47 protein-coding genes and 2 pseudogenes are annotated in these 51,335 nt (G+C 66.7%); 23 read left to right on the top strand and 26 right to left on the bottom strand.

Annotated features, from left to right (window positions below; all coding sequences use genetic code 11):
• Positions 1-154 precede the first annotated feature (154 nt).
• From ACODS9_RS22940 to ACODS9_RS22920, 5 genes and pseudogenes are all read right to left on the bottom strand, one after another.
• Positions 155-583 carry a hypothetical protein gene (locus ACODS9_RS22940; RefSeq protein WP_046855656.1) on the bottom strand — a complete coding sequence of 143 codons (429 nt, stop codon included), beginning with the start codon at positions 581-583 and terminating at the stop codon, positions 155-157.
• 27 nt (positions 584-610) lie between these two features.
• Positions 611-1,570, bottom strand: a complete 960-nt coding sequence (locus tag ACODS9_RS22935) for a lysylphosphatidylglycerol synthase domain-containing protein (protein WP_489094820.1) — start codon at positions 1,568-1,570, stop codon at positions 611-613.
• Positions 1,570-2,772, bottom strand: a complete 1,203-nt coding sequence (clsB, locus tag ACODS9_RS22930) for a cardiolipin synthase ClsB (RefSeq protein WP_489094819.1) — start codon at positions 2,770-2,772, stop codon at positions 1,570-1,572. Before clsB ends, ACODS9_RS22935 begins: the two co-directional genes overlap by 1 nt.
• On the bottom strand, positions 2,769-3,542 hold the full coding sequence (locus tag ACODS9_RS22925) for an endonuclease/exonuclease/phosphatase family protein (protein ID WP_489094818.1): 774 nt from the start codon (positions 3,540-3,542) through the stop codon (positions 2,769-2,771). Before ACODS9_RS22925 ends, clsB begins: the two co-directional genes overlap by 4 nt.
• Before the next feature lie 35 nt (positions 3,543-3,577).
• A pseudogene (locus tag ACODS9_RS22920) lies at positions 3,578-3,670 on the bottom strand (DUF72 domain-containing protein); the annotation flags it as partial.
• Between the two features lie 305 nt (positions 3,671-3,975).
• Here ACODS9_RS22920 and ACODS9_RS22915 point away from each other — a divergent pair.
• Together ACODS9_RS22915 and ACODS9_RS22910 are read left to right on the top strand one after the other, a co-directional pair.
• The gene (locus tag ACODS9_RS22915; protein ID WP_401108857.1) at positions 3,976-4,371 is read left to right on the top strand and encodes a low affinity iron permease family protein; all 396 of its coding nucleotides are present in this window, start codon (positions 3,976-3,978) and stop codon (positions 4,369-4,371) included.
• A 14-nt stretch (positions 4,372-4,385) separates the two neighbouring features.
• A complete protein-coding gene (locus ACODS9_RS22910; RefSeq protein WP_367858492.1) occupies positions 4,386-4,937 on the top strand; it encodes an ATP-dependent Clp protease proteolytic subunit in 552 nt (183 codons plus the stop codon).
• Between the two features lie 51 nt (positions 4,938-4,988).
• Here the strand turns inward: ACODS9_RS22910 and ACODS9_RS22905 are convergent, their stop codons facing one another.
• On the bottom strand, positions 4,989-9,119 hold the full coding sequence (locus ACODS9_RS22905) for a CheR family methyltransferase (RefSeq protein WP_489094817.1): 4,131 nt from the start codon (positions 9,117-9,119) through the stop codon (positions 4,989-4,991).
• Positions 9,120-9,443: 324 nt separating this feature from the next.
• On the opposite strand from ACODS9_RS22905, the gene ACODS9_RS22900 reads away from it, so the two are divergent.
• Positions 9,444-9,653, top strand: a complete 210-nt coding sequence (locus ACODS9_RS22900) for a con-10 family general stress protein (RefSeq protein ID WP_489094816.1) — start codon at positions 9,444-9,446, stop codon at positions 9,651-9,653.
• A 104-nt stretch (positions 9,654-9,757) separates the two neighbouring features.
• Positions 9,758-9,979, top strand: coding sequence for a DUF6555 family protein (locus ACODS9_RS22895; RefSeq protein WP_046855649.1), 222 nt, complete (start codon positions 9,758-9,760; stop codon positions 9,977-9,979).
• A gap of 76 nt (positions 9,980-10,055) precedes the next feature.
• On the opposite strand, the gene ACODS9_RS22890 is transcribed toward ACODS9_RS22895, so the two are convergent.
• Entirely contained in the window at positions 10,056-10,223 is a 168-nt protein-coding gene (locus ACODS9_RS22890) for a hypothetical protein (protein WP_160291368.1), read from the bottom strand.
• Positions 10,224-10,369: 146 nt separating this feature from the next.
• Positions 10,370-10,984, bottom strand: coding sequence for a LuxR C-terminal-related transcriptional regulator (locus tag ACODS9_RS22885; RefSeq protein WP_401108852.1), 615 nt, complete (start codon positions 10,982-10,984; stop codon positions 10,370-10,372).
• A 106-nt stretch (positions 10,985-11,090) separates the two neighbouring features.
• Here ACODS9_RS22885 and ACODS9_RS22880 point away from each other — a divergent pair, with 106 nt between their 5' ends.
• Positions 11,091-12,710 (top strand): ATP-binding response regulator, encoded by a 1,620-nt coding sequence (locus ACODS9_RS22880; protein WP_489094815.1) that lies wholly within the window; start codon positions 11,091-11,093, stop codon positions 12,708-12,710.
• Between the two features lie 17 nt (positions 12,711-12,727).
• Here ACODS9_RS22880 and ACODS9_RS22875 read toward each other — a convergent pair whose 3' ends face one another.
• From ACODS9_RS22875 to paaF, 16 genes and pseudogenes are all read right to left on the bottom strand, one after another.
• Complete coding sequence (locus ACODS9_RS22875) at positions 12,728-13,039, bottom strand: hypothetical protein (RefSeq protein ID WP_046855646.1); 312 nt, start codon at positions 13,037-13,039, stop codon at positions 12,728-12,730.
• A 199-nt stretch (positions 13,040-13,238) separates the two neighbouring features.
• Complete coding sequence (paaZ, locus tag ACODS9_RS22870) at positions 13,239-15,287, bottom strand: phenylacetic acid degradation bifunctional protein PaaZ (RefSeq protein ID WP_489094814.1); 2,049 nt, start codon at positions 15,285-15,287, stop codon at positions 13,239-13,241.
• A gap of 24 nt (positions 15,288-15,311) precedes the next feature.
• Positions 15,312-16,544, bottom strand: coding sequence for an OprD family porin (locus tag ACODS9_RS22865; protein ID WP_401108844.1), 1,233 nt, complete (start codon positions 16,542-16,544; stop codon positions 15,312-15,314).
• A gap of 35 nt (positions 16,545-16,579) precedes the next feature.
• Positions 16,580-18,148, bottom strand: a pseudogene (locus tag ACODS9_RS22860) (cation acetate symporter); the annotation flags it as partial.
• The gene (locus ACODS9_RS22855) at positions 18,139-18,447 is read right to left on the bottom strand and encodes a DUF485 domain-containing protein (RefSeq protein WP_023631978.1); all 309 of its coding nucleotides are present in this window, start codon (positions 18,445-18,447) and stop codon (positions 18,139-18,141) included. The pseudogene ACODS9_RS22860 and the gene ACODS9_RS22855, both read right to left, overlap by 10 nt.
• Before the next feature lie 96 nt (positions 18,448-18,543).
• Positions 18,544-19,620, bottom strand: coding sequence for a 1,2-phenylacetyl-CoA epoxidase subunit PaaE (gene paaE, locus ACODS9_RS22850; RefSeq protein WP_401108841.1), 1,077 nt, complete (start codon positions 19,618-19,620; stop codon positions 18,544-18,546).
• 15 nt (positions 19,621-19,635) lie between these two features.
• Positions 19,636-20,160 carry a 1,2-phenylacetyl-CoA epoxidase subunit PaaD gene (paaD, locus tag ACODS9_RS22845; protein ID WP_489094813.1) on the bottom strand — a complete coding sequence of 175 codons (525 nt, stop codon included), beginning with the start codon at positions 20,158-20,160 and terminating at the stop codon, positions 19,636-19,638.
• On the bottom strand, positions 20,147-20,905 hold the full coding sequence (gene paaC, locus ACODS9_RS22840; RefSeq protein WP_217869671.1) for a 1,2-phenylacetyl-CoA epoxidase subunit PaaC: 759 nt from the start codon (positions 20,903-20,905) through the stop codon (positions 20,147-20,149). The genes paaD and paaC overlap by 14 nt, the downstream gene beginning before the upstream one ends.
• 8 nt (positions 20,906-20,913) lie before the next feature.
• Positions 20,914-21,195 (bottom strand): 1,2-phenylacetyl-CoA epoxidase subunit PaaB, encoded by a 282-nt coding sequence (gene paaB, locus ACODS9_RS22835; RefSeq protein WP_046855639.1) that lies wholly within the window; start codon positions 21,193-21,195, stop codon positions 20,914-20,916.
• Between the two features lie 26 nt (positions 21,196-21,221).
• Positions 21,222-22,211, bottom strand: a complete 990-nt coding sequence (gene paaA / locus ACODS9_RS22830) for a 1,2-phenylacetyl-CoA epoxidase subunit PaaA (RefSeq protein WP_401108834.1) — start codon at positions 22,209-22,211, stop codon at positions 21,222-21,224.
• Positions 22,212-22,427: 216 nt separating this feature from the next.
• Entirely contained in the window at positions 22,428-23,747 is a 1,320-nt protein-coding gene (gene paaK, locus ACODS9_RS22825; RefSeq protein ID WP_038707537.1) for a phenylacetate--CoA ligase PaaK, read from the bottom strand.
• Positions 23,748-23,841: 94 nt separating this feature from the next.
• Positions 23,842-25,062: a 3-oxoadipyl-CoA thiolase gene (gene pcaF / locus ACODS9_RS22820; protein WP_489094812.1), complete on the bottom strand. Its 1,221-nt coding sequence runs from the start codon at positions 25,060-25,062 to the stop codon at positions 23,842-23,844.
• Positions 25,055-25,504 (bottom strand): hydroxyphenylacetyl-CoA thioesterase PaaI, encoded by a 450-nt coding sequence (gene paaI / locus ACODS9_RS22815; RefSeq protein ID WP_110604710.1) that lies wholly within the window; start codon positions 25,502-25,504, stop codon positions 25,055-25,057. The genes pcaF and paaI overlap by 8 nt, the downstream gene beginning before the upstream one ends.
• A complete protein-coding gene (gene paaH / locus ACODS9_RS22810; protein WP_489094811.1) occupies positions 25,497-27,014 on the bottom strand; it encodes a 3-hydroxyacyl-CoA dehydrogenase PaaH in 1,518 nt (505 codons plus the stop codon). Before paaH ends, paaI begins: the two co-directional genes overlap by 8 nt.
• Before the next feature lie 2 nt (positions 27,015-27,016).
• Positions 27,017-27,811 (bottom strand): 2-(1,2-epoxy-1,2-dihydrophenyl)acetyl-CoA isomerase PaaG, encoded by a 795-nt coding sequence (paaG, locus tag ACODS9_RS22805; RefSeq protein WP_489094810.1) that lies wholly within the window; start codon positions 27,809-27,811, stop codon positions 27,017-27,019.
• 31 nt (positions 27,812-27,842) lie between these two features.
• Complete coding sequence (gene paaF / locus ACODS9_RS22800) at positions 27,843-28,616, bottom strand: 2,3-dehydroadipyl-CoA hydratase PaaF (protein WP_489094809.1); 774 nt, start codon at positions 28,614-28,616, stop codon at positions 27,843-27,845.
• Positions 28,617-28,956: 340 nt separating this feature from the next.
• Between paaF and paaY the strand changes: the two genes are divergently transcribed.
• Positions 28,957-29,556 carry a phenylacetic acid degradation protein PaaY gene (gene paaY, locus ACODS9_RS22795; RefSeq protein WP_489094808.1) on the top strand — a complete coding sequence of 200 codons (600 nt, stop codon included), beginning with the start codon at positions 28,957-28,959 and terminating at the stop codon, positions 29,554-29,556.
• A gap of 59 nt (positions 29,557-29,615) precedes the next feature.
• Positions 29,616-30,539: a phenylacetic acid degradation operon negative regulatory protein PaaX gene (paaX, locus tag ACODS9_RS22790; protein WP_489094807.1), complete on the top strand. Its 924-nt coding sequence runs from the start codon at positions 29,616-29,618 to the stop codon at positions 30,537-30,539.
• Between the two features lie 48 nt (positions 30,540-30,587).
• Here the strand turns inward: paaX and ACODS9_RS22785 are convergent, their stop codons facing one another.
• On the bottom strand, positions 30,588-32,171 hold the full coding sequence (locus tag ACODS9_RS22785) for a rhodanese-related sulfurtransferase (protein ID WP_489094806.1): 1,584 nt from the start codon (positions 32,169-32,171) through the stop codon (positions 30,588-30,590).
• On the bottom strand, positions 32,168-32,770 hold the full coding sequence (locus ACODS9_RS22780; RefSeq protein ID WP_489094805.1) for a cysteine dioxygenase family protein: 603 nt from the start codon (positions 32,768-32,770) through the stop codon (positions 32,168-32,170). Before ACODS9_RS22780 ends, ACODS9_RS22785 begins: the two co-directional genes overlap by 4 nt.
• 110 nt (positions 32,771-32,880) lie before the next feature.
• On the opposite strand from ACODS9_RS22780, the gene ACODS9_RS22775 reads away from it, so the two are divergent.
• The 16 genes from ACODS9_RS22775 to ACODS9_RS22700 all read left to right on the top strand — a co-directional run bounded on the left by ACODS9_RS22775 (position 32,881) and on the right by ACODS9_RS22700 (position 51,283).
• Positions 32,881-33,777 (top strand): LysR family transcriptional regulator, encoded by an 897-nt coding sequence (locus ACODS9_RS22775; RefSeq protein ID WP_102682030.1) that lies wholly within the window; start codon positions 32,881-32,883, stop codon positions 33,775-33,777.
• Between the two features lie 235 nt (positions 33,778-34,012).
• A complete protein-coding gene (locus ACODS9_RS22770) occupies positions 34,013-34,837 on the top strand; it encodes an ABC transporter permease (protein ID WP_401108803.1) in 825 nt (274 codons plus the stop codon).
• 2 nt (positions 34,838-34,839) lie between these two features.
• On the top strand, positions 34,840-35,601 hold the full coding sequence (locus tag ACODS9_RS22765; protein ID WP_489094804.1) for an ABC transporter ATP-binding protein: 762 nt from the start codon (positions 34,840-34,842) through the stop codon (positions 35,599-35,601).
• Positions 35,598-36,788: an acyl-CoA dehydrogenase family protein gene (locus ACODS9_RS22760; protein ID WP_489094803.1), complete on the top strand. Its 1,191-nt coding sequence runs from the start codon at positions 35,598-35,600 to the stop codon at positions 36,786-36,788. Before ACODS9_RS22765 ends, ACODS9_RS22760 begins: the two co-directional genes overlap by 4 nt.
• Positions 36,785-37,729, top strand: coding sequence for an NAD(P)-dependent oxidoreductase (locus ACODS9_RS22755; protein ID WP_489094802.1), 945 nt, complete (start codon positions 36,785-36,787; stop codon positions 37,727-37,729). Before ACODS9_RS22760 ends, ACODS9_RS22755 begins: the two co-directional genes overlap by 4 nt.
• Positions 37,726-38,544, top strand: coding sequence for a class II aldolase/adducin family protein (locus ACODS9_RS22750; RefSeq protein WP_489094801.1), 819 nt, complete (start codon positions 37,726-37,728; stop codon positions 38,542-38,544). The genes ACODS9_RS22755 and ACODS9_RS22750 overlap by 4 nt, the downstream gene beginning before the upstream one ends.
• Positions 38,545-38,559: 15 nt before the next feature.
• On the top strand, positions 38,560-39,516 hold the full coding sequence (locus ACODS9_RS22745; RefSeq protein WP_489094800.1) for an ABC transporter substrate-binding protein: 957 nt from the start codon (positions 38,560-38,562) through the stop codon (positions 39,514-39,516).
• A gap of 45 nt (positions 39,517-39,561) precedes the next feature.
• Positions 39,562-40,788 carry a dipeptidase gene (locus tag ACODS9_RS22740; RefSeq protein WP_489094799.1) on the top strand — a complete coding sequence of 409 codons (1,227 nt, stop codon included), beginning with the start codon at positions 39,562-39,564 and terminating at the stop codon, positions 40,786-40,788.
• A 185-nt stretch (positions 40,789-40,973) separates the two neighbouring features.
• A complete protein-coding gene (locus ACODS9_RS22735; protein ID WP_489094798.1) occupies positions 40,974-42,548 on the top strand; it encodes a flavin monoamine oxidase family protein in 1,575 nt (524 codons plus the stop codon).
• Between the two features lie 75 nt (positions 42,549-42,623).
• Entirely contained in the window at positions 42,624-43,118 is a 495-nt protein-coding gene (locus ACODS9_RS22730; protein WP_489094797.1) for a RidA family protein, read from the top strand.
• Between the two features lie 56 nt (positions 43,119-43,174).
• The gene (locus ACODS9_RS22725) at positions 43,175-45,625 is read left to right on the top strand and encodes a TonB-dependent receptor plug domain-containing protein (RefSeq protein WP_489094796.1); all 2,451 of its coding nucleotides are present in this window, start codon (positions 43,175-43,177) and stop codon (positions 45,623-45,625) included.
• Entirely contained in the window at positions 45,625-46,575 is a 951-nt protein-coding gene (locus ACODS9_RS22720) for an aliphatic sulfonate ABC transporter substrate-binding protein (RefSeq protein ID WP_489094795.1), read from the top strand. The genes ACODS9_RS22725 and ACODS9_RS22720 overlap by 1 nt, the downstream gene beginning before the upstream one ends.
• 234 nt (positions 46,576-46,809) lie before the next feature.
• Entirely contained in the window at positions 46,810-47,586 is a 777-nt protein-coding gene (locus ACODS9_RS22715) for a 2OG-Fe(II) oxygenase (protein WP_046857791.1), read from the top strand.
• 5 nt (positions 47,587-47,591) lie between these two features.
• A complete protein-coding gene (locus ACODS9_RS22710; protein WP_046855617.1) occupies positions 47,592-48,341 on the top strand; it encodes a tRNA-dependent cyclodipeptide synthase in 750 nt (249 codons plus the stop codon).
• A 70-nt stretch (positions 48,342-48,411) separates the two neighbouring features.
• Complete coding sequence (locus tag ACODS9_RS22705; RefSeq protein WP_489094794.1) at positions 48,412-49,956, top strand: MFS transporter; 1,545 nt, start codon at positions 48,412-48,414, stop codon at positions 49,954-49,956.
• Positions 49,943-51,283: an LLM class flavin-dependent oxidoreductase gene (locus ACODS9_RS22700; protein WP_489094793.1), complete on the top strand. Its 1,341-nt coding sequence runs from the start codon at positions 49,943-49,945 to the stop codon at positions 51,281-51,283. The genes ACODS9_RS22705 and ACODS9_RS22700 overlap by 14 nt, the downstream gene beginning before the upstream one ends.
• Positions 51,284-51,335: the final 52 nt, after the last annotated feature.

The following is a 51,335-nucleotide window of genomic DNA, read 5'->3' as shown; positions in this document are numbered from 1 at the left end:
GGCCTCCTGAAGTCGCGAAGTTACGGGCGGCGCCTGGGCTGGCGCAGCTGTCGCTCGCGGGCTTCGGGGGTAGACTCTTGAGGGGCAACGGCAACGGCAACGGCAACGGCAACGGCAACGGCAACGGCAACGGCATCGACCCCACACGTTCGCGTCAATGCGTCTGCCAGATCCCATTGCTGCGTTCGCAATCACTACGCGCCTGCCCCAGGCTCGGGGTGTCGTAGTAGTAGGTGATAATCCGCGCATCCTTGGGCACGGCCGGCCGGGTCGAGGGCTCGCCGCGCCCCGCGGCATCAGGATTGGCCAGGGTCTCCTGGGTCAGCGGGGCGATGCAGCTGCCCACGCTGCCATCGGCGCAACGCTCAACCTTGCGTTTCTGGCTGTTGAGCATCTCCTTGCTCTCGTTGCTGCACGACCAGGCAATCGCCTCGGCAGGCATGTTGCCGTAGCTGTAGCAGGTATGCTGCTGCACCGGCTTGACCGCCTCGCTGGACGAGCGGGTGACCACGTCGCAACCCTCGGCCAGCACCTGCCCGCTGAGCAGGCTGCCCAGCAATGCCACACACAGAATGAACCGCATGACGAACCTCCCGGGCCGGTGGGGCCCTCAGCGCTTGTCCAGGGCTGGCCCGGCCTGTCGGCGCAGGGCCTTGGCGCGCTTCTCCAGAATCAAGTAGGTGATCACCGCCATCAACAACGGGATCAGGTAGTACAACGTCCGATACCCCAGTAATGCGGCCACCAGCGTGCCCTGGCCCAATTGCCCGTGCAGCAGGGCAAGGAACACCGCCTCCAGCACCCCCAGCCCGGCTGGAATATGCGCCACCACCCCCGCCACGCAGCTGATCAGCAACACCCCCAGTACCGACGGATAAAACAGCTCAGGCGGCAGCAGCAAGTGGATCAGCGCCGCCATCAACGCCCAGTTGCTCGCGCCCAGCGCCACCTGGCACAGCGCCAGGCGCAGGCTCGGCAGGGTCACTTCATGCCCGCGCAGGTGCCAGGTGCGTCGCTTGGCGAAGGTACAGGCGAGCAGGTAGCCGGCCGCGACCGCCACCATCAGCACGCCGATCAGGCGCAGGCCGCCGGCTCCGACCGCCCAGCTTGCCGGCAACTTGACCAGGCCCAGGGAGAACACCGTGCCGGCCAGCAGCAGATAGCCCATCCAGTTGGTCAACAGCCCCAGGGTGAGGATGCGGGTGATGGTCGCGGTGTCCAGCCCCAGCCGGCTGTACAGGCGGTAGCGCAGGGCCACGCCGCCGACCCAGGTGGTGAAGTTGAGGTTGAACGCATAGCAGACGAACGCCACCGGCAGCACCTGGCGGGCCGGCAAGCGGTGGCCGGTGTAGGCGCGGGCGAGCAGGTCGTAGCTGGCGAATACCAGGTAGCTGCACAGGGCCAGCAACAGCCCCAGGGCCAGGGTCGAGGGCCGGTAGGCCAGCAGCGACTGGCGCACCTCGTTCCAGTCCAGATTGCGCGCCAGGGTGAACAGCAGCACCGGGATCAATACCAGGAACAGCAGGGTGAGCAGGCGCATGCCCCAGGTCTTCCAGCGTGGCTTGGCCATCAGGTCTTGCCCCCGTTGAAGTCCGCCGGCGCTTCGTTGTCCGCCTGCAGCGACTGCAGGCGCTGCCGGTGCGCGGGGAACCAACCGGCGATATGCGGGAAGTAGCGGGTAATGTGGAAGCCCAGGAAGATCAACGGCGCACGCCACCAGTAGCCACGCACCATGCGTTCCAGGGTCACGCGCTTGCAATGTGCGGTGGTCAGTTCGTTCAGGTGCTGGTACAGGCCATCGTTGAAGGCGCGGTCACGGATCATCAGGTTGGCTTCGAGGTTGAACGACAGGCTCAGCGGGTCGAGGTTGCTCGAGCCCACGGTGGACCATTCGTCGTCCACCAGTGCCACCTTGCCGTGCAAGGGGCGCTGGCAGTATTCATGGATCTGCACATTGTCGCGCAACAGGTAGTTGTAGAGCAGGCGCGACAATGCGCGTACCCAACGCATGTCCGGTTGCCCCTGGAGGATCAGGGTCACCGCCACGCCACGCCGGGCAGCATTGCGTAGCTCGCGCAGCAAGCGGTAGCCGGGGAAGAAATAGGCGTTGGCGACGACGATGCGTTGCCGGGCTTCACGGAAGACTTGCAGGTAGCACGCCTCGATGTCGGTGCGATGGCGACGGTTGTCGCGTTCCACCAGCACGGCGCTGGCCGAACCTGCGGCGTCACCGCCCGGCACTACCGCGCTTGGATCGCCCAGCACGGGGGCAAGCATGCGGCAACTGGAGGCGTGTACCTGGGCCAGCACCGGGCCTGTGACTTCCACGGCGTAGTCCTGCTTGGCCTGCGGGCCGAAGTCGCCGAGATGGTCGGCGCTGTAGTTGATACCGCCAATGAACGCGCGTTGGCCGTCGATCACCAGGATCTTGCGGTGCAGGCGCCGAAACAGGTTGGTGCGCATGCCGGCCAGGCGCGGTTGCGGGTCGAATGCATGGAAGCGCACCCCGGCCTCGGTCATCGAGGAGATGAACTCGTCAGGCAGGTCGGCGGTGCCGTAGCCGTCAACCGCCACCTCCACCCGCACGCCACGCCGCGCCGCGTCGATAAGCGCCAGGCGCAGCGGCTGGCCCACCTTGTCGTCGTAGATGATGAAGGTTTCCAGGAGGATCTCCTGCCGTGCCTGGGCTATCGCCTCGAACACGCGCGGGTAGTACTGCTCGCCATTGATCAGCAGTTCGACGTGGTTGCCGTTGCTCCAGGCCTGCTTCATAGCGTCACCTGCGCTACCAGCGGAGCATGGTCGGAGAGGTGCGACCATGGGTACCTGGACAACACCCGTGCCTCGCACGCCTGGGCATTGCGCAGGTAGATACGGTCCAAACGCAGCAACGGCAGGCGCGCGGGGAAACTGCGCGCCGGCCTGCCGAAGGCTTCGCTCAGCGATACCGACAGCCGCGCATCGGCCTTCAGGCGCCAGTCGTTGAAGTCGCCGGCGACGATGACCGGCTCGTCCGGCGGCAGGCGCTTGAGCAAGGCCAGCAACAGGTCGACCTGACGCTGGCGGTGCTCCTCGCGCAGGCCCAGGTGCACACAGATCGCATGCACCTGCTCATGACCGGGCACTTCGAGCTGGCAGTGCAACAGGCCGCGCTCCTCGTTGCCATGGATCGACACATCGAGGTTGTCGTAGGCGCGGATGGGAAATTTGGACAGCAACGCGTTGCCATGGTCGCCATGGGGATAGACCGCATTGCGCCCGTAGGCGAACTGCGGCCACATGCTGTCGGCGAGGAACTCGTACTGCGGAGTCTGCGGCCAGGTCGGATGGCGCTCGGCATGGCGCCGATGGCTGCCGTGCACCTCCTGCAGAAACACCAGGTCGGCGCCGGTGGCACGCACCGCTTCGCGCAGCTCGGGCAGGATGAAACGGCGGTTGAACAGGGTGAAGCCCTTGTGCACGTTGAGGGTCAGCACGGTCAGACGGTGCACGGCGGTCACCTTGTCGATGATGCGGTCGGGGGCGGGCAGGGTGCCGTTCATAGTGACTCCTGCGGATCGACGCCGGGTTCGGTCACCAGTTCATCGTCCCGGCGCCGACCCTTAGGGTAGAAGTCCTTGCGCCATGGGCCATGGCGCCAACCGGAAATACCAATGCGGATCTCGCTCACGAGGGCTCCCTTTCGTTCGTGCACTCTTGACTAGCGACCGGCATCGCGGCGTCAGGGTTCAGCAGGAATGACGAGTGGCCAGTGGCGCAAAACCCGGAACTTTGCCTGCCCTGGGGCCCTCCACCACAGAGGGAAGCAGCCAATGGAGGCAACGCCGATGAACAGCGAGACAGAACCGGGGGAGGTGCAGGCGCCGCCAGCACCGACCGAGGCAGACGACGAAGAACCCGAGGTGCTCCCGGACGACCCTGACATCGAGGGCCTCCCCGGAGAAACCCGGCAGCCGGCCTGAGGGAGCGCTAGCCATGAAATTCGATCGTTTCGCCCAATGGCTGGCCAACCGCAGCGGACGTCCACTGACCTTCGCCGTGGCATTGCTACTGATCATCGTATGGGGCGTGAGCGGACCGCTGTTCGATTTCAACGATACCTGGCAGCTGGTGATCAACACCTCGACCACCATCATCACCTTCCTCATGGTGTTCCTGATCCAGAACACCCAGAACCGCGACAACGACGAACTGCACATCAAGATCGACGAACTGCTGCGCACCACCCAGCGGGCGCACAAGGCGCTGCTCGACCTCGAGGACATGGGGCCGGCCGACCTGCATGCGCTGCGCAAGCAGTACCAGCAACTGGGCGAGCACGACCAAGCGGCGCCGGGCAACGATGCACCGGCCAAGGACACCCCTGACTGACCCTGGAGGATGGCATGGCCAGACACATCATCCACTACACCGGCCCGATCAATTCCGCGACCTGCGGCAACCTCATCAACACCTGTTCCAAGGCCTTGCAGCAGGGCGCCGAGGTGCTGCAGATCAACATCGCCACCATGGGCGGCGAATGCAGCTACGGTTTCACCCTGTACAACTTCTTGCGCTCACTGCCGGTGCCGGTGCACACCCACAACCTGGGCACGGTCGAATCGATGGGGAACATCCTGTTCCTGGCCGGCAGCCACCGTACCGCCTGCGCCTACAGCAAGTTCCTGTTCCACCCGTTCCACTGGACCCTGCACGGCTCGGTGGACCATGCACGGATGGCCGAGTACGCCATGAGCCTGGACTATGACCTGCGCCTGTATGCGCAGATTGTCGCCGAGCGCACCGAGGGTGCGAGCGAGCGGCTCGATGTAACGCGCTACCTGATGGCCTATCCGCGGATCCTGGGGCCTCAGGAAGCGCTCGACAGCGGGATGATCCACGCCGTGGACGAACTGCCGATCGAGGCCGATGCCGTGCAGTGGAGCGTCCATGCCTGAGGCGTGGCGACGCCCCGGCCACAGGCAGGCCGAGGCGGGGAGCGGGGCGCGTCAGTAGGGTAGCGAGCCGCTCAGACCCTCGATCGCCTCGATCAGCTCGTCGTAGCCAACCGGCTTGTTCAGGTGCCGGTCGAAGCCCGACTGGCGCGAGCGGTACTGGTCGGCGCTGGCCCCGTAGCCAGTCAGGGCGATGGCCGGGGTGTAGCGCAGGTGCTCCAGGCCCCGCAGGGCCTTGATCAGGGCGTGGCCGTCCATGACCGGCATGCCGATATCGGACAGGATGATGTCATAGCGGCCATGGGCGGCCGCCTCGAGTGCGGCCTGCGGGTCGCTGTAGGCTTCGACTTCGGCGCTTTCCATCTCCAGCAGTTGCTGCATCACCTCGAGGATTTCCACCGAGTCGTCCACCAGCAACACCCTGACGCTGTTCAAGCGGCCCTCGATGTTGTCGTCGCTGGTATCCGGCTGGGCCTGCTGCCCGGGGTCGGACAACGGCAGGCATACCGTGAAGGTGGCGCCGCAACCCAGTCCGGCGGACGTCGCGCTGACCGTGCCGCCATGCGCTTCCACCAGCTGGCGCACCAGCGACAGGCCGATACCGAGCCCGTCGCGGTGGTTGCCGGAGGCTTGTGGCGCGGCTTGGGAAAACAGGTCGAAGACGCTTTCCAGGTTTTCATCGGTCAGGCCGATACCCTGGTCGATCACCTCCAGGCGCGCCTGGTTGCCCTGGCGGGCCAGCGCCAGGCGGATCTCGCTGCCGGCAGGGCTGAATTTCAGCGCATTGTTGAGCAGGTTCCAGACGATCTGCTCGAGCCGAGTGCTGTCGGCCTCGACATACACCGGGGCGCCGTCGGCGGGCAGCGCCAGGCGCACCTCGCAGGCGTGCTGCTCGTTGGCCAGCACCGCCTGGATGGCCTGCAGCACCGCGCACAGGTCGAGCACCTGGGTCTTGAGCTTGAGCTTGCCGGTGCGGATACGCGCCACATCGAGCAGGTCATCGATGATCCGCGCCTGGCTGGAAACCGCGTCGCAGATGGTGCCGACCGCCTTGCTGGCGACACCGTTGCTCTTCACCGACGGGGAGCGACGGAGGATTTCGGCATTCAGCTGGATCAGGTTGAGCGGGTGCTTGAGCTCGTGGGACATGACCGCGAAGAACTCGTCCTTCATGTGGCTGGTGTTCTGCGATTCGGCTAGCTGCTTGCTTTGCTCGTCGTGCAGGCGCTTGTGCCCGGTGAGGTCGCGGGCGATCTTGACGTAGCCGCGCAGGCTGCTGCCCTTGAGCCGTGACACTTCACCGCTGCAATAGAAGCGACTGCCGTCCTTGCGCACATGCCAGCGCTCGTCCTGGCCGCGACCGTGCAGGCGGGCGCTACGCAGCTCGCGCTCTGGCACGCCGCTCGCCCGGTCCTGCTCGGTGAAGATCAGCTGGTAATGGTGACCGAGCACTTCGTCCTTGCCATAGCCGAAGATCAGCGCGGCGCCGGTGTTCCAGTCGGTGATCAGGCCTTGCTCGTCGAGCAGGATGATGGCGAAGTCGTGGGTGCTCTCGGCGACCAGGCGCATGCGCTCCTCGCCCTGGCGCAGGCGTTCCTCGGCGGCGCGGCTCTGGCTGATGTCGATGAAGGTCAGCACGGTGCCGTCGACGTTGCGCTCGCTGGCCCGATACGGCAGCAGGCGGGCCAGGTACCAGTGCTGGTTATGGCCGACCACTTCGCGCTCGATGGTGGTCTCGCGCTCGACCACGGCCCGGGCGTCATCGGCCAGGCCCGGATAATCGAGGCGGTGTGTGATGTCGAGCAACGAGCGCCCGGTGTCCACCGGCAGCATGCTGAAGATATCGGTGGCGCGCGGGGTGAACCAGCGGATGCACAGGTTGCGGTCGACAAACACCGTGGCGATGTCGGTGGAGGCGATGAGGTTGCTCAGGTAGTCGTTGACCTTGTCGGTTTCCTCGACCTTGGTCTTGAGTTCGTAGTTGACCGTCAGCAGTTCTTCGTTGATCGACTGCAGCTCTTCCTTGCTGGTTTCCAGCTCTTCGCTGGCCGAGCGCAGCTCCTCGTTGATCGCCTGCATCTCTTCGTTGGAGGCGGTCAGCTCCTGGCTGGAAAACTCCGACTGCTCGATGGTTTCCTGCAACTGCAGGCGCGTGCGATGCAGTTCGCGCTCCAGGTTGCCCAACAGCATCCCTTCGGTCTGTTCGACGGCGGGTGCCCGGGTGATCGCGTTGTCGGCTTCGCCGCTCTGGAAGACCACCAGCAGGCACTCGCTGCCACTGGGTTCGTCCTGGTGCGGCTGGACCAGGATGCGTACCCCTTCGGTATGCTCGTCGAGGTCGAGGGCAACTGTGCGCGACGTTACAGCCTGGCCGCTGCCCTGGGCCTGCAGCAAGGTGCTGCGCAGGGCCGGACGCAGCGGCGTGAGGACCAGGTTGAGCAGGTTGTGGCTGAGCTCGCCGCCGGCATGGCGCAGATAGCGCCCCACGCCCTCGCTCATGTGCAGGATATTGCCCTCGGTATCGACCACCAGGCTCGGCGGCGTGCAGCGGGCGAGGGCGCGGTGATGGATTTCGGCATAGGACAGTTTGCGGGCGGCGCGTGCCCGGGCCGGCGCTGGGGCGAGCGCAGGCTCGGGGGCTTGCAGGCGCGCCGGATGACGAACGGCCGCCACTTCACGGGCGCGGAAGATGCGGTTGCGCTTGTCCACGGCGACGAACAGGTCGGCCGCAAGGTCAGTGGATTCGGAGCTGCCCAGGAACAGATAGCCGCCTGGGCGCAGCGCGAAGTGGAACAGGCGCAGGATGTCGCGCTGCACATCCCGGTCGAGGTAGATCAGCAGGTTGCGGCAAACGATCAGGTCCAGTTGCGAGAACGGCGGATCGGACAGCAGGTTGTGGCGGGCGAACAGGACTTTTTCGCGGATCTCCTTGCGTACCCGGTAATGCTGGTCCTCCTTGAGGAAGAACTGGCGCAGCCGGGCCGGCGACACATCGGTGGCGATGGCGTCCGGATACTGCCCGCCGCGACCGATGCCGATGGCGCGGTCGTCAAGGTCGGTGGCGAAGATCTGCACCTGGGCACTGCGTCGTTCGATCGCCAGCTGTTCGCTCACCAGCATGGCCAGGCTGTAGGCCTCCTCGCCGGTCGAGCAGCCAGCCGACCACACGCGTACCTCGCGGGCCGGCTCTTCGTTGCCTTCGCGGTTCACCAGGCCTGGCATCACATGGCGCTGCAGGGCCTCGAAGGCCTCGCGGTCACGGAAGAAGTTGGTCACGCCGATGAGCATGTCGGCCAGCAGCGCCCGGGACTCTTCCGGGTGGCATTGCAGGTAGTCGCGGTAGCCGGCCAGGTCGGTCTGGCCGGTGACGTGCAGGCGCCGCTCCAGGCGGCGCAGCACGGTAGCGCGCTTGTAATGGCTGAAGTCGTGGCCGGTGTTGTCCTGCAGCGACAACAGGATTTCGTCGAGCAACGGGTCGCACGCCGCCGGGTCGCCCTCGCGCTCGCCCAGCGCGGGCGGCAGGCTGTCGTCGTCGATGCGCGGCAACTTCACCTGGCGGGCGGTGCGCCACAGCTCGACCAGGCGGGCGGGCATCTCGGCCACCGGCAGCACCAGGTCGACCATGCCGGTGGCCAGCGCCGCTCGGGGCATCTCGGGGTATTCGGCATCCTCGGGGGCTTGTACCAGGGTCACGCCGCCCTGTTCCTTGATCCGCGACAGGCCCACGGCGCCGTCGCTGCCGGTGCCCGACAGCACCACGCAGAACGCATGGTCCTTGTGCACATCGGCCAGGTCGCGGAAGAACAGGTCGATGGCAACATGGTCGCCACGGCTGCGCTTGGCCGGGCTGACGCGCAGGTAACCGTCGTTGGTCGACAGGCGATTGGCCGGCGAAATCACATAGACATGGTTGCGCTCGATCGGTACCGGTTCGCTGACCTGGCGTACAGGCATGCCGGTCACCGCCTGGATGATCCGGTCGGCCTGGCTCTGGTGGTCCGGCGACAGGTGCAGCACCACCACGAACGCCATGTCGCAGTCCTGCGGGGTGTGGCGGAAGAAGGTGCGGATTGCTTCCAGGCCACCGGCCGAGGCGCCGATGCCGACCACGGGGAAATCCAGGTGGCTCGGGCTGAGCGCCGGATTGTGCGGCGAGGCGAGGGACGTTTTGCTGGAGGACTTCATGGCATCAGCCTTGTACGGACCTGGAAATGGCCCGCTTGGTCGGGCACTGGGCGCAGATTATAGGCTGCTGTTCATCCCGGCGACGAGCGGTTGGCGCCGAGCAAGGGCCGGTATACGAGGCTAAGCGGTCGGCAAGCAAGGTGCATGGGGGCGTCTCCTTCGTCCACCGTCAGTAGTCAGAGCTGTGACCCTTGGCCAGGCGGATAAGTGCCGTCGGTCAGAACCTCGGTACAACAAATGAGCCGTTGGCCTGCGCCCCTGTTCGTAATTAAGTGCACGGCATCTTCGCGCGGCACGTCCAACCCAGCGTAAAGGAGAAACGTCATGGCTCGTGACCAGGATCAGACCGGACAACGCGGCGGCACCAAGGAAACCAACCCCGGCAACTTCGCCAACGACCGTGAAAGGGCCTCACGGGCGGGCCAGAAGGGTGGCCGCAACTCTGGCGGCAACTTCGCCAATGACCGCGCTCGCGCCTCCGAGGCCGGCCGCAAGGGTGGCCGCAACAGCCACGGGAGCGGCAGCGGTTCGTGATACTGCGGGCCCTCCCTTCCTGATTGTCGGACATTTTTTGAATTTTCATGGAACGACGTGATCTGTCAGAAAGTCATCCATGGAGAAGAGGAGGGCCTGCGTCAATGCCAAGTCCCCAGCTGTTTACCATCGAATACCTGCTGCACGGTCAGCCACGGCGTTTCATCATCCGCCAGGAACACATGGACAATGCCGAGGCCTGGCATTGGGCGAGTTGCGACGCGGGTTTGGGGATCATTCCGAAGTTCGGGCGCGAGCGCATCAAGAAAGTCAGCCGGCCCATGGCCGAACGGCATGGGATAACCGATGTGCGTTGGCGGGTCTGAACCGGCGTGGACCTGGGCAGGCAATAGACTTCAGTGAAAGAGTGGGCCTGGCCCGCTCTTTCACTGCCATGCACACTCAGGCGCCTGATTCCGGGTCGCTGGCCGGAACCGCGGGGCGGTTCTCTTCCTCGGTCAGGTTCGGGTCGGCATCCGGGTCGTCGGCCTGATCGTTGCGGCGGTCTGGCTCTAGTTCCGGCCAGTCGCTCTGCACATCGCCACCGCCCATCCAGTGTTTCGTGCTCATGTCGTCATCCTCTCCTCAGAGTGAAAAAACGGCCCACGCGCGGGCAGGCCGAACACAGGAGTGAACATCGCCACCCTCATGGATTGGGAGGTTGCAAAGCGCTTGAAGGGTCGATTGCATGCCACTGTGCGCCGACCAGCGGTCGCTCAGTTTCCGGAATACTTCACCGCAGCGGCCGTGCGGGTCGGCACATTGAGGGTCTTGAGCAGCGACGACACATGGATGCGCACGGTAAATGGCGAGATGTCCAGTGCCCGGGCGATCTCCTTGTTGGTCTTGCCCTGGGCGATCAGGCGCAGCACGTCCTGCTGGCGGTGGGTGAGCTGTTCCAGCTCGCTGGGGGCATCCAGTTGCGGCAGCAACCCGCTGGGCGCGTAGTCGACCACCACTTCGCCGTCACGAATGGCGAGGATGGCCGCGCCGATGGCTTCGGGGCTGACGCTCTTGCCGATGAAACCATCGACGCCGGCGGCCATGACTTCGCAGATCACCTCCGGGTCGTCGACCATCGACACGACGATCAGCGTGGTGCGCTGCAGTTGGCGGCGCAGTTCGGCGAGGCGGCCGATGCAGGTGAGGCCGGGGAAGCGCAGGTCGAGGATCAGGGTGTCGGGCGTCTCGCCCATGCTGGCCAGCCTGAGCACATCGGCCAGGCTGCCGGCTTCCTCCAGGCACGCCTCGGGCAGGATGCGCCGTACGGTGTTGACCATGGCCTCCCTGAACAGCGGATGGTCATCCGCCACGATGATGCGGCAACTCACGTCGTGGAACTCCCTGTCAGCCGACACATGCTAATTTAGCAGTCACCTGCGGTTTTTTCCCACGCAGCGTGCCGCAAATGCCGACTGGCGCACAAGGACGTTACCCATGAAGTTCGAGAAGAACAACGAGCTGGACCAGGCCAACCTGCGCATCATCGTCGCCTCCTGTGCGATCACCTACGTGGCCTTGCTGGGGTTCCTGCCGGGCCGCTCGCACGCCACCTACCTGCCGGTGCTGCTCTACTACGCGGGGTTCGTGGTGGTGTCGATCGGCATGCGCCAGGCGATCAAGCGTTGGCCCGGGCACTACCCGGCGCGGCGCATCTTCGGCATGCTGGGCGATTACACCGGTACCAGTTTCGGCCTGGTGGTCGGCGGTGAAACCGCGCTGCCGCTGTATGCGGTGATGGTCTGGATCAACCTGGGCAACGGCATGCGCTTCGGCTCGCGCTACCTGGCCATCGCCACCGTGCTGGCCCTGGCCGCGCTGGTTGTGGTGTGGCAACTGACCCCCTATTGGCAGGAACAGCCGTTCCTGCTGCCGATGCTGCTGACCACCAGCACCCTGATTCCGTTCTATGCCCACCTGCTGCTGGAGCGCACGCGCAAGGCAACGGCCCTGGCCGAGGCGGCGACCCGCGAGAAATCCCGCTTCCTGGCCCAGGCCAGCCACGACCTGCGCCAGCCGATCCACTCCATCGGCCTGTTCACCGCCTGCCTGCGCGAAGCGCGGCTGGGCGAGGAAGAGCGGCGCCTGGTGGACAGCATCGACCGCTCCCTGCTCAACGTCTCGCAGTTGTTCCGCTCGATCCTCGACCTGTACACCCTGGACAACGGCCGGGTGCAGCCGAAGTGGGAAACCTTCGCCGTGGACGGTTTCCTGCGCGAGTTGCTGCGCCAGAACAGCGAGGCGGCGCGTTGGGCCGGGGTCGAGATGCGTCTGGTGTCCAGCCGCCACTGGACACGTGCCGACCCGGGGATGCTCGCGACCATGGTGCAGAACGTGCTGTCCAACAGCTTCAAGTACGCCGCCGGGCGCCCGTTGCTGATCGGCGTGCGGCCACGCGGCGAGGGGCTGGCCATCGTCGTCTGCGACCAGGGCCGGGGCATTGCCGAGGAGCACCAGGGTCACGTGTTCGAAGAGTTCTACCGGGTGCGCGAGGCACGTGACAAGGACGTCGAGGGCGTCGGCCTGGGGCTGGCCATCGTCAAGCGGCTTGGGCAACTGATGGGTTTGGCGGTCAGCCTGCGCTCGCGCCAGGGGCATGGCACCACGCTGACCTTGCAAGGCTTGCCCAAGGTGCCGGCACAGGTGGCACGGGCCGTTGCCGACCAGGCCGTGCAGGCCGGCATGCTCACCGGTTTGCGGGTGTGCCTGGTGGAGGATGACCACAACGTCCTGCAGGCCACCAGTGCCCTGCTGCAACGCTGGGGGTGCGAGGTGCAGGCCGAGAGCTCGCCCTTTGGCCTGGCCAGTGACTGCGATGTGATCGTTGCCGACTACGACCTGGGCCCACAGGCCACCGGCATCGACTGCATCGACCAGTTGCGCGCGCAACGCGGCGCCGAAGTGCCGGCGCTGATCATGACCGGCCATGATATCGACAGGCTGCAGGGCGCCTTGCAGGCACGGGGTATCGCGGTACTGGCCAAGCCGGTGCGACCGGCGGAGCTGCGCGCGGCGCTGCGGGGTTTGCGTGAGACCGTGGCGGCGCCGGTCGTCTAGGCCGGCGCCGTCGACCATCACTGGAATACCGGCGCCTGGCCTTCTTTCCAACAGGTGGGGGATGGGGTGTAGATACCCATGCCGGCCACGGCCACCAGGCCGCCGCTGGGCACCTGGCAGTCGTACTGGCCCTTGCTGGTGCTGGCGGTGAAGTAGGTGGTGTTGGAGTCGCTGCGCAGGTTGCTGACTTTGCTCACGGGCACGCCCAGGGTGACCTCGGTGCGTTGCTTGAGGGTGTCGGCGCTGGGGCTGGCGGTCTGGCAGCCGGCCACGGCGGCAAGGCCGGCGAGCAGGACGAGGGACTTGAAAGGGAAGGACTTGAGGATCATCGCGTTGCTTCCTTGGCATTGTTCTCGGTACCGCGCCCGCGCCGCCAGGAAGGGGGCTGGCGGTGGGACGCTTGGCCGACTATAGCGCTGAGGCGGCGTTGCGCGATGTAGGGCGGATGTGCGAGGTGGCACTTTGCCTTGATCGGGTTGCGGGATGCCTGCCCTGACTGCATGCAGGCATCTCGCCGCCCATTCGCAGTCAGCGCTTGAGCACCAAGGTCAGAATGTCATAACTGGCCACCAGCTCACCCAGCTGGTTGGTCACCTCCACATCCCAGGCCACCACGCCTTGTGCCTGTTCCAGCGGGCTGGTCTTGCCCTGGTCGATCTTGCGCTTGCAGGTCAGGCGCGCCTGGATGGTGTCGCCGATGCCCACCGGGGTGATGAAGCGCAGCGTGTCCAGCCCGTAGTTGGCCAGCACCGGACCTTCGCCGGGGCTGACGAACAACCCGGCGGCCGCCGACAGCACGAAGTAGCCATGGGCGATGCGCTTGCCGAACTGCGACTGTCTGGCGGCGATCTCGTCGAAGTGCATGTAGAAGTGATCGCCCGACAGGCAGCCGAAGTTGACCAGGTCGGCCTCGGTCACCGTGCGGCGGTGGGTCAGCAGCGACTCGCCGATGCGCAGGTCGTCGAAATGGCGGCGGAACGGGTGTACTTCGGTTTCGATCACCTCGGCGCCGCGCACGTACTCGCCGGTCACTGCCATCAGCATGCTCGGCGAACCTTGCACCGCGGCGCGCTGCAGGTAGTGCTTGACCGCGCGCAGGCCGCCCAGCTCCTCGCCGCCGCCGGCACGACCGGGGCCGCCGTGCTTGAGCTGCGGCAATGGCGAACCATGCCCGGTGGACTCCTTGGCCGCCTCGCTGTCGAGTACCAGCAACCGCCCGTGCCAGGCCGCCGCCACCGGGATGGCCTTGGCCGCCACGGCGCGGTCGGCGGTGACCAGGCTCGCCACCAGGCTGCCCTTGCCGCGGGCGGCCAGGGCCAAGGCCTCGTCGAGGTCGTCGTAGGCCATCAGCGTGCTGACCGGGCCGAACGCCTCGATATCATGGGCACCGCCCTCGGCATGCGGGTCGCGGGCCAGCAGCAGGGTCGGGGCAAAGAACGCGCCCTCGGCCACGCCATCGCCGACCGGGGTGAAACCGTCACTGGCGCCCAGCAGCTGCTCGCAGGTGGCCAGCAACTGGCGCACGCGCTCGCTGACATCACGCTGCTGGTCATGGGAGGCCAGCGCGCCCATGCGCACGCCTTCCACCGAAGGATCGCCCACCATCACCTTGCGCAAGCGATCGCGCAGGCGGGTGGCCACCGCGTCGATGTGCCTGGCCGGGACGATGGCGCGGCGGATCGCGGTGCATTTCTGCCCGGCCTTGGTGGTCATTTCCCGCGCCACTTCCTTGATGTACAGCTCGAACTCCTCGCTGTCAGGGCTCACGTCCGGACCAAGGATGGCGCAATTCAGCGAGTCGGCCTCGGCGTTGAACGGCACCGAGTTACGGATCAGGTTCGGGGTGACGCGCAGCTTGGCTGCGGTGTCGGCGGAGCCGGTAAAGGTCACCACGTCCTGCCCCTGTAGGCGCTCGAGCAGGTCACCGGTGCTGCCGATCACCAGTTGCAGGCTGCCGGTCGGCAACAGGCCCGATTCGTTCATCAGGCGTACCACGGCCTCGGTCAGGTAGCTGGTGGACGTGGCAGGCTTGACGATGCACGGCATGCCGGCCAGGAAGGTCGGGGCGAATTTCTCCAGCATCCCCCAGATCGGAAAGTTGAAGGCGTTGATATGCACGGCCACGCCCGCACGCGGCACCAGGATATGGCTGCCGGCGAAATGGCCTTGCTTGCCCAGGGGGATCGCCGGGCCTTCATGCACCAGGTTGCCCGACGGCAGTTCGCGGCGGCCCATGCTCGAATAGGCGAACAGCGTGGCGTTGCCGCCTTCGATGTCGATCCAGCTGTCGGCGCGGGTGGCGCCGCTGTGATGGGACAGGGCGTAGAGCTGCTCCTTGCGCTCGGCCAGGTACAGCGCCAGGGCCTTGAGCCGGGCGGCGCGCTGCTGGAAATCCATGGCCAGTAGCTGCTTCAGGCCCTGGGCGCGGGCAAAGTCCACGGCCTCGGCGAAATCCGGGCGCTCTTCGTGGCTGTAGGCCAGGACGTGGCCATCAAGGGCGCTGCGCAGGGCCTGGGCGCCGTGCTGGCCGATCCAGCGGCCGGCGATGAAGCTTTGCAGGGTAGGGGCGGCGGACATGCTGTTCTCCTTTGAAGGGCGCGGTTACCAGAGCGCCAGGGTGTAGCCGATGATCAGGCGGTTTTCGTCCACGGCATTGGTCAGGCCATTGCCGGAACGGAAGGTGACGTTGCGCCAACGCAGGCTGACGTCCTTGAACGGGCCGCTCTGGATCACGTAGGTGATGTCGGTGTCGCGTTCGCGCTCGCGGCCATTGCTGACCGTGGTGGTTTCGGCGTGGCGGCCGTCGGTGTAGCGGGTCATGAAGCTCAGCCCGGGGATGCCCATGGCCACGAAGTCGTAGTCGTAGCGCAGCTGCCAGGAGTCGAGCCCGGCGCGGGTGAAGGTGTTGTAGGTGACCAGGTTGACGGTGTACGGATCGCCGCCGTTGAGGAACGGGAAGGCGCTGTCGCCGGACATCTGCTGCCAGGTGGCGGTGAACTTGTGGGCCTTCACGCCCAGGGTGAACATGGCGTTGAAGTTGCGGTTATCGATGTTGCCCGCGCGCTCGGCGCCGTCGCCGCGGCTGTCGAAGTAGCGCAGGTCGCTGCGCAGGCTGACACCCTCGGCCAAGGGCTGGGTATGCACAAAACCGACGTACTGCTGGCGGTAGATGTCCTCGAGCTTGGCGTAGTAGTAGCTGACGCTGGCCTGCGGGGTGATGGCGTAGCTGCCGCCGCCGAAGTCGAAGTGGTCGCTGCTGGCGGCGCCGTAGCCGATATCATCGCGCCCGGACGAGTCGCGCAGGTTGGCCTTGGTCAGGCGCCCGCCGTTGAAGGTCAGGCCATCCAGCTCCTGGCTGGTCAGCAGGCCGCCCTGGAAGGTCGAGGCCAGCAGGCGGGTGTCGTTGTACACAACCACCGGCAGGATCGGCTGCAGAGTGCCCAGGCGCAGGGTGCTCTTGGAGACCCGCAGCTTGGCGGTCAGGCCCAGCTCGCTGTAGTCGTCCACTGGTTCCAGGCTGTTTGGCCCGTAGGGCAGCAGGCCGGTGTTGCGTCGGTCGCGGCTGGAGTCGAGCTTGATGCCCAGTTGACCCATGGCGTCCACCCCGACACCAACCGGCCCCTCGGTGAAACCCGACTCGAAGCGGGCGGTGAAGCCCTGGCCCCATTCCTCGGCCTTGCTCTGCGGGGCGTTGCTCTGGCGGAAGTCGCGGTTGATGTAGTGGTTGCGCAGTTCGAGGCGGGCGTGACTGTCAGCGATAAAGTCCGCCATGGCCGGCAAGGGCAGGGCGAGGGTGGCCAGCCAGGCGGCTGACTTGAGGTGCGTGCGGTTCATTGTTGTTGTACCCGACGTTGTTATTGTTCTTGAGGTCAGTGCTTGCTGGCACCGGCGGCGCCGATACCGGTCATCGAGCGGATGAACTGGGCCAGGTAGCGCCCACGTTCTTCGCGCGCTCGCTGCGAGCCGTCGGTGACCGAGAAGGCCCAGGCCGCGAGGAAGGCCAGCGACATGGAGAACAGCGCTGGGTTGCTGTAGGGGAACAGCGCCCGTTCGTTGTGCAGCACGTTGACCCACACCGCCGGGCCCAGCACCACCAGCACGATCGCCGAGACCAGCCCGGCCAGGCTGCCGCCCACCGCGCCACGGGTGGTCAGGCCCTTCCAGACCATCGAGAGCAGCAGCACCGGGAAGTTGACCGAGGCGGCCACCGCCAGTACCAGGCCGGAGAGGAAGGCGATGTTCTGCGACTCGAACAGCAGCCCCAGCAGCACCGCGAACAGGCCGATCCCCAAGGTGGCCAGGCGCGATACGCGCATTTCTTCCTGCTCGCTGGCCTGGCCCTTGCGCACCACGCAGGCGTACAGGTCGTGGGATACCGCCGAGGCGCCGGACAGCGCAAGGCCGGCGACCACGGCGAGGATGGTGGCGAAGGCCACCGCCGAGATGAAGCCGAGGAACAGGTTGCCGCCCACCGCCTGGGCCAGGTGCACCGCGACCATGTTGCCGCCGCCGATGATCGCCCCGGTGGCGTCGCGATAGGACGGCTCGGTACCGACCATGACGATGGCGCCGAAGCCGATGACGATCAGCAGCAGATAGAAGTAGCCGATGAAGCCGGTGGCGTAGAACACGCTCTTGCGCGCTTCCTTGGCGTCGCTGACGGTGAAGAAGCGCATGAGGATATGCGGCAGGCCGGCAGTGCCGAACATCATCCCCAGGCCCAGGGAAATGGCATCCACCGGGTTGGACAGCAGCGCGCCCGGCGCCATGATTGCCTGGCCCTTGGCGTGCACGGCCACGGCGCTGGCGAACATTGCCTCGGTGCTGAAGCCGAAATGCCTGAGCACCATGAACGCCATGAAGGTGGTGCCAGAGAGCAGCATCACCGCCTTGATGATCTGCACCCAGGTGGTGGCGAGCATGCCGCCGAAGGTGACGTACAGCACCATCAGCGCACCCACCAGCATCACCGCGTACAGGTAGTTGATGCCGAACAGCAGCTCGATCAGCTTGCCGGCGCCGACCATCTGCGCCACCAGGTACATCAGCGCCACGGCCAGGGTGCCGAAGGCCGAGGTCAGGCGCACCGGAGCCTGGGCCAGGCGGTAGGAGACCACGTCGGCGAAGGTGTACTTGCCCAGGTTGCGCAGGCGCTCGGCGATCAGGAACAGGATGATCGGCCAGCCGGCCAGCACACCCAGGGCATACAGCAGGCCGTCGTAGCCGTTCATGAACATCATCGCCGAGATGCCCAGGAAGGACGCGGCGCTGATCATGTCGCCAGCGATCGCCAGGCCGTTCTGCATGCCGGTGAGGCCGCCGCCGGCGGTGTAGAAGTCGCTGGCCGAGCGGGTGCGCAAGGCGGCCCAGCGGGTCACCAGCAAGGTGAAGCAGACGAACACCAGAAACATCGAGATGGCGGTCCAGTTCATCGCGCGCACTCCTGCTTGACCACTTCGTTGAGCGGGTCGATGACGCGGTTGGCACGGTGCATGTAGATGCCGGTGAGGGCGAAGGACAGCAGCACCATCAGCACGCCCACCAGCATGCCGACGCTGGTCACGCCGCCGCTGAGGGACTGGCCGAGCACGCCCGGGGCGAAGGCCACCAGCAGGACGAAGCCGTAATAGGCGACAAACATGGTCAGGGTCAGGCTGCCGTTGAGGCGGCGCTTGCGCTTGATCAGTTGCACGAAGGCGGGGTGGTTGCTGATGGTTTCGATGTGTTCGGGTGTCATGGGAGCGTTCTCTCTGGCTGTTGTAATTGTTTTTCAGGTCACGCGGGTTGCCGAGGGCTTCATCGCTGGCTTGCCAGCGATGAAGGTAATGCGGTCTCAAAGCTGATCGAAGTCGAGCACCACCTTGTCGCTCAGCGGGTAGGTCTGGCACGACAGCACATACCCGGCGGCCACTTCGTAGTCTTCCAGGGCATGGTTGCTGTCCATCTCCACCTCGCCCTCGATCACCTTGCACTTGCAGGTCGAGCACACCCCGGCCTTGCACGAGTACGGCAGCTCGGCGCCGATGGCATTGCCGGCGTCGAGCACGCTGCGGGTGTTGCGCGGCAGGTCGAAGGCCAGGGCGCGGCCATCGCTGATCACGGTCACCTGGCTGACCGCCGAATCCAGCTCACGGGCCGCTTCACGGGCCTCGCGGCGGGCTTCGCTGCCGGCGGCGGCGAACAGTTCATAGTGGATGCGCGCCTTGTCCATGCCGTTGGCCTGCAGGCTGTCGCGCACGGTTTCGGTCATGGCCTGGGGGCCGCAGATGAAGGCGGCATCGAGTGAGGTCACGTCGAGCCAGCGGGAGAACAGCTGGCCGCACTTGTCGGCGTCGATGCGGCCGTTGTACAGGTCGACGTCCTGTTGCTCGCGGCTGAACACGAAGATCAGGTTGAGGCGGTCGAGGTACTGGTTCTTCAGGTCCTCGAGGCGGTCGCGGAACAGCGCGCTGTTGCTGGCACGGTTGCCGTACAGCAAGGTGAAGCGGCTGTCTGGTTCAGTGGCCAGCGTGGTGGCGACCAGCGACAGGAGCGGCGTGATGCCGCTGCCGGCGGCCACGCCCAGATAGTTGCCCCGGCGCGTCGGCTCCAGCGGCACGAAGAAGTTGCCCGACGGTGGCATCACCTCCAGTTGCTGGCCGGCCTTGAGCACTTCGTTGGCGAAGGCCGAGAAGCGCCCACCGGGCACGCGCTTGACCGCCACGCGCAGCTCGCCATCCTGCACTGCGCTGCAGATCGAATAGGAACGGCGCACTTCCTCGTCATCGAGCTGGGTGCGCATGACCAGGTACTGGCCCTGGGTGAAACGGAACTCATCGCGCAGGTGCGCGGGCACGTCGAAGGCGATGGACACCGCGTCGCGGGTTTCCTGTCGCACTTGCTTGATGGTCAGGCTGTGAAACTGGCTCATGGCATTCTCCACGGCTCAAAGGCATTTGAAATAGTCGAACGGTTCCAGGCAGGCGCGGCAGCGGTACAGGGCCTTGCAGGCGGTGGAGCCGAACTGGCTGAGCAGTTCGGTATCGGCGCTGCCGCACTGCGGGCAACACACGCTGGGTGCCGCACCGCGCAGGTTGGCGTGGCCCTCGGGTGGGGCGATGCCGTAGGCGCGCAGCCGCTCACGGCCTTGCGCACTGATCCAGTCGGTGCTCCATGCCGGGGTGAGACGACGCTCCAGCGCAGGCTCAGCGAAGCCGGCCTGTTCCAGGGCCTGGCGAATGTCACTCTCGATCACCTCGGTGGCCGGGCAGCCGGAGTAGGTCGGGGTGACCACCAGGTGCAGGTGGCCGGCGCGCCAGTCGAGGTCGCGCACGACACCCAGGTCGACCACGCTGACTACCGGTACTTCCGGGTCCATCACCTCGGCCAGCACCGCCCAGGCCCGGCTCAGGTCGCCATCGCGCAAGGCCCTGGCGCCGCGGTCGCCGGCGATCAGCTCACCAGGTCGCATCGGGGTAGGCTCGCGGCAGGAACTGCATTTCAGCCAGCAGCAGGCCGAGGTGTTCGCTGTGCAGGCCCTTGCGCCCGTCCAGGTAGAAGTGGCTGGCGGCCTTGGGCAGGGGCAGGTCGACCGAGGCGAAGATGGCCGTGACGGTGTTCAGCCAGTGCTGGGCGATCCGCGCCGGGTCGGCGCCGATACCGGCATTGGCCAACTGGACTTCGCCGTCATTGGCCACGCTCAATTCGACCGTGAAGCGCCACAGTGTCGGGATGGCTTCGAGCATGCGCCGACGGCTTTCTTCAGTGCCGCCGCCCAGGCGCTGCACCCACTCGCCGGAGCGGCGCAGGTGGTAGGTGACTTCTTTCAGGGCCTTGGCGGCGATGCCGGCGATGCGTTCATCGCTGGAGGCCGTGAGCCCTTCGAGCGTGGCGTGGTGCCAGGCGTCGTAGAGGAACTGCTTGAGCATGGTGACGGCGTAGTCGCCGTTGGGTTGCTCGACCAGCAGCAGGTTGCGGTAGGCGCGCTCGTCGCGGCGGAACGCCAGGGCATCGGCGTCGCGGCCGTCGTCCAACAGTTCGGCGGCATAGTCCAGCCAGTTGCGCGCCTGGCCCACCAGGTCGAGGCCGACGTTCATCAGCGCCAGTTCTTCTTCCAGCGCCGGCGCCTTGCCGCACCACTCGCACAGGCGCTGGCCCTGGACCAGGGCGCTGTCGCCGAGCAGCAGCAGGTATTGGATGAGTGCTTGCTTGTGCATGGCGGGCCTCACATGTGTCCGACTTCGGCGGGCAGCTCGTAGAAGCTGGCATGGCGGTAGATCTTGTCGTCCGCCGGGGCGAACAGCGGGTCTTTCTCGTCGGGCGAAGAGGCGGTGATCAGCGCCGAGGGCACCACCCACAGGCTCACGCCTTCGCTGCGGCGGGTGTACAGCTCGCGGGCGTTCTCGATGGCCATGGCGGCGTCGGCGGCATGCACGCTGCCGACGTGCTTGTGGTTCAGGCCGTGCTTGCTGCGCACGAATACTTCGTAGAGGGTCCAGTCAGACATGCTCGATCTCCGCATCGATGGCCGCTTCAGGCGGCATTCTTGTTCTGTTGCTTGCGCGCATAGGCCACGGCGGCCTCGCGTACCCACGCGCCGTTTTCGATGGCCTTGCGGCGTGTTGCGACGCGCTCCTGGTTGCATGGGCCGTTGCCCTTGAGCACCTCGTAGAACTCTTCCCACTGGATCTGGCCGAAGTCGTAATGGCCGCGTTCGGCGTTCCACCTGAGCTCAGGGTCGGGAGCGGTGCAGCCGAGCAGTTCCAGCTGTGGCACGGTCTGGTCGATGAAGCGCTGGCGCAGTTCGTCGTTGCTCTGGCGCTTGATCTTCCAGGCCATGGACTGGGCGCTGTTGGGCGAATGTTCGTCGCTGGGGCCGAACATCATCAGCGCCGGCCACCACAGGCGGTCGATGGCGTCCTGGACCATGTCCTTCTGCGCCTGGGTACCGTGGCGCATCATGGTCAGCAGCAGTTCGTAGCCCTGGCGCTGGTGGAAGCTTTCTTCCTTGCAGATGCGGATCATGGCGCGGGAGTAAGGGCCGTAGGAGGTGCGCTGCAGCACCACCTGGTTGACGATCGCCGCGCCGTCCACCAGCCAGCCCACCGCGCCCATGTCGGCCCAGCTCAGGGTCGGGTAGTTGAAGATGCTGGAATACTTGGCCTTGCCGCTGTGCAGCTTGGCGATCTCTTCGTCGCGGTCGGCGCCAAGGGTTTCCATGGCGCTGTACAGATACAGGCCGTGGCCGGCCTCATCCTGGATCTTGGCCATCAACTGCAGCTTGCGCTTGAGCGAAGGGGCGCGAGTGACCCAGTTGCCTTCCGGGAGCATGCCGACGATCTCGGAATGGGCGTGCTGGGAAATCTGGCGGATGAGCGTCTGGCGGTAAGCCTCGGGCATCCAGTTCTTGGCTTCGATCTTGATCTCGGCGTCGATCTTCTCCTGGAAGGCGCGCTCTTCGGGTGACATCTCTTCCAGGGTCTTCAGGCGTTTGACGCCGGTTTCTACGAGCTGTGCGTACATGGTCGGGCTCCCGCTGATGGGTTGCTTGGGGCGTGGGTCATTTATAAGCGATACAAAACACAACATCAAACAGTATTTGATGTATCAAATAAGATTTGTGTATCGCTTTCGCATGAGCTGGCCGGGCGTGGCAGTGGGCTTGCCCCCGCGATTACGTTCGGCCAGGCGAAAAAAAGCCCCGGAACTTGGCCGGGGCTTTCCAGGAAGCGCTATCGGTCAGCTGGCCAGCCGCTTGTCATACACATGACAGGCCTTGCCTTCCGAGCGTTTCAGCGTGCCGCACGGCTGCAACTGGATCTGCGTGCTGATGCCGATGTAGGTCTTGATCTGCTTCGCCAGTTCACCCACCACCTGCTTGCGCTGGCCCTCGTCGAGGTACTGGCTGTCGCTGCGCAGTTCAACATGCACCTCGACGCTGTCGAGATTGCCATTACGATACAGGTGAATCTCATACAGCTCGGAAAGCTGTTTTATCTTGAGTACCTGCTCCTCGATCTGCGTCGGGAACACATTGACCCCGCGAATGATCAGCATGTCGTCGCTGCGCCCGGTGATCTTGCCGATGCGCCGCATCGGCCGCGCCGTGCCCGGCAGCAGGCGGGTGAGGTCGCGGGTGCGGTAGCGCACCATCGGCAACGCCTCCTTGCTCAGCGAGGTGAACACCAGCTCGCCGAGCTGGCCGTCCGGCAGCACCTGGCCTGTGACCGGATCAATGATCTCGGGGTAGAAATGGTCTTCCCAGATGGTCGGGCCGTCCTTGGTCTCGATGCACTCCATGGCCACGCCCGGGCCCATGATTTCCGACAGCCCGTAGATATCCAGGGCGTCGATGCCCAGGCGCTGCTCGATGGCGCGGCGCAGTTCGTCGGTCCAGGGTTCGGCGCCGAAGATGCCCAGGCGCAGCTTGAGGTCGTGCGGGTCGATGCCCTGGCGCTCGATCTCGTCGGCGAGGTTGAGCATGTACGAGGGGGTGACCATGATGATGTCCGGCTGGAAGTCGCGGATCAGCTGCACCTGCTTCTCGGTCTGGCCGCCGGACATGGGGATCACCGTGCAGCCCAGGCGCTCGGCGCCGTAGTGCGCGCCCAGGCCGCCGGTGAACAGGCCGTAGCCGTAGGAGACATGCACCTTGTCGCCGCGGCGCCCGCCGGCGGCGCGAATCGAGCGCGCCACCACGTTGGCCCAGGTGTCGATGTCGTTCTGGGTGTAGCCGACCACGGTCGGCTTGCCGGTGGTGCCGCTGGAGGCGTGCAGGCGCACCACCTGGTCCTGGGGCACGGCAAACATGCCGTAGGGGTAGTTGTCGCGCAGGTCGTTCTTGCCGGTGAAGGGGAAGCGGGCCAGGTCCTCCAGCGATTTCAGGTCGTCGGGGTGGGCGCCGCAGGCGTCGAAGCGCTGGCGGTACAGCGGCACATTGGCGTAGGCGTGGTTCAGGCTCCAGCGCAGGCGCTCCAGCTGGTGCTGGCGCAGTGCGTCTAGGCTGGCGGTTTCCATCGGGTCGAGCAGGGCGCGGTCGGCATCATGGTAGAGATTCATGGTTTCACTCGAATTGTTCTTGTCGTGGGCCGGGGCCCTGAGTGTCATGGCAGGCAGCATACTGCCCGCGTCGCGCGGCGTCTCTGGCGGCTGATCAGAGGCGTTCGATCACCAGGGCGATGCCCTGGCCGACGCCGATGCACATGGTGCACAGGGCGTAACGGCCACCGGTCTGCTCCAGCTGGTGCAGGGCGGTGGTGACCAGGCGTGCGCCGCTCATGCCCAGCGGGTGGCCCAGGGCAATGGCGCCACCGTTGGGGTTGACCCGCGGATCGTCGTCGGCCAAGCCCAGCTCGCGCAGCACGGCCAGGCCCTGGGCGGCAAAGGCTTCGTTGAGCTCGATCACGTCCATGTCGGCCAGCGCCAGGCCGGTCAGCGCCAGTACCTTGTGGGTCGCCGGCACCGGGCCGATGCCCATTAGGCGTGGTTCGACGCCCGCCACCGCCAGGCCGAGCACCCGGCCACGGGCCTTGAGGCCGTGGCGTTGCGCGGCCCGTGGGCTGGCCAGCAGCAGGGCGCAGGCGCCGTCATTGACCCCCGAGGCATTGCCGGCGGTGACGCTGCCGCCCTCACGGAACGGCGTGCCCAGGCGCGCCAGTTGTTCCAGGGTGGTGTCGCCTCGTGGATGTTCATCGTGCTCGACGCGTTTGGCCGGGCCTTTGCGCTGCGGGATCTCCACCGCGACGATCTCCTGGGCCAGGCGGCCATTGGCCTGGGCGGCGGCGGCCTTGAGCTGGCTGCGCAGGGCGAAGGCATCCTGGTCTTCGCGGGAGATGTCGAAGCGCTCGGCGACGTTCTCCGCGGTTTCGGGCATCGAATCGATGCCGTATTGCGCCTGCATCGACGGGTTGACGAAGCGCCAGCCGATGGTGGTATCGAACAGTTGCGCGCTGCGGCCAAAGGCCTGTTCCGACTTGCCCATGACGAAGGGTGCCCGCGACATCGACTCGACGCCGCCGGCCAGCATCAGCCCGGCTTCGCCGCAGCGCAGGGCGCGGGCAGCGTTGCCGATGGCGTCGAGGCCCGAGCCGCACAGGCGGTTGATCGTGGTGCCGGGCACCTCGATCGGCAGCCCGGCCAGCAGGCCGGCCATGCGCGCGACGTTGCGGTTGTCTTCGCCGGCCTGGTTGGCGCAGCCGAGGATCACATCGTCCAGCGCCGCCCAGTCCAGCCCGGGATGGCGTGCCATCAGCGCCTTGATCGGCACCGCGGCCAGGTCGTCGGGGCGCACGCTCGACAGGGCGCCGCCGTAGCGGCCGATGGGGGTGCGCACGGCATCGATGATCAGCGCGTGGGGCAGGCTGGCGTCAGTCATTTGAAGTCTCCGGCGACAGCACGGTGCCGCGCACTTTGTAGGATTTGCCGTGGAACAGGGCGATCAGCTCGCCCTGCTGGTTCTCGATGCGCACGTCGTAGTTGCCGGTGCGGCCTTTGCGGCTTTGTTCGCTGGCGCTGGCCTGCAGGCGGTCGCCGAGGCGCGCCGGGGCCACATAGTCGATGCTGCAACCCAGGGCCACGGCCGCTTCATCGTAGCTGTTGCAGGCAAAGGCGAATGCCGAATCGGCCAGGGCGAACAGGTAGCCGCCATGGCAGGTGCCGTGGCCCTGGATCATGTCGGCGCGCACGGTCATGCCCAGGCGGGCGCTGCCGGGGCCGGCTTCGAGCAGTTCGATGCCCAGGCCCTGGCTGGCGGCGTCACGGCCGAACATGGCCTCGGCGCAGGCGCGGGCCAAAGCGTGTGCGGATTGATCAGCCATGCAGGCGGCCTCCTTCGGCGTGGGTGCGGCGCAGCAACAGGGACGGGCGGTAACGTTCCTCGCCGTAGCTGCGTTGCAGGTTGTCGAGCACGTTCAGGGTGTAGCCGATGCCCAGGTCGTCGGCCCAGGTCAACGGCCCGCGCGGGTAGTTGACCCCGGCGCGCATCGCCAGGTCGATGTCGCCGGGGGTGGCGACGCCTTGCAGCACGGCATCGGCGGCTTCGTTGGCGAGCATGGCGACGGTGCGCAGCACCACCAGGCCGGGCAGGTCGGCCACCGGGCAGGCGCTCAGGCCGGCCTGGGCAAGCAGGGCGACGGCCTGGTCCAGGGCCACGGCGCTGCATTCGGCGCCGTGGCTGATGGCCAGGCGCGGGGCGCTGGCGTAGTCCAGGGCCAGGTCAAGCAGCACCAGGTTGCGCAAGCCGTCCTCGCGGGCGCGCTGGCTGGCCAGGCGGCCATCGGACAACGCCAGGGTGGCATCTGCCACACGGAGCAGGCCGGTGCCGGCGCGCTCGGTGACGCCGACACCGTTAGCGCGCAAGCGCTCGACCAGGGGCTGCAGGGCACCCAGGTCACCTTCCACCGTGCAGCGTTCGACAGACGTCTGGCTGGTCAATGTCGCGGGCTGTAGCCGTTCGGCACCCTCGGCGTAGCTGTAAAAGCCCTGGCCGGTCTTGCGCCCGAGGCGCCCGGCATCGACCAGCTCTTTCTGCACCAGCGATGGCTGAAAGCGGAAATCGCCATAGAAGGCTTCGAACACCGAGCAGGTCACCGCGTAGTTGACGTCGTGGCCGATCAGGTCGGTCAGTTCGAAGGCGCCCATGCGAAAGCCCCCGGCGTCGCGCAGCAGGGCATCGAGGGTGGCGCAGTCGGCGGCGCCTTCCTGCAGCAGGCGCAGGCTTTCGGCATAGAAGGGTCGGGCCACGCGGTTGACGATAAAGCCCGGCGTCGAGCGGGCATGCACCGGTTGCTTGCCCCAGGCCCGGGCGGTGTCGTAAAGCGTGGCCGCCAGGCTTGGCGCAGTGGTCAGTCCGGAGACGACCTCCACCAGCGCCATCAAGGGCGCCGGGTTGAAGAAGTGCATGCCAATGACCCGTTCCGGGTGCTTGAGCCCGGCGGCGAGGCTGGTGATCGACAGCGAGGAAGTGTTGCTGGCCAGGATGCAGTTCGTGGCGCACAGGGCTTCAAGCCGACGCAGCAGGTCCTGTTTGACTGGCAGTTGTTCGACGATGGCTTCGATCACCAGATGGGCGTCGGCCAGGGCGTCGAGGCTGTCCACCGGTTGCAGCCGGTCGCGGATCGCGCTGCGGCTGTCAGGCGCAAGCTTGCCTTGTTCCACCTGCCGGCCGAACAGGCGATCGATGCCTTCGATCGCCTGCTCGGCGGCGCCGGGGCGCGTATCGTAGAGGCGCACGGGATGGCCGGCCTGGGCCGCCACCTGGGCGATGCCGGCCCCCATCGCGCCTGCGCCGATCACTGCCACCAGGGCGTCGTTGTCGAGTGCGGCCATGGTCAGCGCCCCTTGAACACGGGTGTGCGTTTGTTCATGAAGGCGCTGACGCCCTCGCGGTAGTCCTCGCTGCGCCCGGCCAGGCGCTGAAAGTCGCGCTCCAGTTCCAGCTGTTCATCGAAGCGGTTGTCGAAACTCTGGTTGAGGGCACGCTTGATCAAGGCCAGGCCATAGGTGGGCTGGGCCGCCAGGTGACGGGCCAGGCCGAGTGCTTCGTCGCGCAGCGCGGCATCGTCCACCACCCGGTGGATCAACCCCCATTGCTCGGCCTGCTCGGCGCTCAGGCGCTCGCCCAGCATGGCCAGCGCCTTGGCCCGGGCCATGCCGACCAGTCTGGGCAGCAGCCAGGTGCCGCCGGAGTCCGGCACCAGGCCAATCTTGCAGAACGCCTGGATGAAGCTCGCCGAACGTGCCGCCAGCACCAGGTCGCAGGCCAGTGGCAGGTTGGCGCCGGCACCGGCGGCCACGCCGTTGACCGCGCAGATCACCGGCAGCGGCAGGTCGCGCAGGCTGCGCACCAGCGGGTTGTAGAACTGTTCGATGGACTGGCCAAGGTCGGGCAGCTCGGCGCCGGGCGCGACATTGCGGTCGGCCAGGTCCTGGCCTGCGCAGAAGCCACGGCCTTCGCCGGTCAACAGCAGTACCCGGGCGTGTTCGCTGTGGCGTACCTGCTTCAAGGCCTCGCGCACCTCCAGGTGCATCGCGGTATTGAAGCTGTTGAGCTGCTCGGGCCGGTTGAGCGAGAGGAGGGCAACGCCGTCGTCGCCGATGGAAAACAGGATGTGTTGGAAAGACATGACTGGCTCGCTCCGTCAGTCGGTGGAAGGCTTATAGCCCTTGGAATCGGGCCGGGCGTTTTTCCTGGAAGGCGCGGATGCCTTCGTTGCGGTCGGCGGTGCCGGCCAGCAGGGTGAAGGCGTGGCGCTCGAAGCGCAGGCCGCTCGCCAGGTCCATGTCCTGGGCCTTGAGCAGCGCCTCCTTGGCCAGACGCACCGCCAGCGGCGCCTTGGCGGCGATCGCTACGGCCACCTGCAGGGCACGCTCGACGGTGAGTTCGGGCTCGGTGACTTCACTGATCAGGCCGGCCTGCAGGGCATGACGGGCGCTGATGGCCTCGCCGCCGAGAACCATCTGCATGGCTAGCGGCTTGCCCACGGCTCGCAGCAGGCGCTGGGTGCCGCCGGCGCCGGGGAGGATGCCGAGGTTGATTTCCGGCTGGCCGAAACGGGCGTCGCTGCCGGCGATGACGATATCGGCGCACATGACCAGTTCGCAGCCGCCGCCGAGGGCGAAGCCGTTGACGGCGGCGATCAAGGGCTTGCCGAAGCCGGCGATGCGCTGCCAGTGGGCCGCGCGTGGATCGTCGAGGATGCCGACCAGGTCGCGCTGGGCCATTTCGTTGATATCGGCGCCGGCGGCGAAGGCCTTGCGGCTGCCGGTGATGACCACGGCTCGGATCTGCGGATCCTGGTCGGCGGCATGCAGTTCTGCGGCCAGCTCTTCCAGCAGCGCTGTGTTCAGGGCGTTCAGGGCTTGCGGGCGGTGCAGGGTGATCAGGCGGACACCGTCCGCCGGGGCCTGCACGATGAGGTTGCTTGGCATGGAGTACCTCGGGCTGCACGTTCGGCGCCGGCTAGGGCCGGCTTTTCTTGGAGTTGTTCGTGGTGCTGGGGCAAGTATATGTTCAAAATGATACATAAAATCAACATTGAAATTGTAATTTCGTATCTGTATGTGAGGCGAGCGACGCTATCGCGGGGCAAGCCCGCTCCCACGCCAGCTTGCTTTTATAGCCGATATTGGGGGCGGACTTGCCCAGCTATGAGGTCTTCACAGGTCTGAAGCTTGGTGAAGAAAGCGATACACCAACAAGGCATTGACTAAGTGATTTGATCTGATACAGGATCGACAAGTCTTCTGAATCATATCGAGAGCCAGACCCATGCCCTGCTACCGTCTCGACGGCCTGACCCCCGTGGTCCACCCCAGCGCCTACGTACATCCCAGCGCCGTGCTGATCGGCGACGTGCTGGTCGGCGCAAACTGCTACATCGGCCCCTTGGCCTCGCTGCGCGGCGATTTCGGGCGAATCATCCTGGAAGAGGGCGCCAACCTGCAGGACACCTGCGTGATGCACGGTTTTTCCGGCGGCGACACGGTGGTCGAGCGCAACGGCCATATCGGCCATGGCGCCGTGCTGCACGGCTGCCGGATCGGCGAGGATGCCCTGGTCGGCATGAACGCGGTGGTCATGGACGGCGCGCATATCGCCCCGCGCTGCATCGTCGCCGCCACGGCCTTCGTCAAGGCTGGTTTCGAATGCCCGCAGCAACACCTGGTGGTCGGCGTGCCGGCCGTGGCCAAGCGCCCGCTCAGCGACCAGGAACTGGCCTGGAAACAGCGTGGTACCGCCGAATACCACAACCTTGCCCGGCGTTGCCTGAGCGCACTGGTGGAATGCCCGCCATTGACTGCGCCGGAGCAGGACCGCCCGCGCATGGGCGACTCCGGCGTCAGGCCCAAGGCCGAGGGCGCTGCATGAGCCTTGCGCGGTCGCGGCAGGCAGGTATAGTCGAGGCTTTAGCCGCGCCTCGTTCCCCCATGAGCAGCCTTGCCCCCCTGAATCACCTGATCACCCGTTTCCAGGAGCAGACGCCGATCCGCGCCAGCTCCCTGATCATCACCCTCTACGGCGATGCCATCGAACCCCATGGCGGCACGGTCTGGCTGGGCAGCCTGATCAACCTGCTGGAGCCGATGGGCATCAACGAGCGGCTGATCCGCACCTCGATCTTCCGCCTGACCAAGGAAGGCTGGCTGACCGCCGAAAAGGTCGGCCGGCGCAGCTATTACAGCCTCACCGGCACCGGCCGGCGGCGCTTCGAAAAAGCCTTCAAGCGCGTCTACAGCGCCAGCCTGCCAGCCTGGAACGGCGCCTGGACCCTGGTGCTGCTGGCCCAGCTCGACGCCACCAAGCGCAAGGCCGTGCGTGAAGAGCTCGAGTGGCAAGGCTTCGGCGTCATGGGCGCGAATCTGCTGGGCTGCCCGCGCACCGATCGCGCCGACCTGGCCGCCACCCTGCGCGAGCAGGACGCCGAGGACGACTGCATCGTCTTCGAGACCCTCGCCCAGGAAGTGCTGGCCTCCAAGGCCCTGCGCGCCCAGGTGCGGGAAAGCTGGAACATCGAGGAACTGGGCCAGCACTACAGCGAGTTCATCCGCCTGTTCCGCCCGTTGTGGCAGGCGATGAAGGACCTGGACGCGCCAAGCCCGCAGGACTGCTTCCTGGCGCGCACGCTGCTGATCCACGAGTACCGCCGCCTGCTGCTGCGTGATCCGCAGTTGCCGGACGAGCTGTTGCCGGGGGATTGGGAAGGGCGCGCGGCGCGGCAGCTGTGCCGCAACCTGTACCGGCTGGTGCAGGGCAGGGCGGAGGAATATCTGGCCAGTGCGCTGGAGACGGCAGATGGGCCGTTGCCGGATGCCAACGAGAGCTACTATCGACGCTTTGGCGGGCTTGGCTGAGTGAAAGGAGCGGGCAAGCCCTCTTGTGCGAAGAGGGCTTGCAGATTGTCAGATGACAAAGAACCCATGGGTTCCGTCACGCCCCAACTGATCCACCAAACCGAACTCCCAATCCAGATACCCCTGCATCGCTTCGCGCGGGTTATCCGTACCCTCGTAGGGCCGCCGATAACGATCGATGCGCGGCGCGCCCAGGCGCTGCTCACCTTGTTCGGTCGGCAGCCCGGCGGCGCTCCAGGCGCTGTTGCCGCCCTCGAGCACGAACACCGGCTTGCCGCTCAGGGCCGCCACCTCCGGTGCGGCATAGCGCGCCAGTTGGCTCGAGCCGCAGGTCAGGACGAAGTGCCGTGCTGCCGGTAATGAGGCCAGTACTTCCTCAAGTTGGCTACGCAGCGCCCACACCGCACCGGGAATATGCTGCCTGACATGGTTGGCGCTGGTGGTGAAGTCCAGTACCTGGGTACCCGGTTCTGATAGCCAGTTGGCGAGGAGGGCGGGGCTGATGGTCTCGGCCTGGGGTGGCGCCGGCACGGGCGCGACCCAGGCACCGGGTTCCTTGAAGTCGCCCGATGACAACCCATCGAGCACCGCCACCGCCCAGCCCATCTGCGCCAGCCACGACGCGCTCATGTTGGCGCGCACGCCGTCGTCGTCCACCAGCACCAGGCGCGCGCCACGCACGCTGGCGACATGGTCGGTCTCCTGCACCAGTTGGCCACCGGGTGTGGAGCGGGCGCCGGGCAGGTGGCCCAAGGCAAACTCCTCGGGCGTGCGCACATCGAACAGGTAGGTGGTGCGCTGCGCTTCGGCCTGCCATTGGCGCAGGCCTGCCAGATCGATGCGTGCCACACCGGCGCGGTCGGCCACCTGGCGGGCGCGTTGCGCGGCACTGTCGCGGGTGGTGGCGGTCACTGCGCGGAAACGGCGCGACTGGCCTTGCTCCAGGGTTTGCCCAGCGAGAGTCCAGCCGATGGTGCCGTTGCGCAGGGCCGCCACCGGGTTGGGGACGCCGGCATTGACCAGCGACTGGGTGCCGATGATGCTGCGGGTGCGCCCGGCGCAATTGACGATCACCCGGGTGGCCGGATCGGGGGCCAGCTCCGCCACGCGCAGCACCAGTTCGGCGCCGGGCACGCTGATGCCGCCGGGGATGCTCATGGTCTGGTACTCGTCGAAGCGGCGGGCATCCAGCACCACCACATCGGCGTTGGCGTCGAGCAGTGCCTTGACCTCTTTGGCCGCCAGCGACGGCGTATGGCGCTCGGCCTCCACCAGTTCGCCGAAGGCCTTGCTCGGCACGTTCACGTCGCGGAACAACTCGCCACCTGCTTCTCGCCAACCGGCCAGACCGCCGTCGAGCAGGGCCACGTCGGTGTAGCCCAGGGCGAGCAGGCGCTGCGTGGCGGTCGACGCCAGCCCTTCGCCGTCGTCGTAGACGGTGATGGACGTGTCGCGCCGTGGCACTCGGGCGTAGATCTCCAGCTCCAGCCGCGACAGCGGCACATTGGCGGCGAATAGCGGATGGGCCTGGGCGAACGGGTCTTCTTCGCGGACATCGAGCAAGGCCAGTTCCTGGCCGGCGAGGAGGGCGGCGCGGATAGCGTGGAAGGTGCGACGGGTGGCCTGGCTCATGCGCGGTTCTCTTTCGACAGATCCCAGAGGTTGGGCAGGTGGCTGTTGGAATAGCCGGAAATAAAGGGTTTTTCTTCACCCTCGGCGCTGTACACCGCACGCCGCACGGCGCCGATGTTGGCGCCGTAGACATGGATGCTGATGGAAGTACGGTCGGCATGGGCATTGCACACCTGGTGCAGGTCGCCGATGCGCGGCGACACCGCGATCACCTGGCCGGGCGCGAGCCGCTCGGCCGGGCCCTTCGGCTGCAGGGCTCCGTGCGCCAGGGCATAGCCCTGGCTGATTTCGCTGCCGCGCAGCATGCCGATCAGCCCCCAGGTGCGGTGGTCGTGCACGGGGGTTTCCTGCCCTGGCCCCCAGACGAAACTGACGATGGAGAACCGCTGGCCGGAGTCGGTGTGCAGCAGGTACTGCTGGTAGCGCTCCGGGCTGGGCCGGGCGTAGTCGTCCGGCAGCCAGTCGTCGACACTGACCAGGTCGCGCAGCAGCCGCGCGCCATGGTCGAGCAGGCGCGGCTCGTCCGGCGCCTGGGCGAGAAGGTCGGCCAGCTCGCCGATGAAGCTGCGTAGCCGTCCGTGGTTGGGCGTTTGAGACATGGGTTCCCTCGATGTCCGTCAGGTTAGGCAGCGCCGGGCGCTACCGTGGCGAGGAAAAAGGTATTATTCTTTTTGCGTATTTTTCCACATATTTATTATGCGAATTAAGAATGAAGATAGATGATATCGATGCATTCGTGGCCGTCATCCGCAGCCAGTCCATCAGCCAGGCGGCCGAATCGCTGCGCCTGACCCAGCCGGCCATCACCCGCCGGGTGCAGAACTTCGAGGAAGCCCTCGGCGTCAGCCTGCTGGACCGCAATACCAAACCGTTGAAACCCACGCCCATGGGCATGCGCGTCTACGAGCAGTGCCGGGCAGTGCTGCGCGAGATGGACGCGCTGCGCGAACTGGTGCTCAGCGACGCCTTGCCCAGCGGCGCCCTGCGCCTGGGGGTGCCGCAGACCATCGGCGACGTGGTGTTGCTCGACGCCCTCAGCCAGCTCAAGGCGCTGTATCCCGACCTGCAGACCCAGGTCGCCACCGGTTGGGGCAGCCATCTGCTGGGCAAGATGGAGAACGGCGAGCTGGACGCGGTGGCGGCGCTGTTCCCGGCCGGCAAGGTGTTCCCCGAGGGCATCGTCGGTCGGTCGTTGGCGCGCATGGACCTGGTGGTGGTGGCTGCCCGCGGCGAGGTGGGCAAGCGCAGTTGCAAGCTTGCCGACTGCTACCAGCGTGGCTGGGTGCTCAACCCCGACGGCTGTGGTTTCCGTGCCGGTCTGCAGCGGGCGTTGAACGACGAAGGGCTGTCGCTGCGGATCAACCTGGAAACCTTCGGGACCGAGTTGCAACTGGGGTTGATCGCCAATGGCCTGGGCTTTGGCCTGGTGCCACGGCCGTTGCTGGACAACAGCCGCCACCGCGAACGCCTGGACATCGTGCAGGTGAGTGATTTCAAGCCGGTGATCGACTTGTGGCTGATCCATCCGCGGTTTCTCGGCAACCTGCAGGCGCCGGTGGCGTTGTTTGGCGAGACCGTGGCGCAGCGGGTGGCGAATCAACCGTAGGCGCGGGGCTGAAATGGGGCTGCGTTGCAGCCCCGAAGCACTAATGCAAATTTAATATTTTGCATATGTTGGCAATTGTTGAATGCATTATTTGTATATTAGGTTAGAAGCAGATCGAATTTCACGGCACTTTTTAAGATCGATAGCATAAGGATCAAGCCAGGCACCGGCGGGCTTGATCGACACTCCCGCTGCGGCCAGCAATCAATGGATCGGCCTTGAGCGAGGAGATGGAATGTCCCGGCAAAGCAACACACTTGTCCCCGCCACGGCCCTGCTGACCCTGTTGCGCTGGCAGGGCTGGCGTAACCTTGGCCTGCGGCTGATCAGCCCGTTGCTGTTGCTGGTGGCGTGGGAACTTGCCTCGCGCAGCGGCCTGTTGCCGCCGCGAATCATCGCCGCGCCCAGCGCCATCGGCGACACCCTCTGGCAGATGATCGTTAGCGGCGAGCTGGCCGGGCATTTGTGGGTATCCCTCAAGCGTGCCCTGAGCGGCCTGGCCATCGGGGTCAGCGTGGGCACGCTGCTGGCGTTGCTCGCAGGCCTTTCGCGGCGTGGCGAACTCGCCATCGACTCGCCGGTGCAGATGCTGCGCACCTTGCCGTTCCTGGCCATCGTGCCGCTGTTCATCCTCTGGTTCGGCGTGGGCGAAACGCCCAAGATCGCCCTGATTGCCCTGGGCACCACCTTCCCCGTGTACCTCACCCTGTTCTCCGGCATCCGTGGCGTCGACCCCAAGCTGGTGGAGGCCGGGCAGCTGTTCGGCCTGGGGCGCCTGGGGCTGGTCTGGCACGTGATCCTGCCCGGCGCGCTGCCGGCGTTTTTCGTCGGCCTGCGCTACGCCTTCGGCATCAGCTGGCTGGGCCTGGTGGTGGTCGAGCAGATCAACGCCAGCGCCGGGCTGGGCTATCTGGTCAACGACGCCCGCGACTTCATGCGCACCGACGTCATCGTCATCTGCCTGATCGTCTACAGCGTGCTGGGCCTGTCCATCGATGCCCTCGTGCGCTTGCTCGAACGCCTGGCCCTGGCCTGGCGCCCCACCTTCATAAGGAACTGATCATGGAAGTCGCACTGCAACGCCTGCGCCCGCCGGTGCGGGTGCGCGGGCTCACGCGCAGGTTCCAGGGCCACACGGTGCTCGATGGCCTGGACCTGGACCTGGCGCCCGGCGAGTTCGTCGCCTTGCTCGGCCGCAGCGGCTCGGGCAAGACCACCTTGTTGCGGGCACTGGCCGGCCTGGACCGGGTGGAGGCGGGCACGCTGGAGGTGCCCGGCGTGCATGCGGCGGTGTTCCAGGAGCCGCGGCTGATGCCCTGGAAGCGGGCCTGGTGCAACGTCCTCCTGGGCCTGAGGGGCGCCGAGCCCAAAGCGCGTGCCCTGGCGGCGCTGCGTGAAGTGGGCCTGGCGCACCGCACCGAGGCCTGGCCGGGCACCCTGTCCGGTGGCGAGGCCCAGCGCGTGTCCCTGGCCCGGGCGCTGGTGCGCGAGCCGCAATTGCTGCTGCTCGACGAGCCGTTCGCCGCGCTGGACGCCTTGACGCGCATGCGCATGCACCAGTTGATCCTCGAACTGTGGCGCACCCATCAGCCATCGGTGCTGCTGGTCACTCACGACGTTGACGAAGCCCTGCTGCTGGCCGACCGCGTGGTAGTGCTGGACGCCGGGCGCATCGCCGAGCAGATCCCGATTCGCCTGCCGCGCCACCGCGAGGTGGCCAGCCGTGGCTTCCAGGCGCTGCGCCAACACTTGCTGGCCCTGCTCGGCGTCGAAGCGCCTGCGCCCAGCCATGCCCATACCCTCGCACGGACCGCCCAACGATGAGCCTCGACTTGCATAGCGCCGACAAGACGGCCGACCTCGATTCGCCGGCCTTCGCCGACTTGCTGGCCCGCCTGAGCGACGAATTCGCCGCCAGCGCCGCCGAGCACGATCGCCAAGGCAGCTTCCCCCACGCCAACCTGCGGCGCCTGCATGAACATGGCCTGCTGGCCCTGACCGTGCCGCGCCGCCTGGGTGGCAGCGAAGCGACGTTGGCCCAGGCCCGGCGGGTGATCGCCACCGTGGCCCGGGGCGAGCCGTCCACCGCCCTGGTGCTGGTGATGCAGTACCTGCAGCACGCGCGCCTGCAACAGAACCAGGCCTGGCCCGAGCACCTGCGCCTGCGCCTGGCCCGCGAGGCGGTGGCGGACGGCGCGCTGGTCAACGCCCTGCGCGTGGAGCCTGAGCTGGGCACCCCGGCCCGGGGCGGCCTGCCGGCCACCGTCGCCCGGCGGGTGGCCGAGGGCTGGCGGATCAACGGGCGCAAGATCTACTCAACCGGCATCCCCGGCCTGACCTGGCTGGCAGTATGGGCGCGCAGCGACGAGGAAGAGCCGCGGGTCGGCACCTGGCTGGTGCATCGCGACACACCGGGCATCCGCATCGAGGAAACCTGGGACCACCTGGGCATGCGTGCCACTTGCAGCCACGACGTGATCTTCGATGATGTACTGGTGCCCGCCGAGCACGCCGTGGACATCCTCCCGGCGCGCCAGCCACGCCCGTCCGAACTCGATCACAACGGCGTGCTGTGGCTGGCCGTGCTGCTGTCGAGCATCTACGACGGCGTTGCCCGTGCCGCCCGCGACTGGCTGGTGGGCTGGCTGGCCGGGCGCACGCCGGCCAATCTCGGCGCGCCGCTGTCGAGCCTGCCGCGTTTCCAGGAACTGGTGGGGCGCATCGACGCCTTGCTGCTGTCCAACCGGGTCCTGCTCGACGCCGCCGCCGAAGGGCGCATCCCGGCGAGCGAGGCCACCCAGGTCAAGTACCTGGTCACCACCCAGGCCATCAGCGCGGTCGAATTGGCCGTCGAAGCGATCGGCAACCCGGCGCTGGCCCGGGGCAACCCGCTTGAGCGGCATTACCGCGATGTGCTGTGCAGCCGTATCCACACCCCGCAGAACGACGCGGTGCTTGGCGCCGCCGGTCGCGCGGCGTTTGCCTTGCCCAGCCGTGGTGGCCAGGCATGAGCGGCGTGCGCATCGCCAGTCAGCTGGACGCGCGGTTCAACGCATTGCTGGCCGCCGCCGTGCCAGGCGTGGAAATCCTCGCGCTGCCCAGGGGCGTGCCCCATGGGCTGCCGGACGATGTTCGGGTCCTGCTGGCCGCGCCAGACCCTGGCCTGCGTGATGCCGTTGCGCCGCCCTCGGGCTGGCCATTCGGGCTCGGTTTCGTGCAACTGGTCAGCTCCGGCATCGACTTCTTTCCCGGTTGGTTGCTCGAGCCGGTGCCCGTGGCCAGTGCCCGTGGGGTGACGGCGGACAGCCTGGCCGAATTCGCCTTGGCGGCGATGTTCGCCGCCGCCAAGCAACTGCCGCAGTTGTGGATCGACGAGCCTGGGCAATGGCAGCCACGTCCGTTGGCCTCGCTGGCCGGCAGCACCTTGGCGATCTACGGTTTCGGGCGCATCGGCCAGGCCCTGGCGCGCAAGGCCCTGGCTCTGGACATCGAGGTGATCGCCCTACGGCGCTCGGCCAGGCCGTTCGAGGTGGCCGGCGTACGGGGCGCGGCCAGCGTCGAGGAACTGTTCGCCCGCGCCGATCACCTGGTACTGGCGGCACCGGCCGACCCGTCGACCCGGCATGTCGTCGATCGCCGTAGCCTCGCTCACGCCAAGCCCGGTCTGCACCTGATCAATATCGCCCGTGGCAGCCTGGTGGACCAGGACGCCTTGCTCGATGCCCTGGACAGCGGCCAACTGGCCCTGGCCAGCCTCGATGTCACCGAGCCCGAGCCGCTGCCCACCGGGCACCGGCTGTACGGCCATCCCAAGGTCCGGCTGAGCCCCCATACCTCAGCCAACACGCCGCAGGTGTACCGCAACCTCGCCGCGCTGCTGGCGCGCAACCTCGAACATTTGCGCAGCGGACGACCGCTGGAGAACCTGCTGGCCCAAGGAGAGACCGCATGAGCGCCAGGCTGAGCCGCCTACCCACCGCCTATTCATTGCCCCGCGACGGCTACACCGTGCATCGCTGGCAGGACCCGCCCCAGCAACCGACCCACGAGGCCGAGCGCCTGCTGCGCAGGCAGCGCCTGGCCGGCTCGTTCCGCCTGTTTGCCCGGCATGGTTTCGACATGGGCGGCGCCGGCCATATCACCGTGCGCGACCCCCAGTACCCCGATCACTTCTGGGTCAATCCGGTGGGCGTGTACTTCGGCCATATCCGCGTCAGCGACCTGCTGTTGGTGAATCCTCGGGGCGAGATCGTCGAAGGGCAAGGCGCGTTGAACCTCGCCGCCTTCGCCATCCACGCGGCGCTGCACGAGGCGCGCCCGGACGTGGTGGCCGCCGCCCATGCCCATTCGTTGTACGGCAAGGCCTGGTCGAGCCTGGGACGCCTGCTCGACCCGCTGACCCAGGACGCCTGCGCCTTTCATGGCAAGCACGCGCTGTTCGACAATTTCACCGGGGTGGTGCTGGAGGCCAGCGAGGGCGCGCGCATCGCCGCCACGCTGGGGCCGGACAAGGTCGCGCTGATCTTGCAGAACCATGGCCTGCTGACCGTCGGGCGCACAGTGGAAGCGGCGGTGTGGCGCTTCATCGCCCTGGACAACGCCGCCCACGCGCAGCTACTGGCCGAGGCCGCCGGCACGCCCCGGCCGATCCCGGCGGCGGTGGCCGAGCACACGGCGCGCCAGGTCGGTACCGAGTTCGGCGGCTGGTTCAGCTTCCAGCCGTACTGGGACCGTCTGCTGCGCGACGAACCTGACTTTCTAGACTGAGTGCAAGGAGGCGCCATGAATCGCCGTCGTTTTCTGCAGTACAGCGCCCTGGGCGGGCTCGCCTGCGCGCTGCCTGGCGCCTTTGCCCGCGACTGGCAAGGGCTGACCCTGGGCGTGGCCACCTACAAGGGCGCCGCGCCGACCTTCTTCGAACAGGCCGGCATCGAGCGCCCACCGTATGGCGTGAAATACGCCGAGTTCAATGGCGGCAACCTCGGTTTCGAGGCGCTGGTCAGCGGTACCCTGGACCTGGCGCCGATGAGCGAGATCCCGCCGATCTTCGGTATCCGCAACCAGGCGCCGGTCAGGCTCATCGCCGTGCTGACCGGTGATGTCAACAACCAGGCCTTCATCGTGCCCAGGGGGTCGACGATGCAATCGCTGGCCGAGCTGCCGGGCAAGCGGGTCGGTTACATCCGCTCGACGTCGTCGCACTATCTGCTGCTGCGCGCCCTCAAGGACCAGGGCCTGACCCTGGCCGACATCCAGCCCCTGGCGCTGACGCCCCAGGATGGCTTCGCCGCGTTCCAGAACGGCAACCTGGATGTCTGGGTGACCTTTGGCTACTTCATCCAGCTGGCTGAGCTGCGCAGCGGTGCGCGGGTGCTGCGCACCGGGCAGGGCTATCTGTCGGGCAATTACGTGATCGCCGCCAACCGGCGGGCGATCGAGGATCCGCTCACGCGCGCGGCGATCGAGGACTATGTGCGCCGCGAATACCGCAGCTGGCAATGGGTGCAGCAGCACCCCGAGGCGTGGGCGGCGCGATGCGAGCAGGTGCTGGGCATCCCCCGGGAAGTATTCATTGCCCAGTACAAGGCCCAGAGCGGGCCGCGGGTGCTGCAGGCGGTGGACGATGCCGCGGTGCGTTCGCAGCAGGACGTGGCCGACACCTTCCACGCCGCCGGCGTACTGCCCCAGCGCCTGGACGTGGCGCCGTTGTGGGATCGCAGTTTCAGCTGGACCGAGTGATTCACGCGATCCCCCGCAGGGGCACGCCTGGCAAAAAGGACTTTCATGCCTCGTTCAACTCGATACGCCTGGCTACCGCTGGCACTGGCCTGCAGCACCGCGCTGGCCGATGTCGCGCCCTCGACCCGCGCCCTGCATGAGCGCCTGATCGTGCTCGACAGCCACCTGGACACGCCCATGCAACTGGCCCGGCCCGGCTGGGACATCGGGCAGCGCCACCGCTATGCCGACGATCTGTCCCAGGTCGACCTGCCGCGCATGCGCGAGGGTGGCCTGGACGGCGGATTCTTCGCCATCTTCACCCCCCAGGGTCCGCTCACGCCCGAGGGACGCACCCTGGCCAGCGAACATGGCCTGGCGGTCATCACCCGCATCCGCGACATGGTCGCCGCCCGGCCGGACGCGTTCGCTCTGGCCACGCGGGCGCAGGAGGTGCCGGCGATCGTTGCCTCAGGGCGCCGGGTGGTGCTGATCAGCATGGAAAACGCCGAACCGCTGGCGGCCGACCCCGGCCGGCTGGCCACCTACCACCGTCTGGGCTTGCGCATGCTGGGCCTGGTGCATGCGCAGAACAACGATTTCGCCGATTCGGCCACTGCCTTGCCGTATTGGCATGGGCTGAGCCCGGCCGGCCGCGAGTTGGTGCAGGCGGCCAACCGCCTGGGGATCCTGATCGATGTGTCCCATGCCTCCGATGCGGTGTTCGACCAGGTGTTGGCGTTGTCCCGTGCCCCGGTGATCGCCTCGCATTCCGGCGCCCGGGCCATCGGCCCGCATCCGCGCAATCTCGATGACGCACGTTTGCGCCAGCTTGCTGCCGGGGGCGGGGTGGTGCAGGTCAACACCTACGCCAGCGACCTGGTGCCGCGTGCGCCGAATCCTGCCCGGGACAAGGCCCTGGCGCCGCTGTACCGGGAGTTCCGCCTGGCGGCCAGCCTGCCGCCTGCACAAGTGGCGGACCTGGCCCGGCGCATACGCGAGGTCGAGGCCCTGTATCCGTTGCCGGCAACCAGCCTGGACGACTTCATGGCGCATCTGCTGCACATCCTTGACGTAGTGGGGCCACGGCATGTCGGCATTGGCGCGGATTGGGATGGTGGCGGCGGGGTGGCGGGGCTGCGCGATGTCAGCGATTTGCCGGAGATCACTGCTCGGTTGTTGGCGGCGGGGTACCACGAACGGGACCTCGCGGATATCTGGGGAGGGAACCTGTTGCGAGTGATGGGAGAGGCCCAGACCGCTGCTGCCGCGAGCTTAGGTGTTTCAAAATAATTATGCGTTTTGTGCAGCATGCAAAGCTTAAGACATTACACATTTTAATATTTGCATATGCTCAAAATGTATTTCTCTTATCCCATCCCGCTCTCTAGGATGGCTCCACATAGAGCGTTTTCGTAGCTTGATAACATCAAGCCATAACTGAAAGCGATAACCGTGGACCAGGGAGAGTGCCCGCGATGCCATTGACCAGACGACAGCTCATTGCCCGTATCGGTGTGGTTGGTGGCCTGCAGGCTGCCACGGCGGCACTGGGCCTGTTTGGCACGTCGGGGTCGGCACGGGCCAGCCAGGAGAACTACGCCGCGTTGCCAATGGCCCGTGTAGGGCAGGGCGCCACGGTCACCGTGGTCGGCGCTGGCATCGGCGGCCTGGTGGCGGCCTACGAGCTGCGCAAGGCCGGTTTCGCCGTCACCCTGCTGGAGGCCCGCGAACGGGTTGGCGGGCGCAACTGGACCGTGCGCCGGGGTGATCGGGTCGCGTTCACCGATGGCAGCGTGCAAACCGTCGCGTTCGACGAGGGTTTCTACCTCAACGCCGGCCCCGGCCGACTGCCCAGCCACCACCAGCTGATGCTCGGCTATTGCCGCGAGCTGGGAGTGGCGCTTGAGGTGCTGGTCAACACCAGCCGCAACGCCCTGGTGCGTCCCGACCTCGACCAGCCGCCGATGCAGATCCGCCAGGCGGTCAACGACAGCCGTGGGCACCTGGCCGAACTGCTGGCCAAGGCCGTCGACCGCCAGGCCCTGGACCAGGAACTGAGCCTGGACGACCGGCGCAACCTGCTGGGCTTCCTGCGCACCTGGGGCGACCTGTCGGAGAAACTCGAGTACCTGGGCTCGGCGCGCTCGGGCTACAAGGTCTGGCCCGGGGCCGGCGACCAGCAGGCCCTGCGCAACGACCCGCTGCCCCTGCGCACCTTGCTCAACCCGGCCCTGGGCACGGCACTGATGATCGACGAGTACCCGGAGTTCTCGCCGACCATGTTCCAGCCGGTGGGCGGCATGGACCGTATTCCCCTGGCCTTCCAGCGCCACCTGCAGGATGTTCTGCGCCTGGGGGCCGAAGTGGGCTCCATCCGCAACTTCGAGGATCGGGTGGAGATCGGTTACCAGCAGCAGGGTAAGCCACAGCGCATCACCAGCGACTATGCGGTGATCGCCTTGCCGCTGCCGTTGCTGGCGAAGCTCGACAGCAACTTCAGCGCCCAGGTGCGCCAGGCCATCGCCGCCGTGCAATTCGGCCATGCCAACAAGGTGGCCTGGCAGTCCCGCCGGTTCTGGGAGACCGACTACCAGATCTACGGCGGCCTGTCGTTCATCAATCAGGCGTCTTCCGGCCTGTGGTACCCCAGCGGTGGCTTCAACCAGGCCGAGGGCATTCTCGTCGCCGCCTACAACAACGGCGAGACTGCCCGCCAGTTCGCCGACAAGTCGGTCGCCGAGCAGATCGCCCTGTCGCGCCAGGCCGTGGAGCTGCTGCACCCCGGTCACGGCCACGAACTGCGCAAGCCGTTGGTGGTGGACTGGGGGCGCATACCCCACAGCCTCGGGCCGTGGATCAGCCACCCGCTGGCCGACGCCGACTACGACCTGCTCAACCAAGCCCAGGGGCGGGTGCACCTGACCAGCGACGCGCTGGCCCACAGCGGCATCGGCATCTGGCAGGAGACCGCCGCCGGCGCCGCCCGGCGGGTGGTGCGCAACCTGTGCGAGCGTGCCCAGGGCACCGCGCAGGGTCGGAAGACCACCTGAGCAATACACAACGAAAACCATCTGCCAGGTAGCGGACCTCCGAGGCTGGCGCCTACACATCAGTGGAGCTTCGCCATGCCTTTCAAGCACGCCCTTCTGGGGTTGGGGGTCCTGTTCGCCGCGGCCAGCCAGGCCGCCGATATCGAGCGCGTCCCCTCGACCTATCCCAACTCGCCGATCCTGCAGTCGGCGACCCTGCCGCCGGGCACGGCGCTGACCTTGGTCTCGGGGATCCTGCCCGACCCGGCCGACCCCAAGGCGGCCAAGGATGAGCTGCGCGCCAGTGGCGACACCGAGGCGCAGACCGTGGCGGTGCTGCGCAAGGTCGAAGCCGCCCTGGCGCCGCGCGGGCTTAGCCTGGGCGATGTGGTGCAGCTGCGGGTGTACCTGGTAGGCGACCCGCAGTTGCAGGGGCGCATGGACTTCGACGGCCTGCAGCGCGGCTTCCGCCAGTTCTTCGGCAGTGAGCGCCAGCCGTTGAAACCGACCCGCACCACGGTGCAGGTGGCCGGGCTGGTATTGCCCGGCGCCCTGATCGAAGTCGAGGCGGTCGCCGCCAAGGCCCGTTGAGCCCCCGAACCCGAGAGCGGCGGCCGGGCCATGGCCGCCACAAGGAATATCCGCAGATGCCCAAGACCTTCAAGCTTTCCCCCGTGGCCACCGCCCTGGCCCTGAGCCTGGCCGGCGAGGCCATCGCCGCCGAAGACCCGGCGCTGTCCACCGTGGTGGTGACCGGCGTGCGCGGCAGCCAGCAGCGCACCGTGACCGACAGCCCGGTGCCGGTGGACGTGATCTCCGGCGAACAACTGCGCACCAGCGGCCAGAACGGCCTCAAGGACATGCTCACGCGCCTGCTGCCCTCGTTCAACGCGCCGACCATCAACGGTGGCGGCACCGCCTTCCTGGTACGCGGCATCAGCATGCGCGGCCTGGGCGGTGACCAGGTGCTGATCCTGGTCAACGGCAAGCGCCGGCACAACACGGCGATGATCAACAACAACGCGCGGGTCGGCACGGCCGCGGTGCCGGTGGACCTGGACCTGATTCCCACCGCGGCGATCGAGCGCATCGAGGTGCTGCGTGACGGCGCGGCGGCGCAGTACGGCTCCGACGCTATCGCCGGGGTGATCAACATCATCCTCAAGCAGGACGCCGAGGGCATTACCTCCGACAGCTCCGTCGGCCAGTATTATGCCGGGGACGGCACCAGCGGCCTTGAGGCAGCCAACGCCGGCTTCGGCCTGGGCGACGGCGGTTTTCTCAACCTGTCGTTCGACGCCAAGGTACAGGAGCCCTACGACCGCGCCGGCGCCGTGCGTGGCAATTTCACCACCCTGGCCAACGGCCAGCCCGACCCGCGCCTGAGCGAACGCCATGGCTGGGGCGAGGAATACGGCCTGGGCCGCGACCGCACCTACAGCGGCGCCTACAACCTGGAACTGCCCCTGGGCGAGGAACTGAAGCTGTACTCGTTCTCCACCCTCAGCTACCGCGACGGCAAGAAGGTCCTCGGCCACCGCGCGCCCACCGACATCACCGCCACCAACTGGCTGGCCAACCCGCCTTATCCGAAGGGCGGCCAGGCCACCCGCGAAGTGGAGGAGACCGACTACCAGTTGCTTGCCGGTCTGAAGGGCCTGGCCGCCGAGTGGGATTGGGACCTGTCGACCACCTATGGCCGCGACAAGGCCAAGCTGTACACCGACAACAACCTCAACCTGTCCAACGACCCGTTGCTGAGCCAGCGCCGCTTTCACCTGACCGACGAGATCTTCGACCAGTGGACCACCAACCTGGACTTCAGCCGGGCCCTGGACATTGGCTGGAGCAGCCCGCTGGAAACCTCGTTCGGCGTCGAGTACCGCTGGGAGAAGTATCAACTCACCGAGGGCGAACCCAATTCCTACAACTATGGCGACTACGTCATCCCCAGCGGCCCGTTGGCCGGACGGCGTCCGGACCCCGGCCTGTTCTCGGTCAACGGCACCACGCCGGAGGACGCCGGGCAGATGATCCGCCATAGCGGTGCGGCCTACGTCGACTTTGGCCTCAACCTCACCCCGCAGTGGTACAGCGCCTTCGCCCTGCGCTACGAGCGCTACAACCAGGAGGTCGGAGAGACCGTCAGCGGCAAGTTCACCACCCGCTACGAATTCGCTCCGGGTTATGCGGTGCGCGCGGCGGTGAGCAATGGTTTCCGTGCGCCGTCGCTGGCGCAGAACGTGTTCTCTTCGACCAGCTCGGTAACGATTTTTGGCGCGGGCGGCAGCACCAGTACCGCACGCACCAAGCAGATGCGCCCCGGCTCGCCAGAGGCCATCGCCCTCGGCGCCCAGACCCTGGAACCGGAGAAGTCGCGCAACTACAGCCTGGGCTTCACCGCCGAGCCCACCGAGCGCCTGCGCCTGACTGCCGACTTCTACCTGATCGACATTGACGACCGCATCCTGCAGACCGGCGTGCTCACCGGGCCCGCGGTGTCGCAAATCCTGGTGGCCAACGGCCTGTCGCCTGACTTGTCCGGGCAGTACTTCGCCAATGCCGCGGACACCCGCACCAAGGGCGTCGACCTGGTGGCCGAGTACCGCCAGCCGCTCGCCGAGTACGGCACCGTGCGCTGGAGCCTGGCCTACAACCGCAACAAGACCACCATCCGTGACCTGGCCGATACTCCGGCGAGCCTGTCGAGCCTCGGCGCAGGGTACGTGCTGTTCGACCGCCAGCAGCAGATCGACCTGACCAAGGCCACGCCCAAGGACAAGTGGATCCTCAACAGCAACTACAAAGTCGACGACTGGACGGTGAACCTGACCCTCACTCGCTACGGCGAGTACACCGAAGGCTCGAATATCCCGGCCAACGACCGCACCTACGGCGCCAAGTGGATCACCGACATCGACGTGGCCTACGACCTCACCCAGAACATCACGGTGGCGCTGGGGGCCAACAACCTGTTCGACAAGTACCCGGACAAGATCGGCATCGTGCCCTGGGCCGGGACCTACGAGTACGGGATGTTCTCGCCCTATGGGCTGGGTGGGGGTTACTACTACGGCCGTGTGAGCCTGGCGTTCTGATGAGTCATTTATTCAGTGGGCGCCACATGCTGACGGGGTTGCTGTGCCTGGTGCTGGGGATCGCTCACGCGGACGAAACCCTGCGCGTCTCCAGCCAGAAGAACTCGCTGCAGGTGCTGCTGCAGGCCGCCGGCGAGCTCGACGATGTGCCGTACCCCCTGGAGTTCGCCGCCTTCGGCGCCGCCGCACCCACCGCCGAAGCCCTGGCGGCCGGCGCGGTGGATATCGGCACCCTGGGCACCGCGCCGTTCGTGTTCGCCACCGCGGCCGGCGCCGGACTCAAGACCGTCGGGGTGGTGCGCCTGCAGGTGACGCCCACGGCGGTGGCGATCGTCGTGCCCGAAGCGTCGCCGCTGAGCGACGCGGCGTCGCTGGTGGGCCGGCGCATCACCACCACCCGCGGATCCATCGGCCATTACCTGGCGCTGGCAGCGTTGCGCGCCACTGGCCACAGCGGTCGCGACGCCACATTCGTGTTTCTCCAACCAGGTGAGTCACGCAGCCTGCTGGCCAACGGCGGCGCCGACGCCTGGGCCACTTGGGACCCGTACACCAGCATGGTCCAGCTCGAAGGCGGTACGCGGGTGCTGGTCAGCGGCGAAGGCTTGTTCGCCGGCAACATGCTGCTGGTGGCCAACCCTGCGGCGATCCGCGACAAGCCAGCGCAACTGCGGGATTTCCTGCGCCGGGTTGGCCGCGCCTGGGACTGGGCCAACGCCCATGTCGAGCAGTTTTCGGCGATCCAGGCCCGCCAGAGCGGGCTGCCGCTGGAGGTGCACCTACGCTCGAACCGCTTTTCACAGCCACGCAGAGTCGCAGTGGACGACACGCTGGTCAGGGACTTGGCCGACACCGCCCGGCTGTACCAGGACGAGGGGGTGATCGGCCCGGTCTTCGTTGCCGAACAACAGGTGGACGAGCAGTTCAATGAAGCACCGGAAGTTCAGTGAAAGTTGTCCGCTTCGCGTAACTTAAGTTGTAATTTTTATAATGTTCATGCGCATTGCTGATAATGGCTGAAGTTATTCAGTAATATTTTGAAAAAAGTTTTGAGGCTAGAGAAAAACGATATTTCACAAGTGCTTGCCGCTTGTTGAAGATGGCCTGGCGACCATCGGAAGTCGCCGGTTAGCCGCCACTCACAGGTGCAGTCGAACCGTTCAGGAATAGGCGAGGGAGTGTTCATGCTGACGATTACCACGGTCGAGGAATTGACCGCCGCACAGTTAGACGATGTGATTCACGCCCGCACACTGGGCATCCTGATCAAAGGCTTCGCACCCGCCGATACCGTGGCCCTGGCCCTGGAGCGCCTGAGTCATCACGAACTGCGTGGTGCCTTCAGCGAGCAGACCGAGTTCGTGCGCCTGGGCAAGGCCTACATCGAGATCAGGGACGAGGCCAGCCGCGCCGAGTACCACGGCCAGGCCATCGCCAATATTCGCAAGATCCGCAGCGCCTTCGGCCCGCTGGCATCGCCCATCGACCATTTGCGCCTGCTGCTCGACGAGGTCTGGCCCAAAGGGGCGCGGCTGCTGGATGTGAACGGGCGCAAGTGCTTCGTCGGCATCGCCCGCTTCCAGGGCAACAACGTCGACCTCACGCCGCATACCGATGACCTGGCCCGCAATGCCCCGGCCGACCACCAGCCGCGGCTGCTCACCCAGCTGTCGACCAACATCTACCTGCAGATCCCTGAGGACGGCGGCGAGCTGGAAATCTGGAACCTGCACCCCGACGAGGCCGAGTACGAACGCCTGCGTGGCCAGCGCGCCTACGGTATCGAGCGCCACCTGCTGCCGCCACCGGACCTGGTGGTCAAGCCCGAGGCGGGTGACCTGATCTTTCTCAACCCGCGGTTGATCCACGCGGTGCGCCCCTCGGCCACCAGCACCCGGGTCACCCTCGGCGTATTCATCGGTTATTTCGGCGACGACCAGCCTTTGGCCTACTGGAGCTAAGCAACATGAGCAATGTGGAAGCGATCAACCTCAAAGCCTATTTCAACAAGGGCGGCGAAGAGCTGGACTTCACCGGCAAGCGCTGCGTGCTGGCGGTCAGCGTGGGCCAGGAATACCACGAGGAGCAGAAACTCAGCTCCACCGTGCACCTGATCAACAAATCCGGCTTCAGCCAGGTGAAGGTGGTGGTGGCCGACACCTTGCAACGCCACAACAAGCACGGCAAGTCGCCGGGCGAGGCGCTGTCGGCGTCGATTCGCGATGGTGACGCGTGGCTGGCGCGCAACCGCAAGTACCTGGCTGGATTGGAGGCGCCGGTAAGCATCAGCCGCTGGAACCAGGAGCTGGCCTCGGACCGTTACGCCGAGCTGCGCCAGCAGGTGAACCAGCTTTATCGTGAAAGCGAGGACCTGCGCGGCGCCATCGAAGCGACCATCGGCGTGTTCATCGAGCGTCTGCGCTTGCGTGACCCCGAGGCGGACCTGGAGCGCGCCGCCGCCCAGTGCCGCGAGTACATCCTTGAGGAGGTGCCGATCATCCTGCCGCAGTGGGCCGAGCAGGGGTTCGACTACGTGATCTACCCGCAGCAGATGACCGACGCCATGGCGACCGCCCGGCGCCTGCTGGTCGAGCCTCACGCGCCAGATCGCGTGCACTGGCTGCCATTGAAGTTCAAGAAACGCGGCATCCCGATTCCCTTCACCCTGCCAGGGGTGGTGCATCCGGCCTGGGCCGCCAGCGCCATTGCCATCTGACCTTTAGCCTCGCAGGCCCCACGCCACACGGACGATGGCCTTCACACTGAAATCCGGAACAGGAGTTTCCATGGGCGTTTTTGCGCAACAGCAACGCAAATGGTGGGCTTTGCTCGGTGTGAGCATCGCCAGTTTTCTCGGCTGCGTCGACTTCACCATCGTCAACACCGCGCTGCCGGCGTTGCAGGCCGACCTCGGCGCCTCGGTGGGCAGCCTGCAATGGGTGATCAACGGCTTCATCCTGGCATTGTCCAGCAGCATGGTGCTGGTGGGCAGGCTGGCCGACCTGAAAGGCCGCCGGCGGGTACTCAACCTCGGGCTCACGGTCTTCGGGCTGGCCTCGCTGGCGGCAGGGCTGGCCAGCACCATCGATACGCTGGTGACCGCGCGGATCGCCCAGGGCCTGGCCTGCGCGGTGCTGTACACCGCGTCGGGGGCGATCGTCGCGGGCACCTTCGCCAGCGAGGAACAGGGCAAGGCGTTCGGCGTGCTGTTCGGTGTCAATGGCATCGGCCTGGCGGTGGGGCCGGTGTTGGGCGGGCTGATTACCAGCGCCTTCGGCTGGCAATGGATTTTCCTGGTCAACGTGCCGTTCGTGCTGCTCAGCCTGGCGATCATTGCCGTGGCGGCGGACGAGTCGCGGGCTGGCGAGGACGGCGCGCGGCTCGACTGGCTGGGGGCGACGTTACTGCTGCTGGGTTTGCCGAGCCTGGTGCTGGCCATCGTCCAGGGCGCGGACTGGGGCTGGACCTCGGCCAATACCCTGGGCCTGCTGGGCGTGGCGCTGCTTGCCCTGCTGGCCTTCGTCGCGGTCGAGTTGCGGGTCGCCGCGCCGATCATCGACCTGCGCCTGTTCGCCAACCGCCGTTTCGTCGCGGCGGTCACCGCCAGCTTCGGCCTGGCGGTGTTCTATTGCGTGGCGTTCTTCGTGATGCCGTTGTACCTGGCGTTGATCCGTGGTGAGAGCGTGCAGGCCAGCGGCCTGCTGTTGCTGCCGACCACCCTCGGCGTGGCGTTGCTGTCGCCGTGGGTGGGGCGCCTGGTGGACCGCAAGGGCCCGGCATTGCTGGTGCAGGCGGGGCTGTTGCTGTTCGTGCTGTCCGCCGTGCTGCAGGCGGCATTCAGTGAGCAGACTTCGTTGCTGCACCTGCTCGGCGCCTTCGTGGTGATGGGACTGGGCTGGGCGTGCATCCTCGGGCCTTCGACGGTGCTGGGGATCTCCTCGGTGCCGCAGCAGGTGAGTTCGGTGGCCATGGGCTCGCTGATGACCCTGCACAATGTCGGCGGTGGGCTCGGCCTGGCGGTCGGGGTGGGGCTGTACCGGGCGGTGGCGGCCGATACCTTGTCCGGCGCCACGGGCGTACCTGCGCAGACCGCTTGGCTGGCCAGGGCGGCGGCGGCGCCGGAACAGGGCGCGGCCCTGCTGGGCGAGCACCTGGGGCAGGGCAGCGACGTCCTGCAGGGCTGGGTGCATGCCGCGTTTCTCGACGGCTACCAGGCGTTGATGGTGTTCCTCGCCGTCAGTCTGTTGCTGGTCTGGGGCGCGGTGACCCTGCTGCTGCGCACGACAAAAGCGCCGGTGCCTGTCCAGGAGCCCAGCCATGGCAAGGCGTGACGGCCGCCTGCGACTGGGGGCTTTTCTCTCCGGCGCCGGCGCCCACGCCGGCAGTTGGCGACACCCGCAGGCCGACGCCGATGCCTCGATCAACTTCGAGCGCTATCGACAGTACGCCCAGACCCTCGAGCGCGGCTGTTTCGACGCGCTGTTCCTGAATGACAACGTCGCCGTCGGCGAGCTGGATCCACGGGTGCTGCGCAGCAGCGCCTATAGCCTGCGCTGGGACCCACTGACCCTGCTGCCGGCACTGGCGGTGGTGACCCGCCACCTTGGCTTGATCGCCACCGCCAACACCAGCTTCAACGAACCGTACAACATCGCCCGCACCTTCGCGTCCCTCGATCACCTGTCCGCTGGTCGTGCCGGCTGGAACCTGGTCACCGGATTGATCGGCGGCGAGAACTTCAACCACGCGGCGCACGTGTCCCATGCCGATCGCTATGCCCGTGCCGGGGAGTTCTTCGACGTGGTCACCGGTCTTTGGGACAGCTGGGCGGACGATGCCTTTCCGCTGGACAAGGCCTCCGGCACCTGGCTGGAGCCCGCGCGGATGCGGGTGCTCGACCACCAGGGCGAGCATTTTCGCGTGCGTGGCCCGTTGAATGCACCACGGCCGTTGCAGGGTTGGCCGGTGATCGCCCAGGCCGGCTCCTCTGAAGCCGGAAGAGCGTTGGCGGCGCGCAGCGCCGAACTGGTGTTCACCGCCCAGCAGACCTTGACCGAAGGCCGGGCATTCTATGCGGACATCCACCAGCGCCTGGCCCTGGCCGGTCGGCCGCCGCAATCATTGCTGGTGTTTCCGGGCCTGGCGCCCGTGGTGGGGCGCACGGCAAGCGAAGCGCAGGAGAAGCACGAGCAACTGCAGGCGCTGGTGGATCCGGAGGCGGCGCTCAAGGCCCTGTCGTTCCTGCTGGATATCGGCATCGACCTGGAGCGGCTGCCTGCGGATGCCCCGGTTGTGCTGCCGGACCCGCTGCCACTGACCGAGCGGCACAAGAGCCGCCAGCAGCTGGTGGTGGACCTGATCCGCCGCGAACGGCCCACCGCCAGGCAACTGCTGGCCCGTCTCGGTGCCGGCGGACACCGGCTGCTGGTGGGCACACCCGGGCAGATCGTCGAGGAGATGGCCTGTTGGTTCGAGGAAGGGGCGGCGGATGGCTTCAACCTGCTGTTCACCCATCTGCCGGGCGGGCTGGATGATTTTGTCGGCCAGGTGGTGCCGGAGTTGCAGCGGGTGGGGTTGTTCCGGCGCGAGTATGAGGGGCGTACGTTGCGGGAGAACCTGGGGTTGCGGTATGTGCCGAACCGGCATTTTTCCAACTGAGCATGGTACTTGTGGGAGCGGGCTTGCCCCGCGATAGCTTTAGCGCCATCGC

The organism is Pseudomonas sp. FG36 (assembly GCF_057809275.1).
The sequence above is the reverse complement of the archived record's forward strand: the minus strand, read 5'-3'. Positions and strand labels throughout refer to the sequence as shown.

Bases quoted from the DNA above. Each gene is read 5' to 3' on its own strand.
- ACODS9_RS22940 (WP_046855656.1), bottom strand. From the start codon at position 583: ATGCGGTTCATTCTGTGTGTGGCATTGCTGGGCAGCCTGCTCAGCGGG.
- ACODS9_RS22935 (WP_489094820.1), bottom strand. From the start codon at position 1,570: ATGGCCAAGCCACGCTGGAAGACCTGGGGCATGCGCCTGCTCACCCTG.
- clsB (WP_489094819.1), bottom strand. From the start codon at position 2,772: ATGAAGCAGGCCTGGAGCAACGGCAACCACGTCGAACTGCTGATCAAT.
- ACODS9_RS22925 (WP_489094818.1), bottom strand. From the start codon at position 3,542: ATGAACGGCACCCTGCCCGCCCCCGACCGCATCATCGACAAGGTGACC.
- ACODS9_RS22915 (WP_401108857.1), top strand. From the start codon at position 3,976: ATGAAATTCGATCGTTTCGCCCAATGGCTGGCCAACCGCAGCGGACGT.
- ACODS9_RS22910 (WP_367858492.1), top strand. From the start codon at position 4,386: ATGGCCAGACACATCATCCACTACACCGGCCCGATCAATTCCGCGACC.
- ACODS9_RS22905 (WP_489094817.1), bottom strand. From the start codon at position 9,119: ATGAAGTCCTCCAGCAAAACGTCCCTCGCCTCGCCGCACAATCCGGCG.
- ACODS9_RS22900 (WP_489094816.1), top strand. From the start codon at position 9,444: ATGGCTCGTGACCAGGATCAGACCGGACAACGCGGCGGCACCAAGGAA.
- ACODS9_RS22895 (WP_046855649.1), top strand. From the start codon at position 9,758: ATGCCAAGTCCCCAGCTGTTTACCATCGAATACCTGCTGCACGGTCAG.
- ACODS9_RS22890 (WP_160291368.1), bottom strand. From the start codon at position 10,223: ATGAGCACGAAACACTGGATGGGCGGTGGCGATGTGCAGAGCGACTGG.
- ACODS9_RS22880 (WP_489094815.1), top strand. From the start codon at position 11,091: ATGAAGTTCGAGAAGAACAACGAGCTGGACCAGGCCAACCTGCGCATC.
- ACODS9_RS22875 (WP_046855646.1), bottom strand. From the start codon at position 13,039: ATGATCCTCAAGTCCTTCCCTTTCAAGTCCCTCGTCCTGCTCGCCGGC.
- paaZ (WP_489094814.1), bottom strand. From the start codon at position 15,287: ATGTCCGCCGCCCCTACCCTGCAAAGCTTCATCGCCGGCCGCTGGATC.
- ACODS9_RS22865 (WP_401108844.1), bottom strand. From the start codon at position 16,544: ATGAACCGCACGCACCTCAAGTCAGCCGCCTGGCTGGCCACCCTCGCC.
- ACODS9_RS22855 (WP_023631978.1), bottom strand. From the start codon at position 18,447: ATGACACCCGAACACATCGAAACCATCAGCAACCACCCCGCCTTCGTG.
- paaE (WP_401108841.1), bottom strand. From the start codon at position 19,620: ATGAGCCAGTTTCACAGCCTGACCATCAAGCAAGTGCGACAGGAAACC.
- paaD (WP_489094813.1), bottom strand. From the start codon at position 20,160: ATGCGACCTGGTGAGCTGATCGCCGGCGACCGCGGCGCCAGGGCCTTG.
- paaC (WP_217869671.1), bottom strand. From the start codon at position 20,905: ATGCACAAGCAAGCACTCATCCAATACCTGCTGCTGCTCGGCGACAGC.
- paaB (WP_046855639.1), bottom strand. From the start codon at position 21,195: ATGTCTGACTGGACCCTCTACGAAGTATTCGTGCGCAGCAAGCACGGC.
- paaA (WP_401108834.1), bottom strand. From the start codon at position 22,211: ATGTACGCACAGCTCGTAGAAACCGGCGTCAAACGCCTGAAGACCCTG.
- paaK (WP_038707537.1), bottom strand. From the start codon at position 23,747: ATGAATCTCTACCATGATGCCGACCGCGCCCTGCTCGACCCGATGGAA.
- pcaF (WP_489094812.1), bottom strand. From the start codon at position 25,062: ATGACTGACGCCAGCCTGCCCCACGCGCTGATCATCGATGCCGTGCGC.
- paaI (WP_110604710.1), bottom strand. From the start codon at position 25,504: ATGGCTGATCAATCCGCACACGCTTTGGCCCGCGCCTGCGCCGAGGCC.
- paaH (WP_489094811.1), bottom strand. From the start codon at position 27,014: ATGGCCGCACTCGACAACGACGCCCTGGTGGCAGTGATCGGCGCAGGC.
- paaG (WP_489094810.1), bottom strand. From the start codon at position 27,811: ATGTCTTTCCAACACATCCTGTTTTCCATCGGCGACGACGGCGTTGCC.
- paaF (WP_489094809.1), bottom strand. From the start codon at position 28,616: ATGCCAAGCAACCTCATCGTGCAGGCCCCGGCGGACGGTGTCCGCCTG.
- paaY (WP_489094808.1), top strand. From the start codon at position 28,957: ATGCCCTGCTACCGTCTCGACGGCCTGACCCCCGTGGTCCACCCCAGC.
- paaX (WP_489094807.1), top strand. From the start codon at position 29,616: ATGAGCAGCCTTGCCCCCCTGAATCACCTGATCACCCGTTTCCAGGAG.
- ACODS9_RS22785 (WP_489094806.1), bottom strand. From the start codon at position 32,171: ATGAGCCAGGCCACCCGTCGCACCTTCCACGCTATCCGCGCCGCCCTC.
- ACODS9_RS22780 (WP_489094805.1), bottom strand. From the start codon at position 32,770: ATGTCTCAAACGCCCAACCACGGACGGCTACGCAGCTTCATCGGCGAG.
- ACODS9_RS22775 (WP_102682030.1), top strand. From the start codon at position 32,881: ATGAAGATAGATGATATCGATGCATTCGTGGCCGTCATCCGCAGCCAG.
- ACODS9_RS22770 (WP_401108803.1), top strand. From the start codon at position 34,013: ATGTCCCGGCAAAGCAACACACTTGTCCCCGCCACGGCCCTGCTGACC.
- ACODS9_RS22765 (WP_489094804.1), top strand. From the start codon at position 34,840: ATGGAAGTCGCACTGCAACGCCTGCGCCCGCCGGTGCGGGTGCGCGGG.
- ACODS9_RS22760 (WP_489094803.1), top strand. From the start codon at position 35,598: ATGAGCCTCGACTTGCATAGCGCCGACAAGACGGCCGACCTCGATTCG.
- ACODS9_RS22755 (WP_489094802.1), top strand. From the start codon at position 36,785: ATGAGCGGCGTGCGCATCGCCAGTCAGCTGGACGCGCGGTTCAACGCA.
- ACODS9_RS22750 (WP_489094801.1), top strand. From the start codon at position 37,726: ATGAGCGCCAGGCTGAGCCGCCTACCCACCGCCTATTCATTGCCCCGC.
- ACODS9_RS22745 (WP_489094800.1), top strand. From the start codon at position 38,560: ATGAATCGCCGTCGTTTTCTGCAGTACAGCGCCCTGGGCGGGCTCGCC.
- ACODS9_RS22740 (WP_489094799.1), top strand. From the start codon at position 39,562: ATGCCTCGTTCAACTCGATACGCCTGGCTACCGCTGGCACTGGCCTGC.
- ACODS9_RS22735 (WP_489094798.1), top strand. From the start codon at position 40,974: ATGCCATTGACCAGACGACAGCTCATTGCCCGTATCGGTGTGGTTGGT.
- ACODS9_RS22730 (WP_489094797.1), top strand. From the start codon at position 42,624: ATGCCTTTCAAGCACGCCCTTCTGGGGTTGGGGGTCCTGTTCGCCGCG.
- ACODS9_RS22725 (WP_489094796.1), top strand. From the start codon at position 43,175: ATGCCCAAGACCTTCAAGCTTTCCCCCGTGGCCACCGCCCTGGCCCTG.
- ACODS9_RS22720 (WP_489094795.1), top strand. From the start codon at position 45,625: ATGAGTCATTTATTCAGTGGGCGCCACATGCTGACGGGGTTGCTGTGC.
- ACODS9_RS22715 (WP_046857791.1), top strand. From the start codon at position 46,810: ATGCTGACGATTACCACGGTCGAGGAATTGACCGCCGCACAGTTAGAC.
- ACODS9_RS22710 (WP_046855617.1), top strand. From the start codon at position 47,592: ATGAGCAATGTGGAAGCGATCAACCTCAAAGCCTATTTCAACAAGGGC.
- ACODS9_RS22705 (WP_489094794.1), top strand. From the start codon at position 48,412: ATGGGCGTTTTTGCGCAACAGCAACGCAAATGGTGGGCTTTGCTCGGT.
- ACODS9_RS22700 (WP_489094793.1), top strand. From the start codon at position 49,943: ATGGCAAGGCGTGACGGCCGCCTGCGACTGGGGGCTTTTCTCTCCGGC.